The sequence below is a fragment of the Pseudooceanicola nanhaiensis genome, assembly GCF_020171315.1.
Taxonomy (GTDB): domain Bacteria; phylum Pseudomonadota; class Alphaproteobacteria; order Rhodobacterales; family Rhodobacteraceae; genus Pseudooceanicola; species Pseudooceanicola nanhaiensis_A.
On sequence record NZ_JAIUZP010000001.1, the window covers coordinates 900,556 to 958,226 of the forward strand.

General features: G+C 67.6%; 26 protein-coding genes and 2 tRNA genes (1 of these 28 running past the window's edge). 11 read left to right on the forward strand and 17 right to left on the reverse strand.

What is annotated here, in order from left to right:
• Positions 1-394 precede the first annotated feature (394 nt).
• The gene (locus LCM32_RS04205) at positions 395-1,471 is read right to left on the reverse strand and encodes a 5-(carboxyamino)imidazole ribonucleotide synthase (protein ID WP_224819791.1); all 1,077 of its coding nucleotides are present in this window, start codon (positions 1,469-1,471) and stop codon (positions 395-397) included.
• Positions 1,464-1,952 (reverse strand): 5-(carboxyamino)imidazole ribonucleotide mutase, encoded by a 489-nt coding sequence (purE, locus tag LCM32_RS04210; RefSeq protein ID WP_224819792.1) that lies wholly within the window; start codon positions 1,950-1,952, stop codon positions 1,464-1,466. The genes LCM32_RS04205 and purE overlap by 8 nt, the downstream gene beginning before the upstream one ends.
• A 286-nt stretch (positions 1,953-2,238) precedes the next feature.
• On the opposite strand from purE, the gene LCM32_RS04215 reads away from it, so the two are divergent.
• Complete coding sequence (locus LCM32_RS04215; protein WP_224819793.1) at positions 2,239-3,975, forward strand: AMP-binding protein; 1,737 nt, start codon at positions 2,239-2,241, stop codon at positions 3,973-3,975.
• Positions 3,976-3,979: 4 nt separating this feature from the next.
• Here LCM32_RS04215 and LCM32_RS04220 read toward each other — a convergent pair whose 3' ends face one another.
• Together LCM32_RS04220 and LCM32_RS04225 are read right to left on the reverse strand one after the other, a co-directional pair.
• Positions 3,980-4,954 carry an NAD(P)H-dependent flavin oxidoreductase gene (locus LCM32_RS04220; RefSeq protein ID WP_412070655.1) on the reverse strand — a complete coding sequence of 325 codons (975 nt, stop codon included), beginning with the start codon at positions 4,952-4,954 and terminating at the stop codon, positions 3,980-3,982.
• Positions 4,955-5,124: 170 nt separating this feature from the next.
• Positions 5,125-5,349: a YdcH family protein gene (locus LCM32_RS04225; protein ID WP_224819795.1), complete on the reverse strand. Its 225-nt coding sequence runs from the start codon at positions 5,347-5,349 to the stop codon at positions 5,125-5,127.
• Positions 5,350-5,516: 167 nt separating this feature from the next.
• On the opposite strand from LCM32_RS04225, the gene LCM32_RS04230 reads away from it, so the two are divergent.
• Together LCM32_RS04230 and LCM32_RS04235 are read left to right on the forward strand one after the other, a co-directional pair.
• Complete coding sequence (locus tag LCM32_RS04230; RefSeq protein WP_222492760.1) at positions 5,517-5,930, forward strand: Hsp20 family protein; 414 nt, start codon at positions 5,517-5,519, stop codon at positions 5,928-5,930.
• 3 nt (positions 5,931-5,933) lie between these two features.
• On the forward strand, positions 5,934-6,158 hold the full coding sequence (locus tag LCM32_RS04235) for a DUF1150 family protein (protein WP_224819796.1): 225 nt from the start codon (positions 5,934-5,936) through the stop codon (positions 6,156-6,158).
• Between the two features lie 132 nt (positions 6,159-6,290).
• Here the strand turns inward: LCM32_RS04235 and LCM32_RS04240 are convergent, their stop codons facing one another.
• Both LCM32_RS04240 and trxB read right to left on the reverse strand, forming a co-directional pair.
• Positions 6,291-8,006 carry a bifunctional sulfate adenylyltransferase/adenylylsulfate kinase gene (locus tag LCM32_RS04240; protein ID WP_224819797.1) on the reverse strand — a complete coding sequence of 572 codons (1,716 nt, stop codon included), beginning with the start codon at positions 8,004-8,006 and terminating at the stop codon, positions 6,291-6,293.
• A gap of 229 nt (positions 8,007-8,235) precedes the next feature.
• Positions 8,236-9,237 (reverse strand): thioredoxin-disulfide reductase, encoded by a 1,002-nt coding sequence (gene trxB / locus LCM32_RS04245; protein WP_224819798.1) that lies wholly within the window; start codon positions 9,235-9,237, stop codon positions 8,236-8,238.
• Between the two features lie 287 nt (positions 9,238-9,524).
• Here trxB and LCM32_RS04250 point away from each other — a divergent pair, with 287 nt between their 5' ends.
• Complete coding sequence (locus LCM32_RS04250; protein ID WP_224819895.1) at positions 9,525-10,025, forward strand: Lrp/AsnC family transcriptional regulator; 501 nt, start codon at positions 9,525-9,527, stop codon at positions 10,023-10,025.
• 24 nt (positions 10,026-10,049) lie between these two features.
• Here the strand turns inward: LCM32_RS04250 and LCM32_RS04255 are convergent, their stop codons facing one another.
• From LCM32_RS04255 to lgt, 5 genes are all read right to left on the reverse strand, one after another.
• Entirely contained in the window at positions 10,050-10,811 is a 762-nt protein-coding gene (locus LCM32_RS04255) for a Hint domain-containing protein (RefSeq protein WP_224819799.1), read from the reverse strand.
• Between the two features lie 351 nt (positions 10,812-11,162).
• Positions 11,163-11,300, reverse strand: coding sequence for a hypothetical protein (locus LCM32_RS04260; RefSeq protein WP_224819800.1), 138 nt, complete (start codon positions 11,298-11,300; stop codon positions 11,163-11,165).
• A 178-nt stretch (positions 11,301-11,478) separates the two neighbouring features.
• Positions 11,479-12,234 carry a peptidoglycan editing factor PgeF gene (gene pgeF, locus LCM32_RS04265; protein WP_224819801.1) on the reverse strand — a complete coding sequence of 252 codons (756 nt, stop codon included), beginning with the start codon at positions 12,232-12,234 and terminating at the stop codon, positions 11,479-11,481.
• On the reverse strand, positions 12,231-13,304 hold the full coding sequence (locus LCM32_RS04270) for a class I SAM-dependent methyltransferase (RefSeq protein WP_224819802.1): 1,074 nt from the start codon (positions 13,302-13,304) through the stop codon (positions 12,231-12,233). Before LCM32_RS04270 ends, pgeF begins: the two co-directional genes overlap by 4 nt.
• Positions 13,301-14,224 (reverse strand): prolipoprotein diacylglyceryl transferase, encoded by a 924-nt coding sequence (gene lgt, locus LCM32_RS04275; protein WP_224819803.1) that lies wholly within the window; start codon positions 14,222-14,224, stop codon positions 13,301-13,303. The genes LCM32_RS04270 and lgt overlap by 4 nt, the downstream gene beginning before the upstream one ends.
• 107 nt (positions 14,225-14,331) lie before the next feature.
• Here lgt and LCM32_RS04280 point away from each other — a divergent pair, with 107 nt between their 5' ends.
• The gene (locus tag LCM32_RS04280) at positions 14,332-14,574 is read left to right on the forward strand and encodes an accessory factor UbiK family protein (protein WP_222492776.1); all 243 of its coding nucleotides are present in this window, start codon (positions 14,332-14,334) and stop codon (positions 14,572-14,574) included.
• A 622-nt stretch (positions 14,575-15,196) separates the two neighbouring features.
• Here LCM32_RS04280 and minE read toward each other — a convergent pair.
• The 4 genes from minE to LCM32_RS04300 all read right to left on the reverse strand — a co-directional run bounded on the left by minE (position 15,197) and on the right by LCM32_RS04300 (position 17,469).
• Positions 15,197-15,478 carry a cell division topological specificity factor MinE gene (gene minE / locus LCM32_RS04285; RefSeq protein WP_224819804.1) on the reverse strand — a complete coding sequence of 94 codons (282 nt, stop codon included), beginning with the start codon at positions 15,476-15,478 and terminating at the stop codon, positions 15,197-15,199.
• Positions 15,475-16,305 carry a septum site-determining protein MinD gene (minD, locus tag LCM32_RS04290; RefSeq protein WP_224819805.1) on the reverse strand — a complete coding sequence of 277 codons (831 nt, stop codon included), beginning with the start codon at positions 16,303-16,305 and terminating at the stop codon, positions 15,475-15,477. Before minD ends, minE begins: the two co-directional genes overlap by 4 nt.
• Positions 16,302-17,081 carry a septum site-determining protein MinC gene (minC, locus tag LCM32_RS04295; RefSeq protein WP_224819806.1) on the reverse strand — a complete coding sequence of 260 codons (780 nt, stop codon included), beginning with the start codon at positions 17,079-17,081 and terminating at the stop codon, positions 16,302-16,304. The genes minD and minC overlap by 4 nt, the downstream gene beginning before the upstream one ends.
• Before the next feature lie 313 nt (positions 17,082-17,394).
• Positions 17,395-17,469 (reverse strand) — tRNA-Glu (locus LCM32_RS04300).
• Between the two features lie 1,148 nt (positions 17,470-18,617).
• Between LCM32_RS04300 and LCM32_RS04305 the strand changes: the two genes are divergently transcribed.
• The 6 genes from LCM32_RS04305 (at position 18,618) to LCM32_RS04330 (ending at position 55,775) form a co-directional block, all read left to right on the forward strand.
• Positions 18,618-20,471, forward strand: a complete 1,854-nt coding sequence (locus tag LCM32_RS04305) for an HlyD family efflux transporter periplasmic adaptor subunit (protein WP_224819807.1) — start codon at positions 18,618-18,620, stop codon at positions 20,469-20,471.
• A complete protein-coding gene (locus LCM32_RS04310) occupies positions 20,468-22,666 on the forward strand; it encodes a biotin/lipoyl-binding protein (RefSeq protein WP_224819808.1) in 2,199 nt (732 codons plus the stop codon). Before LCM32_RS04305 ends, LCM32_RS04310 begins: the two co-directional genes overlap by 4 nt.
• A 13-nt stretch (positions 22,667-22,679) precedes the next feature.
• The gene (locus tag LCM32_RS04315) at positions 22,680-23,471 is read left to right on the forward strand and encodes a SapC family protein (RefSeq protein WP_224819809.1); all 792 of its coding nucleotides are present in this window, start codon (positions 22,680-22,682) and stop codon (positions 23,469-23,471) included.
• Positions 23,472-23,478: 7 nt separating this feature from the next.
• Complete coding sequence (locus tag LCM32_RS04320; RefSeq protein WP_224819810.1) at positions 23,479-25,473, forward strand: translocase; 1,995 nt, start codon at positions 23,479-23,481, stop codon at positions 25,471-25,473.
• Entirely contained in the window at positions 25,470-26,267 is a 798-nt protein-coding gene (locus tag LCM32_RS04325; protein ID WP_224819811.1) for an efflux RND transporter periplasmic adaptor subunit, read from the forward strand. The genes LCM32_RS04320 and LCM32_RS04325 overlap by 4 nt, the downstream gene beginning before the upstream one ends.
• 84 nt (positions 26,268-26,351) lie before the next feature.
• Positions 26,352-55,775, forward strand: coding sequence for an LEPR-XLL domain-containing protein (locus LCM32_RS04330; protein WP_224819812.1), 29,424 nt, complete (start codon positions 26,352-26,354; stop codon positions 55,773-55,775).
• 214 nt (positions 55,776-55,989) lie between these two features.
• Here LCM32_RS04330 and LCM32_RS04335 read toward each other — a convergent pair.
• Together LCM32_RS04335 and recJ are read right to left on the reverse strand one after the other, a co-directional pair.
• Positions 55,990-56,064, reverse strand: a tRNA-Glu gene (locus LCM32_RS04335).
• 143 nt (positions 56,065-56,207) lie between these two features.
• Positions 56,208-57,671, reverse strand: the 3' portion of a protein-coding gene (gene recJ, locus LCM32_RS04340) for a single-stranded-DNA-specific exonuclease RecJ (RefSeq protein WP_224819813.1). The gene runs 285 nt beyond the window's last position; the window shows 1,464 of its 1,749 coding nt (coding positions 286-1,749); its start codon lies off the right edge, out of view — the gene reads right to left on this strand; its stop codon occupies positions 56,208-56,210.

Genomic DNA, 57,671 nt, shown 5'->3' on the forward strand with positions numbered 1-57,671 from the left:
AGTCAATGTTTCGGGGGAGCTTTGAAGCAGGCGCGCCGAAAGCGGCGCAGGGATCGGGCGGGCACGAGGCGACGCACCGCTGAAATTCAGCGGCGTCGGCGTCGGGAGATGTGGCGTGCCAGTGCGATCATGGGGCGCGTATAGACCGAAACGCGACGCCGGGGAAGAGGGATCGCGCCATGGTGCGACGGGGCGCCCGGTCATGGCATCGCGGCCACAGGTGCCAACGGTCGGGTGCCAACGGTCTGGGGGAGGCTGCCGGGGCCGGCAGCGGCCAAGAATTTTCGAAAATTCTTGGGAAAATTCTTCGAAGAATTTTCCGGGCTCCGCGGCGGGCGCTGTGCCCGGCAGGGAGGGGGGCCGCACCGCGCGTGGCGCGCGATGCGGAGGAAGGTCAACTCTTGGGGCGGATGTGGTTCACATGGCCCATCTTGCGGCCCGCGCGGGTTTCGGCCTTGCCATAGAGGTGCAGGGCGGAATTCGTTTCGCGCAGGAGGTCGGGCACGCGGTCCATGTCGTCGCCGATCAGGTTTTCCATCTCGACGTCCGCATGGCGCGTCCCGTCGCCGAGCGGCCAGCCCGCCACGGCGCGGATGTGCTGCTCGAACTGGTCCACGGCACAGCCGTTCTGGGTCCAGTGGCCGGAGTTGTGGACGCGCGGGGCGATCTCGTTCACCACCAGCCCCTCGGGCGTGACGAAAAGCTCGACCCCCATGACGCCGACGTAGTCGAGCGCGTTGAGGATCTTGCCCGCCATCAGCACCGCATCGGTGCGCTGCGCGGCCGAGAGCATGGCCGGCACGTTGGTGGTGCGCAGGATGCCCTCGCGGTGCACGTTCTCACCGGGATCGAAACAGGCGACGGAGCCGTCGGCGCTGCGCGCCCCGATGACCGAGACCTCGCGGCTGAAATTGACGAAGCCTTCCAGCACCGCGGGGGCGCTGTTCATCTCTTCCAGCGCCGCCGCGCCGTCCTCGGGCACCTGCAGCCGGGCCTGGCCCTTGCCGTCATAGCCGAAGCGCCGGGTCTTGAGGATCGCGGGCGCGCCGATCTGCTCCAGCGCGGTGGCGAGGCTCTCGGCATCGTCGACGGCGGCATAGGGGGCGGTCTTGAGGCCGAGGGAGGTGAGGAAATCCTTCTCCGTCATCCGGTCTTGGCTGACGCGCAGCGCCTCGCGGCCCGGGCGGATCGGTACCAGCGCCTCCAGCAGGTCGAGGGCGGAGGTCGGGATGTTCTCGAACTCGTAGGTCACCACGTCGACCGACTCGGCAAAGGCGGTCAGCGCGTTGATGTCCTCGTAGGCCGCGCGGGTCACCGCATGGGCCACGTCGGCCGCGGGCGGGTTGGCGCCGGGTTCGTAGATATGGGTCCTGAGGCCCAGACGGCTGGCCGCGACCGAGAGCATCCGGCCCAGCTGGCCGCCGCCGAGAATGCCGATGGTGGACCCTGCGGTGAGCGGGAAATCAGTCATCTGCGGGCTCCTCGGGGATCGAGGCGGAGAGTGCCTCGCGCCAGGCGTCGAGACGCTCGGCCAGGGCGGGATCGCTGATGGCGAGGATGCCCGCGGCCATGAGGCCCGCGTTGGCTGCCCCCGCCGCGCCGATCGCCATGGTGGCGACGGGGAAGCCCTTGGGCATCTGGACGATGGAATAGAGGCTGTCGACGCCCGAAAGCGCCCGGGTCTGCACCGGCACGCCAATGACCGGCACGCGGGTCTTGGAGGCCATCATGCCCGGCAGATGCGCAGCACCACCGGCGCCCGCGATGATCACGTGCAGGCCACGGCCCGCCGCTTCCTTGCCATAGGTCCAGAGCCGGTCCGGCGTGCGATGCGCCGAGACGATCTTGGCTTCGTAGGCGATCCCGAGCTCGTCGAGAATGGTTGCGGCTTCCTTCATCGTGGGCCAGTCGGACTGGCTGCCCATGATGATGCCTACCTTGATGTCGGTCATAGCTGTCTCCCGCCGGTCCTGCCGATTTCGGCGTTATAGTGAACGGGGCGGCGCATGCAATTGCCAAGGGGCGGATGGGTGCCTGCGGGGGGCGGAGTTGCCCCGAAAACTCGGTCTCGGGACGGGGGTGGACAGGGTATCGCGCCTTGCGGGGCGGTCCGGGTGGCCTTGTAGGGGCAGCGGCGGTCGGCGCGGGATTGACGGGCCGGGGCGGCGGGCCTAGCTTGGCGGCGAGGATGCGAAAATATGTTCCGCTTGGCGGGATTTCGCAAGGGAGGACAGCACGATGAAGAGCCCTGACGGGGGTGCGGCAGCCATGGCGGCCCGCGCCGCGCATGATGGAGACCGAAGCGGCAGCGCAGAGCGGATCATACCGGAGGCCAAGCCGCGGCCATGGTGGCGGCATTATCCCGAGGGCGTGGACCCGCTCTATCGCCCGCGGGCCGTCTGCATCAACCGGCTGCTCGCAGAGGCCTTCGAGACCCATGCAGGCGCGCTCTACCTCGATTACCACGGCGACCGGCTGACCTATGGCGAGACCCGCGAGAGGGTCGGCCGCGCGGCAGCGGTGCTGGCCGGGCTGGGCATCGGGGCGGGGGACCGCGTGGCGCTGCACCTGCCGAACTGCCTGTGGCATCCGATCTTCTTCTTCGGCACGCTCTCGCTGGGGGCGGTGGTGGTGCATCTGTCGCCACTGGATGCCCCCGCCGAGATTGCCAAGAAGCTGGAGGACAGCGGCGCGCGGCTGGTGATCTCGCTGACGACGCCGGAGTTCACGGGCGCTCTGGCGGGGGCTGTGCCCGAGGGCGTGCAGGTGGCGCTGCTGCCCGATGCGGTCTCTGCCGCCGGGCGGGATTGCCCGTGGCCCGAGGGCGCGCTGGACCTTGCCGCGCGGCTGGAGGCCGAGACCGAAACCCGCGCGCCGCGTCCGATGGCGCCCTCCGATATCGCGCTGCTGCAATACACCGGCGGCACCACCGGCGTGCCCAAGGCGGCGGTGCTGACCCATGGCAACCTCGCCGCCGCGGCGCAGATGTACCGTCACGGATCGCAGGCGGAGCCCTCGTCCCGGGCGGGATCGGCGGCGCTGGTCTATGCGCCGCTCTTCCACATCATGGGGCTCGTCTCCTCGATGATGAAGCGCACGCTGGAGGGGGGCACGCTCTACCTGCGGCAGCGGTTCGACCCGGCGGCCTGTCTGGAGGAGATCGAGCGCAACCGGATCAACGTCATGAGCGGCGTGCCGACCGCCTGGATCGCGCTGTTGCGTCAGCCGGACCTTGGCAGCCGGGACCTCAGCTCGCTGGAATACGCGGCCTCGGGCGGGGCCCCGCTGGCGCCGGAGGTCTATGAACGGGTGCGTCAGGCGACCGGCCTGCGGCTGCGCGGCGGCTGGGGCATGACCGAGACCTGTGCGGCGGGAACGCAGGTGCCCGCCTCGCAGCCGGGCGAGAAATGCGCCTCCATCGGCATTCCGGTGCCGGGGCTGGACCTCTGCATCTTCGATCCCGATGACCCAGGGCGGGAGTTGCCGCAGGGCGAAACCGGGGAGATCGCGGTGCGCGGGCCCAATGTCACCGCCGGCTACTGGAACCGCAGCGATCTGGCGGGCACGACCCATGTGGGCGATTGGTTCCTGACCGGGGACATCGGCTATATCGACGAGGCGGGCTTTGTCTTCCTCGTGGACCGCAAGAAGGACCTGATCCTGTCGGGCGGTTTCAACGTCTATCCGCTGATGATCGAGAAGGCGATCCACGAGCACCCCGACGTGGCCGAGGCCATGGTGATCGGCATTCCCGATGCCTACCGGGGCGAAAGCGCCAAGGCCTTCGTCGTGCTGCGTCCGGGGGCCGAGAGCTTCACGCTGGAGGCGTTGCAGGCCTTCCTCGCCTCGCGGCTGGGACGGCACGAGATCCCGCGCGCACTCGCCTTCCGCAGCGATCTGCCGCGCACCAAGGTGGGCAAGGGCGATCGCCGCGCGCTCAGGGCGGAAGAGGAGGCGGCGCGGGCCGCCTCCTGAGGGCTCACCAGCCGGGCAGCGCCTTGAGGCGCGCCTTGGCAGCCTCGTATTCGCGGGCGAACTGGGCGACACGGTCTGCCGCGGGCACCACGTCGTGGATCGCGCCGATCCCCTGACCCGAGCCCCAGATCTCCTTCCAGCTCTTCGGCTTGGATGAGCCGGAACCGAAGTTCATCGCCGAGGGATCGGAGCGCTCCAGCGCCGCCGGGTCGAGGCCCGCCTTGGCGATGGAAGGCGCGAGGTAGTTCCCCAGCACCCCGGTGAAGAGGTCGGAATAGACGATGTCGTCCGCGCCGCAGTCCACGATCATCTGCTTGTAGGCGGCCTCGGCATTGGCCTCCTCGGTGGCGATGAAGGCCGAACCCGCATAGGCCCCATCGGCCCCCATGGCCTGCGCCGCGAGGATCGCGTCGCCGCGCGCCACGGCACCGGAGAGGAAGAGCGGCCCCTCGAACCAGTCGCGGATTTCCTGCACGAGGGCGAAGGGCGAGAGCGCCCCGGCATGGCCGCCGGCACCCGCCGCCACGGCGATCAGACCGTCCGCGCCCTTTTCGATCGCCTTCTTGGCAAAGCGGTTGTTGATCACGTCATGCAGCACCAGACCGCCGCAGGAATGGGCAGCCGCGTTCACTTCCTCGCGCGCGCCCAGTGAGGTGATCCAGACGGGCACCTTGTATTTCGCGCAAATCTCCACGTCGCGCTCCAGCCTTGCGTTGGAGCGGTGGACGATCTGGTTCACGGCGTAGGGCGCGGCGGGGCTGTCCGGGTTCGCCTGATTGTGGCGGTCCAGCTCTTCGGTGATGCGTTGCAGCCAGAGCTCCAGCTGGATCGGCTCGCCTGCCGCCTCGCGCGCGTTCAGCGCCGGGAAGGCCCCGACGATGCCGGCCTTGCACTGAGCGATGACGAGATCGGGGTTCGAGATGATGAACAGCGGGCTGCCGATCAGCGGCAGGCGCAGGTGTCGGAAAATCTCCGGCATGGACAAGACGATATCCTCCTTATCGATCTGACATCTTCCTGCCAAATGGGCGCGGATCTGTCATGTCCGCCGCTGCGTCACAGCGCGGGCAGGGCCAGCTTTTCGCAGCCCGGAAGGGCGCGCAAGGGCCCTGCATTTCAAGAGGTGGAACGCCGCTCCCCGGCCGCCGGTCAGGCGATGATGTCGGGGGTCAGCCGGTCTTCGATCAGGGCGATCATGTCCTTGAGTTGAAGCTTCTGCTTCTTCAGCCGCTGCAAGGTCAGCTGGTCCGCCGTGGGCCGTTGCTGAAGTGCTGCAATCGCATCGTCGAGGTCCCTGTGACGCTGTCGGAACACCTCCAGTTCGACGCGCAGGACTTCCTCGGTCTTCATGGAAATGTCGTTCTGCGCGTTCATGCGGTGATTCCCGTCCGGCCCCGTGAGAGGTCACGATAGCGGTTTCCCCGACGCAGGCAAACCTGACAGGGACTTGCACGACCGCACACATCGCCCCATATTTTCCCTAACGGGTCGCCGCAACGGGGCCCGCAACTGACTGTCGCTTATCAGGCAAGGACGTGTCGATGTCGAAGATGACCTTGGGATCCCATCCCTATCTTCTGGGGTTCGAACAGCTCGAACGCCTGCTGGAACGCAATGCGAAATCCGGCAACGAGGGCTATCCGCCCTTCAATATCGAGCAGACCTCGGAAACCTCCTACCGGATCACGCTGGCCGTTGCCGGCTTTTCCGAAGACGATCTGGCGATCACGCTGGAAGACCGGCAACTGGTCATCCGCGGGCGCCAGTCGGACGAAACGGACGGCCGTATCTACCTGCACCGCGGGATCGCGGCGCGACAGTTCCAACGCTCCTTCGTCCTGGCCGAAGGGGTCGAAGTGGGGGAGGCCGTGATGGAAAACGGCCTGCTGCACATCGACCTGAGCCGGATGGAACCGGAGAAAGTGGTGCAACGGATCGGGATCAGAAAGGGGTAAGCCATGAATGACCAAGTGACGCTGGAAAACGAGGGCGAGCGGATCGTCTACATCCGTTCCGTAGACGTGTCGGACCTGCCCAAGGAAGTGCGCGAGCAGGCCGTGGGGCTGGAGCGGCTCTATGCCGTCCACTCCGAGGACGGCGAGCGGCTGGCGCTGGTGAAGGACCGCGAGCTGGCCTTCATCCTCGCCCGGCAAAACGACATGGAGCCGGTGACGGTTCACTGAGATCGGGGCGCAAGCGCCTCCTGCGTCCGTGGGGCGGGGGAGGTACCGCCTGCGCCGGGCGCCTTTGACCCGGCCACGAAAAAGGGCCGCAGCGTGATGCTGCGGCCCTCTTCTTTTTACGGGTGTCGCGGATCAGTTGCCCGCGATCAGGCCCATGCTTTCCAGCTTCAGCACGACCTGGTGGGCGCAGTGGTCCACCTCGGTGCCTTCGGTGTCGAGACGCAGTTCGGGGTTCTCGGGAACGTCGTAGGGGTCGGAGATCCCGGTGAACTCCTTGATCTTGCCTTCGCGTGCCAGCTTGTAGAGGCCTTTACGGTCGCGCTTCTCGCACTCGTCGATCGTGGTCGCAACGTGGACCTCGATGAAGGCGCCGTACTGCTCGATGTCCTCACGCACGGCGCGACGGGTGGTCGCGTAGGGCGCGATGGGCGCGCAGATCGCGATACCACCGTTCTTGGTGATCTCGGACGCGACGTAGCCGATGCGACGGATGTTCAGGTCACGGTGCTCTTTCGAGAAGCCGAGTTCCGAGGAGAGGTTCTTGCGGACGATGTCGCCGTCGAGCAGCGTCACCGGGCGGCCGCCCATCTCCATCAGCTTGACCATCAGAGCGTTCGCGATCGTCGACTTGCCCGAGCCGGAGAAGCCGGTGAAGAAGACGGTGAAGCCCTGCTTCGAGCGCGGCGGCTTGGTGCGGCGCAGTTCGGAGACCACTTCCGGGAAGGAGAACCATTCCGGGATTTCGAGGCCTTCCGCCAGACGGCGGCGCAGTTCGGTGCCCGAGATGTTGAGGATGGTGATCTTGTCCTTGTCCTCGATCTCGTCGATGGCTTCGTACTGAGCGCGTTCCTGGACCCAAACCATGTGTTTGAAGTCCACCATCTCGATGCCCATTTCTTCCTGGTGCTGGCGGAAGAGGTCCTGTGCATCGTAGGCGCCGTAGAAGTCTTCGCCCTTCGAGTTCGAGCCGGGGCCCGCGTGGTCGCGGCCGACGATGAAGTGGGTGCAGCCGTAGTTCTTACGGATCAGACCGTGCCACACGGCTTCGCGGGGGCCGGCCATGCGCATGGCGAGCGGCAGCAGCGACATGGTGGTGGTCGACGCCGGGTACTTGTCGAGGACGGCCTCGTAGCAGCGCACGCGGGTGAAGTGGTCCACGTCGCCGGGCTTGGTCATGCCGACAACCGGGTGGATCAGCAGGTTGGCCTGGGCTTCTTTCGCGGCGCGGAAGGTCAGTTCCTGGTGCGCGCGGTGCAGCGGGTTCCGGGTCTGGAACGCCACGACGCGGCGCCAGCCGAGCTTGCGGAAGTAGGCGCGCAGTTCGTTCGGCGTGTCGCGACGGGCGCGGAAGTCGTAGTGAACGGGCTGCTGGATGCCGGTGATCGGGCCGCCGAGGTAGATCTTGCCTGCCTGGTTGTGCAGGTAGTTCACCGCCGGGTGCTTGTCGTCGTCGGCGCCGAAGACTTTCTCGGCTTCCTTGGACTTGTTCGGTTCCCACTTGTCGGTGACGGTCATCGTGGCGAGGATGACGCCCTCTTGGTCACGCAGCGCGATGTCCTGACCGATCTCGATGGTGTCCGAGAATTTCTCGTTCACGTCGAGGGTGATCGGCATCGGCCAGAGCGAACCGTCGGCAAGGCGCATGTTGTCGACAACGCCGTTGTAGTCCTCTTCCGACAGGAAGCCCTTGAGCGGGTTGAAGCCACCATTCATGAGCAGTTCAAGGTCGCAGATCTGACGGGGGGTCAGGTCCCAGCTGGTCAGATCAGCTGCTTCGACTTTGAGTTTCTGTGCGGATTCGTAGGATACATAAAGCTCTGGAATGGGTGCCAAGTTCGAAGCGGGCATTAGCAAACTCTCGTTTTTTCAATTGCTGAGGCCGACCGGCCGGTGCACAGGCACCTAGGCCAGCTTTCAGGGGGATTTCAAGCATTCAATGGGAACATGTGGCCATAAGGAGCCGAATGCTGCCTATCTGCGCCGTGGGTGGGACAATTTCCCGCGCCGGTTGCGGCCGTCGCGGGCCCCGTTCAGGGGCCCGCAGGCCAATGTGAAAGTGATGTGACCGGGGGAGGGGTCAGACGCCCTCGTTTTCCGGTGCGCCGTGGCCGAGGGGCAGGGTCGTGTCGCCCTCTGCAAGCCCCGCTTCTGCAAGGAAGCGCTCTGCGTCGAGTGCGGCCATGCAGCCCATCCCGGCGGAGGTGACGGCCTGACGGTACTTGTGGTCGGTCAGGTCGCCCGCGGCAAAGACGCCGGGCACAGAGGTTTCGGTCGAGCCGGGCTTCACCTTGACGTAGCCGCCGTGGTGCAGCTCCAGCTGGTCCTTCACCAGTTCGGAGGCCGGGGCGTGGCCGATGGCGACGAAGACACCCTTGCAGGGGATCTCGCTGATCTCACCGGTGTCGACGTGCTTGACCTTCACGGCGGTGACGCCCTTGGGATCGTTCTCGCCCACGACCTCTTCCAGCACGTGATGCCAGAGCGGCTCGATCTTGGGGTTCTTCATCAGCCGGTCGATCAGGATCTTCTCGGCGCGCAGCTCGTCGCGGCGGTGGATCAGCGTGACCTTGGAGGCGAAGTTGGTGAGGAACAGCGCCTCTTCCACGGCGGTGTTGCCGCCGCCGATCACGACGATCTCCTGCCCGCGGTAGAAGAAGCCGTCACAGGTGGCACAGGCAGAGACGCCGAAGCCCTTGTAGGCCTCCTCGGAGTCGAGACCCAGCCACTTGGCGCGCGCGCCGGTGGCGAGGATCACCGCATCGGCGGTGAAGACCGTGCCGCTGTCGGCGGTGGCGGTGAAGGGGCGTTTCGACAGGTCGAGGTCGTTGATGATGTCGCCGATGATCTCGCAGCCCATCTCGCGGGCGTGGCCTTCCATCCGGACCATCAGGTCGGGGCCCTGCACCTCGGTGTCGCCGGGCCAGTTCTCCACCTCGGTGGTGGTGGTCAGCTGGCCGCCGGGTTCGATCCCCTGGACCAGAACGGGGTTCAGCATCGCGCGGCTGGCATAGACGCCGGCGGTATAGCCCGCGGGGCCGGAGCCGATGATGAGGACGCGGGTGTGTTTCTGTCCGGCCATGGAAATTCCTCTGTTGCGGTTGCTGCAGCGGCTTTCTATCTAGGCGCCGCGTCTGGACGGTGCAACCGCCGAGCGCAGCCCCCGTATCGTCAGCGATCCCTTTTCGGCCCCGTCCCGCGGGCCCGGGCCGCGGGGCTGTTGCCCGGGGGGATCGCTGAAATTTGCATCACATGTAACCGAAACTTCGCAAAAACGGCAGTCAGCCTGTCTTGAAATTGCCGAACCTTGAAATAATATTGCGTCCGCGTGGCGGAATGATAAAAGAACCGCAAACTGGAGGGTGAATGATGCCTGGCGCACGCCTAGATCCGATCGACCGCAAGATCCTTGACGAACTGCAGGCCGACGGGCGCATGACCAACGTCGAACTGGCCAAACGTGTCGGCATTTCCGCGCCGCCCTGCCTGCGCCGGGTCCGGACGCTGGAAGAGGCCGGTTTCATCAAGGGCTACCACGCCAATGTCGACGCCCGCGAACTGGGCTTCGAGGTGCAGGTCTTTGCCAGTGTCGGGCTTCAGAGCCAGGCCGAGGCCGACCTGAACGCCTTCGAGGAACGCTGCCGCGGCTGGTCGCTGGTGCGGGAGTGCCACATGCTGAACGGCGAGGTGGATTTCATCCTGAAATGCGTCGCGCCCGACCTCAGCACCTTCCAGAGCTTCCTGACGGAACAGCTGACTTCGGCGCCGAACGTGGCCAGCGTGAAGACCTCGCTGGTGATCCGCTGTGCCAAGGACGAACCGGGCGTGCCCTTCGACGTTCTCGAGGAACGCCTCAGCCGCAGCGCCTGACGGCGCCGCCGCGACAGGAGGACGTCAGGCCGCGTCCTCCAGCGCCTCCAGCTGGGCGCGGCTCATCCGGGGATGGGCCAGCAGGCCGAAGTCCGACGGATGATCGATATGCGGGAAGAGGGCGAGGAACAGCGCAAGCGCGTTGGGCCCCATCGTGCTTTCCAGCGCATAGCCGGGGTGGAAGCTCTCGAAGGGCAGGCCGCCGGCGCGGATCGTGGCGTGTTTCGGCAGGCAGAGGTGGTACATGTCCACCGGGTGCAGCGGCGCGATTTCCACGACGGTTTCGCCATCGGTGAACTGCGACACGGGCGTATAGACCTGCGCGGCCTCGCCATCGGTGTTCAGAACCGCCGGGCGATGCAGCAGCCGCGCACCGGGGCCCACCAGCAGATCGGCCGAGGGACGTCCCACGCCGTGGCTGTCGAGCGGCAGCCGGGACAGGCGGGCCTGTGCGGGATCGGGCAGGGGCTGGCCGGGTTCGAGGGTCATGTGGCCGATCCACTGCACGGGCTGAGGCCCGAATTCCTCGGTCTCGACCAGATCGCCGGGGCGCAGGTCCTCGATCGCGCGGCGCCCGGTGGGCGTGGCGATCAGCGTGCCGCGGGCAAAGCCGTTGAAGGCGGATTCAAAGCGGGCATTCGCCGGGGCGATCAATTCCCTGAAGACCGCATCGCCGGAGCCATCGAGCGCGTCGATCTCGTAGCGGCGGGTGATCAGCCGGGGCCGGCTGGGCATGGGCACGACAGGGGCGGTCGCGCCAAAGGGCGCGGCAAAGGGAATCGACATGACAGCACCATTTCTCGGCAGTCACGAATGTGCTGGCCCCCACCAGCAGCAACAGACGGACATCTGTTTCGCTTTCGTCGAGAAATAGCCGCAATTTCGACACGTTGTCAAAAAGTCGTGGCAATTGTGCGGGTTACGGAAAACGCCCCGCGGGGGCGCCGTGGATTGTTCCGGGATGCGGTCACAATGCGCCACAATTCGGCCACAGTTGGGGCGAATCAAAGTCGCCTTGCCGTCATCGCGCCGACACAGAGGGCCCCGGGGGCCGTGGTGTCGCGCGGATCGTGCGACAGGCGGTTCGGGCGCGGCCACAATTGCGTCGCAATGTGGCCGCGCACCGCTGGTCAGCTGTCAGGCGGCGGCCTTCTTCAGCGCGGTCTTGCGGCGCAGGGCCACGGTCTTGCGGTTCTCGCGGCTGAAAGGCAGCGCGGGGGCGTCCTTCTTCGCTTCTGCAATCACCGACTTCATCCAACGCTTCTGGCTCTTCATGATCCAGCCTCCAAAATATCTACCCTGCGGCGCGTCTGTCGGCGCCGGTAGGTCCTGAATGACGGCCAAAGACGGCACCCGTTGGGCCGAAAAGGAGGATTAACGGGGATTTAATTCGACCCACTGGGGGCGGGAATGGGGCAGGGCCTGCCGGAATGGGGCAGGCCCCTGCGCGCGGTCAGAGACGGATGGCCGAGATCAGGCGGCCATAATCGGCCTCTTTCCGGTGCGTTGTGCGCCGGTAGGAGAAGAAGCGATCCGGGTCCGAATAGGTGCAGTGGCGGATCCATTCGGCATCGCCCACGCCCGCCGCCCGCAGGCAGTGCAGGCCGAAGGCGGGCAGGTCGAAGAGGTAGCGGTCGCCCTCTCCGTTGATGAAGAACCGCATGTACTCCGGGTCTTCGGCGAGGAACTCCTCAAGGAATTCCGGCCCGACCTCATAGGCCTTCTGGCTGATCGAGGGGCCGATGGCGGCGGAGATGCGTCCCCGCTCGGCGCCAAGCGCAACCATGGCGTCCACGACCGAGCTCAGCACACCGCCGAGCGCCCCGCGCCAGCCTGCATGGGCCGCACCGATCACGCCGGCCTCTGCATCGGCCAGCAGCACCGGCTGGCAATCGGCGGTCAGGATCGTCAGCACCACGCCGGGCGTCGCAGTGACGAGTGCGTCGGCCTTGGGTTTCTCGGAGGAGGGGCCGTCGAAGGTGACCGTCGTGGCGGAATGCACCTGATGCACCCCGGCGAGCGCCTCGACAGGGGCATCCATGGCGGCGGCAACCCGGGCGCGATTAATCGCGACGATTTCCGACTGGTCCGAAGAGCCCGTGCCGCAGTTCAGCCCCGAGAAAATGCCCGAGGAGGCCCCGCCCTTGCGGGTGAAGAAGCCATGCTGCACCGGCTGCAGAATCGGAGAGGTCAGGATTTCGAGGGTCATGCCTGTGCTCCTGCTGGCTCCAGCCCCGGGGGTGGGTGTGCCCCTTGCGGGTAGAGAGCCATCACTTTGAACAAACTTCCCATTTCGTCCGGGTGGGTCAAGCGGCGATGTGCGGCAATGTGGCTGACGCGTTGAACTCCGCTCAACCGCTCGGCAAGTGCCTGCGCGCGGGCGGTGATCCCCAGCCGTTCGAGGAAGACGCCCTGCGTGGTCAGCAGGGTGTGGGCGGCAGGGGCGGCGGACCGGGCGAGGGGTTCGAAATCCACATGGGCCGTCAGGTCGGCCTCGCCGGGGGCCTCGAAGGGATCGGTGCTTGCGTGCTTGCGCAGGGCCTGAAGCGTGTCGCCGAGGGAACGCCAGTCGCCATAATCCACGATCAGCGCCGACCCGCCACGGGCTGCGATCCGCGCACCGATCTGGCCCGCGATGAGGGCGCCCGCCGGGCAGGTTTCGACCAGATCGCCGTCGCCTGTGTCCTCGTCACGGCCCTCGGGGCCGGGGCCTGCGGGGGCAAGGCCCGGCACCAGCCGGTCGCCTTCGGCGCCCACATGCACCTCGCGCCAGCCTGCGCCTGCGCGGCGGTACTGGCGGATCGGCAGCGCGTCGAAGAACTCGTTCGCGATCAGGAAAAGCGGCAGGTCGGGCAGGTCCTCGACCCGGTCGACCCATGTCGCCTGCGTGCCCTTCAGGCGGCTGGCCTGCTGGTCGCGCAGGGCGGGGGAGGCCTCGACGAGATGGAGGCGCAGCGCGTCGTGGAAGCCCGGCACCGCGCGGGTGGCGCGCAGCAGGTCGGCCATCAGCGTGCCGCGTCCGGGGCCAAGCTCGGCCAGGCAGAAGGGTGCGGGCATGCCCTGATCGACCCAACTTTGCGCCAGGGCGAGGCCCAGCAACTCGCCGAACATCTGGCTGATCTCGGGGGCGGTGGTGAAATCGCCCGCCGTCCCCAGCGGATCGCGGGTGGTGTAATAGCCGTGCTGCGGGTTGAGCAGGCATTCGGCCATGTAGTCGGACAGCCGCATCGGACCCTCTGTCGCGATCCGGGCGAGGATATGCGCCTTCAGCGCGGTCATTTCGCAGGCCGGGTCGCGGCGTAGAGGACGAAGCCCGCCCCGATCAGCACCATCGGCAGCGAGAGCAGCTGCCCCATGGTCAGGCCGATCGTCTCGGTGATCCTGAGGACATGGCCATAAGGGTTGTCGGGGGTGATGAACTGCTGGTCCGCGAGGCGGAAGAATTCGACGATGAAGCGCGCCACGCCGTAGCCGCCCACGAAGAGGCCGAGGAGGAGACCGGGCCGTTTCAGCGCGCCCATGCGATAGGCGGCGAGGATCAGGATCAGCCCCAGCACCAGCCCCTCGAGCGCGGCCTCATAGAGTTGCGAGGGGTGACGGGCGCAGAGCCCGTTGACGATGCCCACGGGGCCTGCGCAGTCCTGCGCCGCGGCGCCGGGGAAGATCACGCCCCAGGGCGCATCGGTCGGGCGGCCCCAGAGCTCGCCGTTGATGAAATTCGCGATCCGGCCCAGCATCAGCCCCGGCGGTGTTGCAAGCGCCAGCCCGTCCGCCATGGACAGCATGGGAATGCGGTGCCGGCGGCAGAAGATCGCCGTGGCGATCACCACGCCGAGGAACCCGCCGTGGAAGGCCATGCCGCCCTGCCAGATGCGCAGGATCTCCAGCGGGTGCGTCAGGTAGTAGGCCGGCTGGTAGAAGAGCACGAAGCCGAGACGCCCGCCCACCACGATGCCGAGGATCAGCCAGGTCAGCAGCTCCTCCAGCTGGGCGCGGGTCAGGGGGGCCGTCTGGGCAGGCCAGAGCCGAGCGCGGCTGATGGCATCGCGCAGCAGCGCCCACCCCAGCAGGATGCCCACGAGGTAGGCGAGCGCATACCACCGCAGGGCAAATTCGAACCCACCAAGGGAGATCGAGAAGATCTCGGGCGAAATATCGGGGAAGGGCAGGGCGAACGCCTGAAGGGAGGGCAGCATCATGCGGTCTTCTTTCACTCGGCCCCGCGTGAAGTCAACGGGGGCTTTCATCCTTGTGAGCGGGGCGTGCCCGGCCCATATAGGGGGCAAAGGTAACGCCGGAGAGACCCATGCAGACCCGCTCGAAATTCTTTGACGACATGTCGCAGCTGATGACCAACGCCATGGGCGTGGCTCAGGGGGCCAAGGACGAGGCCGAGACTGCGTTCAACTCGATGATCGACCGCTGGCTGGCGGATCGCGACCTCGTCACGCGCGAGGAGTTTGACGCCGTGAAGGCCATGGCGCTGAAGGCCCGCGAGGAAAACGCTGCGCTGAAGGCCCGGCTCGACGCGCTGGAGACCAAGGGCTGAGCTATCGGCTTTTCGCTGTGCGTAAGGAAGGCCCCCGTTCGGGGGCCTTTTGCTTTTCTGGGGGCGGTTGCCGGTTGCGGCCTGTCTATTGCGCGTTGAGCTTTGCACATGCCCGCTCCCGCCGGTGGCCTGCCTGATCCGCTGGCGAGACGACGGATGCCGCCGGTTTTCGCAGGCCCTCCACAGGGCCGACGACCGCCGCCCGCGCGGGACAAGGCCGCAGGCCGCCGCGCATCGCCGCCGCGCCCCCACGCGGCGGCGATTTGGTGAGGCTGGGCGGTCCCTCGATGGGACACGATATGTGTGGCTGAGATAAACTGCCCGCCATATGGGTTCGGATCGCCCCCGCGCGCGCCGTCGATGCGCGGCTTCGTGGCGGGCGGTGAGGGCGAAGCGGTGGCTTTTTGATGGGGGCGAGAGTGTGTTTTGATGCGTGCCGGATGGCATACCGGTGCCGGAAGCGGTGGCGCGCTGCGTGAGCCGGGGCTGCGTGCCGCTTGGTCTGATGGCTGACCGTCCCGGCCATCTCCCCTCCCCTGCGCCCATGGGCAACGCCCACAAGCGAGACCAATGAAAAAGGCCCCGTCAGGGGCCTCTTCCTTACCTTGCGACGACCGCAGCCTTACGACTTGGCGGCCTTCTTGGGAGCGGGCTTGGCGGGCACCTCGATGTTGATTTCGAGGCTCGAGACTTCGTCGCCCTTTTCCATCCGGATCTCGACCGCGTCGCTGTCGATTTCCATGTGGCGGCGGATCACCTCGAGGATGTCGCGCTGCAGGGCCGGCAGGTAGTCGGGCGAGCTGCCGCCCGAACGCTCGTGGGCCAGCAGGATCTGCAGCCGTTCCTTCGCGGCGCGGGCGGAGTTGGCCTTGCGCGGCCAGGGGATCAGGCCGAACGTCTTCATGTCGCCCGCCCGAACAGACGCCCGATGAGGCCCGGCTTGCGCTCGCTCTCGATCTTCATCTCGAGGTCCTCGCCATCGAGACGCGCCACGGCGGCCTCGTAGGCGCGGCTGGCGGCGGACGGATCGTCCAGCACGACCGGCACGCCGAGGTTCGAAGCCCGCAGCACCGCCTGGCTTTCCGGCACGATGCCGAGCAGCGGCACCGCGAGAATGTCGAGCACGTCATCCACGGTCATCATCTCGCCGTTCTCGACCCGGGTGGTGTCGTAGCGGGTCAGCAGGACCTGTGCCTTGATGCTCTCGCCGTTCTCGGCCTTGGCGGTCTTGCTGTTGAGCAGCCCCAGCACCCGGTCGCTGTCGCGGACCGAGGAGACCTCGGGGTTGGTCACGATCACGGCCTCGTCGGCATAGTACATCGCCAGATGCGCGCCGCGCTCGATGCCCGCCGGGCTGTCGCAGATGATGTAGTCGAAGTCTTCGCGCAGCTCGTCGAGGACCTTCTTCACGCCTTCCTGTGTCAGCGCATCCTTGTCGCGGGTCTGCGAGGTCGGCAGGATCGAGAGGTTGTCGAGCCGCTTGTCCCGGATCAGCGCCTGCTTCAGCTTGGCGTCGCCCTGGATCACGTTGATGAAGTCGAAGACCACACGGCGTTCGCAGCCCATGATCATGTCGAGGTTCCGCAGGCCGACGTCGAAGTCGATGACCACGGTCTTGTGGCCCCGCTTCGCGAGCGCTGCACTGATCGCCCCGGCCGAGGTGGTCTTGCCGACCCCGCCCTTGCCCGAGGTGATGACGATCACCTTGCTGTTTCCGCGTTCCTCTTTCACCGTTTGCTCCTAGCTGTATCCGCGTCCGTTCCGCCCACCGGCTCGACGTGGAGGCTTTCGCCCTCCAGCCGGACCATCACGCTGCGGTGGCGCAGCGCATCCCCGATGTTGTCGCTGGTGCGGTAGAGCCCGGCGATCGCCAGCAGTTCCGCATCGAGGTCGTGACAGAAGATTCGCGCGTTCTGGTCCCCGTGGACCCCGGCCATGGCGCGCCCGCGCAGGCGGCCATAGACATGGATGTTGCCCGCCGCGATCAGCTCGGCACCCGAGCTGACGGGCCCGATCACGATCAGGTCGCCGCGATCCGCCATCACCGTCTGCCCCGACCGCACCGGGCGCTCGATCACGAGGTTGTCGGGCGGCAGTAGCCGCTTGGGATCGCGTCCGCCCGGGCTGCGCCGGTCGCGCGAGGGCAGGGGGGCGTCACGCCCCAGCGAAATGCGGATCAGCCCCGCCGCCTCGGCCGCGGCGAATTGCGCGTCGGTGGCGTTGAACACCCCGAAGGCCGACAGGCGGCGCGTGCGCAACTCGCGCAGGATGGCGCGGAAATCGGCGTTGCTGGCGATCTCGGGCGCCTTGCCCATGTCGAGCACCAGCGGGGCGTTCTCGAAGAAATGGGGGGTCTGGCGCAGCTTCTCGTCGAGCGCGTCCCAGAAGGCCGCGTCGGGCAGCCCGCCTGCGGGCTGTAGCGAGACGGCGGTCAGGAACCGCCCCCGGATCTGGAAAGGTCTGACGTCGGTCACGACGCCGCCCTGACGGGCGTCGGTCTGAAACACCTGCTCACTGTTGCTCCTGCTCGGTCGTATCCGGCGGATTTGCTCCGCCCGTTGCTCTCGGCCTTTTGGCCTTGTCCCGGGGAGTCGCTCCCCCCGGTCGTGCGCCATTACGCGCCCGCGCGGGTCTCCGTCCAACAGATGTGATCGTCAAGCCATCCGCTCGGCAGAAAGGCGCTGCTTCACGTGTGGTCATGCGCGGCGCGCCGCCGGAAAGGGGCGCGCAACCGTGCGGACTGCCTGCGTTTTGGGACGCGGCCACGGGGCGGCAAGGCGGTCGAACCGCTGATGTCTGGCGATGTCTGGGGAAAACCAATGGCAGCCCGTAGGGGAATCGAACCCCTCTTTCCAGGTTGAAAACCTGGCGTCCTAACCGATAGACGAACGGGCCGCTCTTGGCGTGAGCGGTCTTCTATGAGAGGTCGCTGACCGGCGCAAGAGGGAAGATGCGGGGGGATCGATAATTTGCGGGCAGCTGACGCAAGGACAGGGCGCAGGGGCTGCGGAGGCACGCGCGGGCAAGGCAGCGCACCGGCGATCAGACTGGATTTCGTCGGACTGGGGTTAGGACTTTCGTGCGGGCAGGGGGCCAGACTCGGGTTCAGACACTGGTTCGGTCACCGCGACCTCTCGGACCGCATCGGCGGCCCGTGTCATGCGACTGACTGTCGAGGCGCATGTGCGTGCCATCCGGCCGCCGGACTGCGCCAGCGGGCGGTGGCTGCTCCGCCCGGTCATGACGGCGTCGGGGGCGTGTCAGGGCGCCGTAGCCGGGGGAGGGCACGGCGAGGGAAGGCCGTCCGCAGTGCGCCCGGCGTGACCGGTTCAGTGGTCCCCACGTGAAAAGAACGCGTGAGCGGGGCCGGAAGTTTCGGTGAAATTGCTCCGCTACAGAGTGTTTCCTATACCGAAAATCGGGCCATTCAGCGGACTTTAACCGTTCTGCTCATTCCGGGGCTTTGGCGTCGGGCTGCATGAGGCGCGGCGGTGACGCAGGCGAAGCGGCCGAATGCTCCATGGCCCCGGCGCGGCGTCACTCTGCGTAGCGGTTTCGGAAAGCAAATGAATTCTTTATTCGCAAAGCGCTAGGCGGTGTGCCGGTGTACAGGTGGCGCCGAACAGCAGGAACAGACCCGAGTTGATTCGGGTGGAGCGCCGTTTCGGTTCGCCGGAAGACGGCAGCAATCAGGCAGGAAATCGGCAGATTTTGGCCGCCGCCGCTCACTGCGCATGCACCTTGTCGGAGGTGGAATTTTGCTCAATCCTCAAGGCGTTTTCCGGGCGGGGGCCAGGAGGGGCGCAGGATGGTTTCAAATTGCTGCACTGTAACGCACGATCGTTTCTCGATCTTGTTAACGTTGCGTCAATGTCTGGCTAGCGTGCGAGGTCAAGGGATAGACAGATTTTTTATCCCTAGAGCTAACGGGCCGCGCGTTTTCAACGGTTCCACATCGGGCATTCGCTTTTAGGCATCGCTGAGCCAGTGGCACGGCCACCGGCCGATCCGGTCGACCGCCCGAAATTACTGAAGTCGGTGACATGACCCACGCATCCGAGCCAACATCGGCGACTCCGCCGGTCTCTTATGCGATTCTCGATCAGTCTCTTTGGACGAGATTTCAGCAGGCAGAGACGCTTCCGCAGTACCTCGAAACATGGCTGGGTCTCGTGACCCGGCAGGTGGACGGTCTTGCCACGGGTCTGCTGCTCTCCGGAGAGGCGCCCGACGTCGGTCCCTTCGGGGAAACCGCGCGCTGGCCTGCCGGCAGCGCCGCAGAGGCCGACTTGCACGAGGTCGCGCAGCGCGCGCTCGAGGCCCGGCAGCCGGTGGTCATCGGCGAGGGCACGGCGCGGCGCGTTCTGGCGCAGCCTCTCATCGTGATGGAGGGGCTGTTCGGCGTTGTGGCGATCTCGGCCCCTGCGACGGCGGCCCCGACCACGGCGCTCTTCCGCAGGCTGCAATGGGGCGCCGGCTGGATCGAGCTGCTGCTGCGCCGCGAACAGGAGGCCCGTGACGGCGAACTCCGCGAGCGGATAACCGTCGCCTTCGACAGTCTGGCCACCCTACTCGAACATCCCCGCCTCGACGAAGCCTCCGCCGCGCTGGTGACCGAACTCGCGCGCCGGATGGACTGCGAAACCGTGAGCCTCGGCCTCAGGCACGGGCGCCGGATGCGGGTGCAGGCGGTCTCCAGCGCGTCCAGCTTCGGTCGCCGGTCCAACCTGATCCGGGAGGTCGGTTTCGCCATGGACGAGGCCGTCGACCAGGAGGCGGTGATCCTCTGGCCCGAACCGGAGGGCTGGGAGTTCCGCGTTGCCCGCGCCCATGAGGACCTCGCGCGTTCGCACGGGGTCGGCAGCGCGCTGACCATTCCGCTGACCGCCGGAAACGATATCATCGGGGCGCTGACCTTCGAGCGCCGGGCTGACGCCCCCTTCACCGCGGCCGAGGTCGAGGTCTGCGATGCCGTGGCCAGCGTGGCCGGGCCGATCATTCACGACCGTCAGCTTGCAAGCCGCTGGCTGCCCCGCCGGGCGCTGGCCTCGGTGGCGGCAGGGCTCATGGCGCTGCTTGGGCCGTCGCATTTCGGTGCCAAGCTGGCGACGCTCGTGCTGGCGGGGCTGGGGGCCTTCCTGTGGTTCAGCCAGACCGAATACGACGTGACCTCGCCCGCACGGATCGAGGGCACGGTGCAGCGCAGCATCGTGGCGCCGTTCAACGGTTACCTTGCCGGCCAGTCGGCGCGGGCCGGGGACGTGGTCGAGGCGGACCAGATCATCGCGGTGCTGGATGAGAAGGACCTGTCCCTCGAACAACTGCGCCTTGCCACGGCGCTGCAACAGCGCACCCGCGAGCTGGAGCGCGCGATTGCCGAGCGCGAGATCGCGGAGGCCAATATCATCCGGTCGCAGATCGCCCAGGCAGAGGCCCAGCTGGGCCTCGTCGAGGAGCAGCTGGCCCGCACGCGCATCCGCGCCCCCTTTGCCGGCTATGTGGTCGAGGGCGACCTGAGCCAGAACGTCGGCGGGTCGATCGAACGCGGCCAGACCCTGTTCCGGATCGCGCCGCTCGACAGTTTCCGCGTGGTCCTCGAGGTGGACGAGCGCGACATCGACGCCATCGCCAGCGATCAGGCCGGCAGCCTGCGTCTGGCGGCCTTCCCCGAGCGTCCGCTGGACTACCGGGTGACATCGATCACCCCGCTGGCACGGCAGGGCGAGGGGCGCAATTTCTTCCGGGTCGAGGCCGAGCCTCTGGGCGAGAGCGCCGCGCTGCGGCCCGGCATGGAGGGCATCGCCCGCACCGCCATTTCGCAGGAGCCGCTGATCTGGGTGCTGGGGCACACGCTGGCCGACTGGGTCCGCCTGGCCTGGTGGAGGTGGCAGCCATGACGCAGCGCAGCTGGTCCAGCACCTCCTGGTACAGGGTGGCCGGCTTCCGGCCACGGCTGCGGGCCCATGCGCGCTTCCACCGTCACATCTACCGCGGCACGCTCTGGTTCGTGCTGCAGGACCGGGTCTCGGGCCGGTTCCACCGCTTCACCCCCGAAGCCTATCGCCTGATCTGCATGATGGATGGCAACCGCACCCTGGCGCAGATCTGGGACCTCGCGCTCAGCCAGCTGGCGCTGGATGCGGTGACGCAGGACGAACTCGTCCGGCTGGTGGGGCAGCTCTACTCGGCAGACGTGCTCGCAGGGGACGTCCCGCCGGACATTGTCGAGCTTTCGGACCGGGGGCGGCGGGCCGCGCGCCAGAAGATCCTGCGCTCCGTCATGAATCCCCTGGCGCTGCGCCTGCCGGTCTTCGATCCGGACGGGTTCCTCTCGGCCACCATGCCGCTGGTGCGCCCGCTCTACTCGATCTTCGGGCTGCTGCTGTTCCTTGCGGTGGTGGGCTATGGCCTCGTGCTGGCGGCGCTGAACTGGGGCCCGCTCACCGAGAACGTCTTCGACCGGGTCAGCACGGCCGAGAACATGCTGCTGCTGATGGTGGCCTACCCGGCGGTCAAGGCCCTGCACGAGCTGGGCCACGCCTATACGATCAAGCGCTGGGGCGGGTCGGTCCATGAGATCGGGGTGATGTTCCTCGTCTTCGTGCCGGTGCCCTATGTGGACGCCTCCGACAGTATCGCCTTCCCGGCCAAGAGCCGCCGGATGCTGGTCGGCGCGGCGGGCATCCTCGTCGAGGTGTTCCTTGCGGCCATCGCCATGATCATCTGGGCCGGGGCCGAGGAGGGGCTGCTGCGCGCCTTCGCCTTCAACGTGATGCTGGTGGGCGGGGTCTCGACACTGCTCTTCAACGGCAACCCGCTTCTGCGCTTCGACGGCTACTACGTCTTCAGCGACTGGATCGAGATCCCGAACCTCGGCCAGAGGGCCAATGCCTATGTGGGCTACCTCGTGCAGCGCTATGCCTTCGGGCTGCGGTGGGCCGAAAGCCCGGTGACGGCCCCGCGTGAGGGACGCTGGCTCTTCAGCTATGCCATCGCGGCCTTCCTCTACCGGCTCACGATCACCATGGGGATCGTCGGCCTCGTGGCGACGCGCTTCTTCGTCGTGGGGGTGATCCTTGCGGTCTGGGCCCTGTTCCTGATGCTGATCCTGCCGCTGCTCAAGGGGCTCTGGTACGTGGTCGCGGACCCGGCGCTCCGGCGCAACCGGGGGCGCGCGCTGGCGCTGACGGGCGTCGTCCTCGCGGCGATCGTGACCGCCGTCCTGACGGTGCCGGTGCCCTACAACACCATGGCCGAGGGCGTCGTCTCGCCCCGGCCTGCCGCCTTCGCCAATGCGACGGCGGAGGGCGTCGTGACCGAGGTCTACGTGCGCCCGGGCCAGATCGTGTCGGCCGGTGCGCCCCTGATGCGCATCGAGGACCCGCTGATCGAGGCCCGTCGCGCGGTGCTGGAAGCGCGGCTCGGCGAGATCGCGCGCCGGTTGGAGGCGGAGCGGGTCTCGGAGCGGGTGACGCTGAAGATCCTCGAGCAGGAGCTGGAGGCGGCCCGTGCCGACCTCGCCCTAACCGAAACGCGCATCCGCGAGCAGACCGTGCTGGCCGGGGCGGAGGGGCAGGTGATCCTGCCCGATCCCGAAAGCCTCATCGGGCGCTACGCCCGGCCGGGCGATCTGCTGGCGGTGGTGGCGGCCTTCCGCGACCCGCTGATCCGCGTCGCCGTGCCCGAGTCCCGGGCCGAGGAGGTCCGCAGCGACACCCGCACCACCGAGGTCCGCTTCTTCGGCGATCACGCGGGCCGGCCTGCGCGGGTGATCCGCGCCACGCCGGGCCTGACACGCGCGCTTCCGAGCGCGGCACTTGCCACCAATGGTGGCGGCCAGCTGCTGCTGGACCCGACCGCGCCGGCGGACCGCATCCAGACGCTGGAGCCGGTGTTCCTGCTCGACCTCGAGGTCGGCGCGCCGACGCAGGTGAACAGCTACGGCGACCGGGTCTTCGTGCGCTTTTCCCACGGCGAGACCCCGATCGCGGCCCGGCTCTATCGCGCGGGCACCCGGATATTCCTGAAGTACTTCGCGGCCCCCGACCGGGTCGCGTCCCTGAGCAAGCCAACCATAACAAGCCAACTCTGACAGGAAGGACGATATGACAACCCAACTTCTCTTCTACGAACGTGCCGTTCCCGTAACCGCCAAGGCGCACCGCGACCTGAGCATTCGCACCGGGCAGACCTACCGGTTTGCCGAGAAGGTGAACTCGGTTCCGCTGACGGCGATCGAATTTTCGGCCGCCGCCGCGCATTACCCCATCGTCTTCGCGGGGACCGCGGAAAAGGTCATGCCGGTTGTCATCCTCGGCGTGAAGGACGCCGAGAACTTCTATGTCGATGCCGAGGGCAAGTGGACCGGGGGCTACATTCCCGCCTTCGTGCGCCGCTATCCCTTCGTCTTCGCGACGGATCAGGACAGCAAGAACTTCATCCTCTACGTGGATGAGACCTTCGAGGGCTGCAACCGGAACGGCAAGGGGGAGCGCCTGTTCGACGCTGACGGCACCCAGACGCAGTACCTGCAGAACATCCTGCGCTTCCTGCAGGAATATCAGGGCCAGTTCCGCCGGACCGAGGCCTATTGCAAGCGCCTGATGGACCTCGAGCTGCTTCAGCCGATGCAGGCGCAGTTCAATCTGGCCGACGGCGCCCGCCGGTCGCTCTCGGGCTTCATGGCGATCAACCGCGAGAAGCTGCGCAAGCTGGGGGATGCGGACCTGCGCGCCATGTTCGACACGGACGAACTGGAATGCACCTTCCTGCACCTCCACTCGATGCGGCATTTCAACGACATGCTGGGCAAGCTCGCCAGCCCGGCGGCCGAGGCGCCGGACACCGCGCCGGAGGTCGCCAGCGACGAACCGGTGCCCGAAACCGAGGAGGCCTGATCCTTCCATGCCCCGACCATCGGCAGCCAGCACACTCGCCAGCCCCCCGGCCGTCAGGTTCTACCCCGAAAGGGCAGACCGCGATGACGGCTGGCTGGAGGAGGCTGGGCAGGCGGTGGTCGGATCGGTCGCGCGCGGGGCCTCGCGCGCGACCGCCCCGCTGCGTGACAGGGTCACGGTGCGCCGCATCCGGCGGGCCGGGCAACGGCTGGCCGGTCTGGACGAGGCCGCCTTCGATGCCGAACTGGGCCGGCTGCGGATGCAGCTGCGCCGTTGCGGACTGACCGACGCGACCCTGCGCCTCGGATTGGCCTGCGCCCGCGAGGCGACCTTCCGCACCCTCGGCCTGCGCCACCATGACGTCCAGATCCGCGGCGCGCTCGCCATGCTGCGCGGCCGCCTGATCGAGATGGACACCGGCGAGGGCAAGACGATCACCGCCGGCCTTGCCGCCGCCACTGCCGCGCTCTGTGGGGTGCCGACCCATGTGATCACCGTGAACAACTATCTCGCCGAACGCGATGCCGAAGGGCTCGCGCCGCTCTATGCCCGCATGGGCCTGCGCGTCGGCGTGATCCGCGAGAAGATGCCCCCCGCAGAGCGGCGCGCGGCCTATCACGCGGACATCACCTACGCCTCCAACACCGAGATCGCCTTCGACTACCTGCGCGACCGGATCGCCTTCGGGCCGGAGGGGCCGCAGGGCCTGCGTCAGCGGCTGCGCCGTCTCAGCGGCGGGGACACCCGGCAGGAGCCGGTGATGCGCGGGCTCGCCTTCGCCATCGTGGACGAGGCCGACAGCGTGCTGGTAGACGAGGCCCGGACGCCGCTGATCATCTCGCGCCAGACCGATCCCGAGGCAGAGGCGATCTGGGCCAATCGCGCGCTTGCGCTGGCCCGTCTGCTCACCTCGGGGAGCGATTACAAGCTGAACCCCGAGGAACGCCGCGTCCATCTGACCGAGCGCGGCAAGGCCCGGCTGGAGGAGCTGACCGAGGGCGAGGGCGGCATCTGGGCCAGCCGCATCAAGCGCGAGGAGGTGGTCTACCAGGCGCTGTCGGCGCTGTTCCTGTTCCACAGCGGCGACCATTACCTCGTGCGGGAGGGCAAGGTGCAGATCGTCGACGAATACACCGGCCGCCTGCAGCCGGACCGGTCGTGGTCCGACGGGATGCACCAGCTGGTCGAGGCCAAGGAGGGCGTCGAGGTCACCGCGCAGAACCTGCCGGTCGCCCGCATGACCTATCAGCGCTTCTTCCGCCGCTACGAGAAACTGGCCGGGATGACCGGCACCGCCCGCGAGGTGCGCGGCGAGTTGCGCAGCGTCTTCGGTCTCGTCGTGCAGCGCATCCCGCCGAACCGCCGCTCGCGGCTCCGTATCCATCCGCCCCGGGTCTATCGCACTGCCGAGCGCAAATGGTCCGCCGTGGTGGCCGAGGCGCGCCGCGCCATCGCCGCCGGCCGTCCGGTTCTGATCGGCACCCGGTCCGTGGCCACTTCCGAGACCGTGTCGGAGTGGTTGTCGCGGGCGGGGATGGACCACGTGGTCCTCAACGCCGAGAACGACGGCGAGGAGGCGCAGATCATCGCCCGCGCCGGCGAACCCGGGCGCATCACCGTGGCCACAAACATGGCCGGGCGCGGGGTCGACATCGCGCTGGCCCCGGGGGTGTCCGAGAAGGGCGGGCTGCATGTGATCCTGACCGAACGCCACGACAGCGCCCGCATCGACCGGCAGTTCGCCGGGCGGACCGGACGGCGCGGGGAACCGGGCACCGCCGCCACCTTGCTCTCGCTCGAGGATCCGCTGGCCGCTGTGCTGCGTGCGCCGCTTCTGAAGGGATGGGCCCGGGTGCCGCTCTTCGGGCTGGCCGCGCGACCCAGGGTCTTCGACCGGGCTCAGCGCCGCGCCGAGAAGAGCCATGCCCGCGCCCGCAAGGACCTCGTCCGGCAGGACCGCCGGCTCGATCGCATGTTGTCTTTCACCGGAGGTCTCGAATGATCCGCCTGCCGCTGCTCACCCTTCTGGTCCTCGCCGCGCCCGTCCTGCGGGCCGAGAGTTTCGACTGTCTCATGGACCCGTCGGACCTGATCGAGCTGGGCAGCCCGGCCACCGGCCTGCTGGACGCGGTGACGGTGGATCGCGGCGACACGGTGCAGGCCGGACAGGAGGTGGCGCGGCTGGTCTCGGAGATCGAGCAGAGCACCGTCGACCTGCTGCGTCTGCGGGCCGAGAACGACACCGTCGTGCGCTCGCAGGCCGAACAGCTCGAGATGATCGAGAAGCGCTTCGAGAGGGTTTCGGCCATGCGCGGACGCGGGCTGACCACCGAAGAGGTCTTCAACCAGGTCGAGGGCGAGCTGATCGCCTCGCGCGGGCTGCTGGCGCAGGCCGAACTGAACCAGGAGATCGCCGTCAAGGAACTGGCCCGGGCCGAGATCGCCCTGGCGCAGCGCCGGATCACCAGCCCCGTGGACGGGGTCGTGGCCAAGCGCGTGATGGGGCCGGGCGAATACATCAGCAACGACGATCACGTGCTGGAAATCGTCCAGCTCGATCCCTTGAAGATCGAGGCCTTCCTGCCGGTCTCGCTCTATGCCGAGGTCAGGGTGGGCGACGCCGCCACGATCCGTCCCGTGGCCCCGCTCGACGGGGCCTACGCCGCCACGGTCACCGCTGTGGACCGCGTCTTCGACGCGGCCTCGGGGACCTTCGTCATCGAATTGCAACTGCCGAACGCCGATGGCGCGCTGCCCGCAGGGCACCGCTGCCGGCTGGAATTCGGCGCCGGGTAAACACAGAACACCGGGCCACCTTCGGGGCCCTTCAGTCGCAACGACGAGTTTCAGGGAGATAAAACTATGGCTTTCCCCTTTGGTATGAAGACCATCTGGAACGGCGCAACTCCGGTCGATCCTGAAACTCGCTCGCGACAACGTCCGCAACCGAAATGGTTCGCAGGCCAGACCCGGCACCGGTTCTTCGCCCAGTTGCGTGCCATCCGCGAAGGCCGCGTGCCGGTGCGGGTCTCCGCGATCAAGGTCGAGGCGCTGGAGCCGCGCTACCTGCTGTCGGCGGACATCATGCCGATGGCCGACGCGGGCGGGGACGGGGTCGCCTGGACGCTGGAGTTCGACAACGTCGCCCATATGTTCCGGATCTACGACGACGACACCGGCGAGCTGGTGGACGAGAAGGCCCTGAGCGACGTCAGCGAGATGATCCTGACCGGCACCGACGGCAACGACCGGCTGACGCTCAGCGTCGCGGGGGCGTTCCCGCTGGGGGTCTCGCTGTTCTTTGACGGCGGCGATGGCGACGACGTGCTGGCGGGCTCCGAACAGGATACCGAATGGCGCATCGACGGTCACAACGCGGGCTCGGTCAGCGGGCTGCGCTTTGCCAATGTCGAAACGCTGCAGGGCGCGGCCGACACCGATGACAGCTTCATCGTCGAGGCGGAGGGCGCGCTCGACGGAGGGGTCGACGGTGGCGACGGCGGCTATGACGTGGTCGATTTCCAAGGCGGCACCTTCGAGAACGTCGAGTTCACGGCGCTGGACGGCCATTCGGGCAGCGTCACGCGCGACGGTGCGGTGCTGCAGTACGCCGGGCTCGAGCCGGTCAGCAGCACGATGGCGGCGACCAATGTCACCGTGAATTTCGCGGTTCCGCTGCTGTTGGACGAGGTCAGCGACAATGCGATCCTGCAGGCCGGCGGCAACGGCCTGACGATCACCAGCGCCTCCGGTGTGCCGACCTTCGAGGTCCATGACATCGCGCTGCCGACCGGCACGCTGACGATCAACATGCTGGATGATCAGGGCCTGTTCCCGAACCTCGACGAATTCACCGACGACCTGCCGACGCTGCTGAACCTGATCGCCGCCGTGGCGGAAGGCGATATCCTCGAGGTGCGCAACCTCGACCTCGGCGCCGCGAACCTCGTGGTCGACGGGGGCGCCGGGTTGGACCGGGTGACCTTCACCGGCGATTTCGACACCACCGGCAACGTGACCATCACCGCCGAACAGATCGAGGTCGAGAGTGGCGCCACGGTCGATGCGGGCAACATCACCTTCACCGCCGCCGCGACGGACAGCGGCCTGCTGCCCGAGTTGCTGGAGGACAAGACCGACGGTCTCTATCTGATCATCCCCACCGCCTCGATCGAGGTGAGGGGCGCGGTCTCGGCCACGGCGGGCGATCTGACGATGACGGCCTCGGCCACGTCGAGCGCCTCCGTCGACCGGCTCAGCTTCGGCAGCGCCGCCTTCCGGGGCTCGATCATCGCCGGGCTGAACACGGCTCGCATCCTCGTGGGCGAGGAGGGCAACTTCGTCGCGGGCGGAGCCCTTAGCGCCACCGGCAATGTGGATCTCGATACCTCGGTGAGCCTGACCGTCACCACCGACGACACTGCCGACAACACCGACAGCCAGGCTGATGTGGACGCGGCCATCGCGGTCGCCACCGTCTTCACCGCCTCCGAGATCGGCGTCTATGGCACCTCGTCCGTCGTCTCTGGCGGGACCCTGGCAATGGATGCTGCCTCCACCGTTGACGTGACCAGCACCGTGGACGGCTCGGGCGGGCAGGCCGGCGCGACCGTCGCCGTCACCGTGGCGGACATCACCACCGATGTCACCGTGACCGACAGCGCCGTTCTGGGCAGCGGCGACACCGACAGCATCGCGCTGGGCGCAACGGCGCAGAGCACGCTGGCGACCTCCGCCACCTCCACCGCCGGTGGCGCCGAGCAGGGGGGCACCTCCAACACCTCGGAACAGCAACTGGCCGACAATGACGCCAGCACGCAGGACGGCGGCGGCGACATCGAATTCGCGGGCGCCGTCGTGGTGTCCGTCTTCACCTCGAACACCGGAGTCAACCTGCTGACCGATGGCGCCGTGACGACCGCAGGAGCGGGCAGCGTAAGCCTGGCCGCCATCTCGACGGAATCCGTCAGCGGCGCGGCCAGCGGCATCAACACGGGCACCGGCGGGACCGGTGTCGGTATCGCCGTGGGCATCGGGGTGATCGACACCGACGTGCACGCCTGGTTCGGTGGCAACGGCATCTATTCGACCTCGGCGCTCAGCGGCAGTGCAACGCTCGACGCGGGGTCGACCTATGAACTGACGGCGGTGTCGGGCGCAGGCGCAGCCTCGCAGACCGCCATTGCGGGCAGCCTCGTGCTGCATTTCGTGACCACGGATGTCAGCGCGCTGGTGCTCAGCGGGTCGGACCTCGCCCTCGGCGGGGCGGACCTCAGCCTGAGCGCGAGTAGCGAAACCAGTACCACCTCCAGCGCGACGCCTGCCGAGGAAGCGGGCGAGGGCGGCGACGCCTCCACCGGCGTGGGCGCCTCCGTGGCGCTCTATGTCGGGTCGAACACGACCCGGGCGGCGCTGCAGGGCAATGCACTGGCAGACAGTCTGAACACCAACGTCGGGGCTTCGGGCCTGGGCGCGCTGACGCTGTCCGCCACGGCCGAGCATAGCGATACCACCAATGCCATGGGCGGGGCCTCCAGCACCGGCACGACCATCGGTGGCGCCGTGGCGATCGCCGTGGTCGACAACGTGACCGAGGCCGACGCCGGCACGTCGGGCACGCTGAGCGCGGACAGCATCATCGGCACGGTGGATCACACCGGCACCAGTCTCATCACCGCGGGCGGTGAGGTGCAGGGCGGGTCGACCGCCATCGGGGCCGCGATCGCGCTTGCCTTCGTGGACAATCGCGGTTCGGCCAACCTGCGGCGCAACATCGTCACCACTGGCGAGACCAGCATGACCGCGGATGTCACCGGCACCGTCACCACCCTCGCCAAGGCCACGTCGGCCGGGGCCGAGGAAGAGGCCGATCCCGAAAGCACGGGCGGTTCGGATGGTCAGGTCGCCGATCAGGTCGATTTCGCGAACAGCAAGGGCGGCAGCGCCTCCACCCCGTCCGAGGCAAGCGCGGATGGCGAGGCCGGCGCCGGTGGCGGCGTGAGCGTGGGCGCGGCCCTTGCGCTGACGGTCAGCAGCTCCGTTTCGGAGGCCGAACTGCAGGGCGTGAGCCTCACCGCCGAGGGGCTGACGCTCGAAGCCTCGAACAACGCGGAGTCCGATGCGGTGGCCGATGCCTCCGCCTCTGCGGGTGACGGCGACTCGGTCGGGATCGCCGTTGCGATCAACTATGCCGAGATGTCGAACACCGCGGCGATCAACACGGGCTCCGTGCTGACGCTGGGGGCCGCCGGGCTGACGCTGGCCGCGACGATGCGGGATGTGGACGGCGAGGGCACCCATCGCTTCGGTGCCGCGGCGCAGTCCGGCGCATCCGGAGGCGGGACCGGCGTGGCGGGGGCCTTCGCCCTCGGCATCACCAACGCGGACACCCGCGCCGCCATCGAAACCGGTACGACCACCACGATCACCGGGGCGGGCGACGTCTCGATGACGGCCGCCTCCACCACCTCCGCGCCCACCCGCGACGGAGAGGAGGGTACGGCCGATGCCGCTGCGGACGCGGTCTTCGCCGGCACCTCCAGCACCGATACCGAGACCACCGGCGTGGGCGTTTCCATCGCCATCGGGGTCGAGGACATCCATACCGAGGCCGAACTGGCCGACGCGGCCATCCTGACCGGCGCGGGCGACCTGACGCTGGACGCCTCGGGCGATTACGAAAGCCAGACGGTCGCCAAGTCGGGCACCGACGGCGGTGGATCGGGCGGGGCGGGCTCGCTTGCCGTGACCGTGCACAACCGCGAGACGAAGGCCCGGATCGGCGAGGGCGACGGCCTGACGCTCGACGGGACCCTGACCGCCTCTGCCGACCATTCCGGCGAGAGCGTGACCAAGGGCGACAGCACGATGAAGGGTTCGGGCACGGCTGTCGGGGTGACGATTGCCGTGGCCTATGTCGATGACGATGGCGTGGCAGAGCTGAACCAGGACGTGACCGCCGATGGGTCGGTCCTGCTGGACGCCGATGTGGACAGTTCCTCCGAGGTCGAGGTGATCGCCTCTGCCGAGGGCGCGGATTCCGACGACGAGGACGAGACCACCGCCGATCAGCAGAACGACAAGGCCACCGCCCTTGGGCAGGAGAAATCGAACGGCAGCACCGACGGCAAGACGCTGGATGGCGCGAAGAGCGCGAACAACGATTCCGGCGGCGGCGCCTCGGGAGATGTCTCGGTCTCGGCGGCCCTTGGGGTGAACGTGGCCAATGCTTCCGCTCTGGCCACCATCGCCGACGGGCTGACCATCACCGCGGATGCGGATGACAACAACAATGGGACCGGCATCGTCTCGGTCACCGCCAGCAACAACCTCGACGCGACGACCAGCGCCGATGCCAGCGCCAAGACCACGGCAGACGGCACCGGTGTCGGGATCGCCGTGTCGATCAACGTCGGCATCATGTCGAACCGGGCGATCATCGGGGACGGCACGACCATCGTAGCGGACGGGCTGACCCTCGCCGCGACCACCCGCGCCCTGACCGGGGATGACGAACACAGCTTCAACGCGACTTCCAAATCGGGGGCCTCGGGCGGCAGCACCGGCGTCGCCGGCTCCTTCGCCCTCAGCTTCGAGGATGCGGACACCCAGGCGCTCTTCGGTGCCGACCAGGACGGCAATGACGACGGGACGGCCAGCCTGACCCTGCACGGCGGTGCCGTGAACGTCGACGCGCAGAGCAAGCTCAGCAATGTGACCCTCGCCGAAGGCTCGGCCGAGGCCAGCGGCAGCAGCTCCACCTCGGTCGGGATCTCGATCGCGCTCGGCATTTCGCTCAACGACACCGTGGCCCGGATCGAGGATGGCGCGGCGCTTGGCGGCTCGGCCTCCAGCTTCACGCTCGACGCGGATCAGGACAGCACGACCACCACCACCGGCAAGGCCGGTGCGCAGGGCGGCAGCAGCACCAACGTGGGCGGCGCGGTGGCGATCTCCTACGTCGAGAACCGCACCGATGCCGAGATCGGTACCATGGCCATCGGCGACGGGGCGATCACCCTTGGCGGCGGCACGCTGCGCGCCAAGGCCGAAAGCGACAACACCGTCACCACCGTCTCTGACGGCGAGGTCGAGGGCGGCAAGACCGGCATCGGCATCTCGATCGCGCTGAACATCGTGCTGATCGACACCGACACGCTGGCCGGGCGCGACTTCTCGGGGGCGGGCACCGTGACGATCATGGCCGACAGCGAGGCCGACGTGACCTCCGAGGCCAAGGCCGGCGCCGAGGGCCAGTCCTCGGGCGGCAGCGACAGCGACAGCGAGACGGCGAACCAGACCGGCTTTGCCCAGAACCAGTCTGGCGGCTCCGTCACGCCGACCGCGAACGGGTCCAGCAACGTGACGAGCGGCTCTCTGGATCAGGCCGACACGAATTCCAGCGCCGAATCCGGTCAGTCGACCGGCACCAGCGGCGGCACCAAGGTGGGCGCCGCGGTGGTGGTGAACTACCTCGACCTCGACAACACCACGACGATCAAGACCGGCACCAGCATCACCGGCTCCGGGGCGATCACCGTTGCCTCCGACATGGCCGTGGACACCCGCGGCATCGCCAATGCCACCACGGTCGATGTGACCAACGCCAACGGCAATGCCGTCTCGGCCGCCATCGGCGTGAACATCGCCGCGCTTGAAAACAAGGTCGCCATCGAGGACACCGGCGTCGTCCTGGGCGGCTCGGCAGTCGAGATCCGTGCCGTGACCCCGGACGAGGCCGATCCGAACGAATACCAGGTGCAGGCGCTTGCCGGTGCCGCGACAGGCAACAACGCCATCGCCGGGGGTATCTCGGTCAACTACGTCGACATCGACACTGCGGTGGATGTCGGCACTGGCGCGGACATCGACGCAAGCGCCGGGCCGGTGACGGTCAAGGCGACGTCCCACAACGAGGTGCAGAACCTCGCCGGCGGTGCGGCGCTGTCGCTGAAGAACGGCACCGGCGTTGGCCTTGCCGTGGCCGTGAACATCTACAACAACTTCGACACCAAGGTGACGGTGGGCACGGGTGCGGATCTCACCGCCCTGGGCGGCGCCGTCTCGGTGACGACGGACGCCAGCCTCACCCCGATGAGCGACAGCCTGCAGTTGCTGAACACCGGCGATGACGAGGAGAGCGACCTCGACGACTTCCTGCAGGAACATCCCGTGTCCCTGACCAGCTTCGCCTCGGGCGTGGCGGTCGGCAACCAGGGCACCGCCGTTGGCGGCTCGGTCAACGTCAACGTCGTGCTGATGGAGACCAAGACGACGGTCGAAGGCAATGTCACGCTCGACGGCGAGGACGGCGTCGAAGTCAGCGCCGAGGATGTCGTCGATATCTTCACCGGGGCCGGCGGGCTGGGGCTGTCGCTGGGCTCCAGCGGGGCGGGCATCGGTCTGGACGTGAATGTCATCGACCGCGAGACGATCACCACCGTCGGCACCCAGGCCGACATCGACGCCGCCGATGGCGACGTGGTGATCAAGGCCGACAGCCACGATACGATTTCCTCCATCGCCGCGACGCTCGGGGTGAGTGGATCGGCCTCGGGCATCACCGCCTCGATCGGCGTGGTGGTCCTGCTGACCGAGACCAAGGCGATCGTGAGCAAGGGCGGCGGCACGCCGGGCACGCGCAGTTCGATCATCGCGGGCGGCGACGCCATGGTGGATGCGGACGGCCATCTGGACCTGCTGATGGTGGCGGGCGGCGCGGCCTTCGGCTCCAGCAGCGGCTTCGGCCTGTCGAGTGCGGTCTTCGTGCACGAGGATGACGTCTTTGCGCAGGTACTGGGCAATATTGACATCGACACCGACGGCGCGGCGGGCCTTCAGGTCACCGCCGACAGCTCCGAGGACATGGTCATCGTGGCCGCCGCCGGTGCGGGCGGGGCCTCGGGCGCAGCCGTGGGCGGCTCGGTCGTGGTGAATGTCCAGACCGAGACGACCCGCGCCAGCATTGGCGACGGCGCCGATGTGACGGCCCTCAGCGGCGGCTCCAATCCCGGTGTCACGGTCCACGCCGAGGACGAGACAGACATGATCGGCGTCGCCGGCTCTCTGGCGCTCTCGGGCGGGAGCGCCGGTGTCGGCGCCGGGGTGAACACCCATGTGCTCACCAAGACGACCGAGGCCTACATCACCGAAGGGGTCGAGATCGACGCCGACGGCAATGTGGTGGTCGAGGCCACCAACGACGAGGACTTCGGGACCTTCTCGCTGGCGGCGGGCGTCGGCAGCTCGGCCGGGATCACGATCACGGCGGATGTCTTCGTGGCCACGCTGGTCACGCGCGCCTACATCGGCGACGATCCCGTGACGGCGGCGGATGACGCGCTGCCGGCGGCGGATGTCTACACCGACGGCTCGGTGCTGGTGCAGGCCATCGACGAATCCGAATTCGACCTGATCATCGGCGGCCTATCGATCGGCGGCAGCGCCGGTGTCGGCGCCTCGGTCGGCGTCGTGGTAGTGGACAAGGACACCGATGCCTTCATCGGCGACGGGGCCTCGGTCACCGGCAAGGGCAACGTGGCGGGTGTGGGCGCGCGGATGGGCGTCTACGAGATCAGCTATACCCCGGCCCCGGCAGACGCGACCATCGCGGACGAGGGAGGGCTGACGCCGGGAGCGGGCAGCCAGACGTCGCAGGCAAGCCTCAAGTCGGCACTGCCCGGTGCCGATGACCTTGAGGTTGGCGTGCCGCCGCAGGGCGGGGACGAACTCTCGGTTCCCGATGACCTCGACAACGATGGCGGTTCCACGGACGAAGGCGTCAGCGACGACGGGGCGCTCAGCGGGTCGCGCGTGGCCCAGATGACCCCCGAGGCCGACTTCCGCGGCGTGGCGGTCTCCGCATCGGCCAAGGACGATGTGGAGAGTTATGCGATCAACCTCGGCGGCGGCGGCACGGCGGCCGTGTCGGTCGGGGCCGCGGTCAACGTGATCGACAGCGATACCCAGGGCTTCATCGGGCAGGGGGCCCAGATCAACCAGGCGCAGCCGCTGCAGGGGGCCAACGCCCACCAGTCGGTCCTCGTGGCCGCGGCGGGCGATTTCAACCATGTGGGCGTCGCCGCGGCAGGGGCCGTCAGCGGCACCGCCTCGATCGCGCCGGGCGTCGACGTCTCGGTCATCAAGCTGAACACGCTGGCCACCATCGGCAGTTCGGTCGTCATCGATGCCGAGGATGACGTGGTCGTCGTGGCCAACAACAGCGGCAAGATCCTCCTCGTGGCGGCGGGCGTCTCTGTCTCGGGAACCTTCAGCCTGTCGGGCGGGGTCAACGTCCTGAGCTTCGACAATAACACCAAGGCCACGGTGGGCGCGCTCAGCGACATCGAGGCCGGCGGCGACGTGGCCGTGCTGGCCAAGGACGACAGCGAGGTGCTGGTGATCTCGGGCGCGGTCGCCCTCAGCGGCGGCGCGGCGCTTGGCGCCGGTGTCGGGGTCATCGTCTTCAACAAGGACACCTCGGCCACCATTTCCGACGGTGCGCAGATCGACGCGGCGGGCACCGATCCGACGCTGTCCCCGGTCTCCGGGATCGACGGCGTGCTGACCGGGGCTAACACCGACGGCTCCTTCACCCGCACGGACGATGCCCATGGCGTCATCGTGCAGGCCGAAAGCAGCGAGAAGATCACCACAATCTCCATCGCCGGTGCCGTCGGCTTCTACGCGGGCATCGCCGGGGCCATCACGGTCACGCTGATCGACAGCGACACGACCGCGCGGATCGGAGACAACGTCAAGCTGAACCAGCGCAGCGGCAAGTACACCGACCACACCGTCGGCGCGACGCAGGGCGTCTACGTGAATGCGGCCAACGACGTTTCGATCCTCGAGGCGACCGGCGCCATCGGTGGTGGCATTGCCGGGATCGCGGGGGCGATCAGCGTCGGCACCGTGAAGAACGACACCAATGCCTCGATCGGGACCGGCGCGCTGGTTCACGCGGCCAATGACCTCGAGATAAACGCGCTTGCGGATCGCCACCTCAAGGGCTTCTCGCTCTCGGCCTCGGGCGGGGTCGCGGCGCTTGGCGCCTCCGTCTCGGTCTGGTCCGTGGGCGAGGAATTCACCTCCGAGTACGAGGACAACAACTCCGAGAACACGGACGCCACGAATGACCAGTATTCGGGCGGCGTGAACAACACGTCGAACGCGCTGCAGGGAGACGGCGGCAATTCCGCCGACACCGAAGCGGCCCAGCAGGGCGGTGACGCCTCCGAGAGCGTGGCCGGGAACCTCGATGAATTCGATGACGGGGGCAATCCGAACTCCGCGGATGCCAAGGTCGCCGATGCCATGGGGCAGGCCTCTGCCAAGATCACGACGAACAAGCTCGACGGGACGGCCTTCGCCAACCAGCTGGCCGCCGCACCGCTGACCAACACCGATCTGAGCGTGGGCCCGGTGCGCGGCGTCAATGCCGTGGCCGAAGGCGGCACCTATGTCATCGGCGATGACGTGGGTATCTCGGGCTTCGAGCGGGTCCAGATGGATGGCATCGTCGGCAATGCCGCCGGCGGTCTTGTCGGCGTCGGAGCGGCCATCGCGATCTTCAACGTCTCCTCCGTCGTGCTGGCCCGCATGGGCGGCGACTGGACCATTGGCGGAATGCTCGACATCGAGGCCGAGGGCGGGCGCGCGGTGACCTACTACACGGTCGTCGGTCAGGCGGGCTTCGTCGGCATCGGCGGGGCCGTGACCGTCATCAACGACAACAGCCGCCAGACGGCCGAGATCTCGAACGGGACGGTGGTGCGCGGGGCGGAGTCCGTCCTGGTGGACGCCTACAACGACCAGTTCATCGAGACCAACACCTATGGCTTCCAGGCCGGGGCGGTGGCGCTCGGCGTGTCCTGGACCGACATCAATACCAATGATTCCAGCGGTGCCACGACCGAGACGCTGGCCCGTATCGGGGACAATGCGACCATCGGGACCGGTGATGACGAGGTCGGTGGCGTGACCGTCAGGGCCCGGAGCGACATCGATGTGACCGCCAACACCCTCGGCGGCGCAGTCGGGGTCGTGGGCGGCTCGTTCAACTTTACCTTCATCGACACCAATCCCAAGGTCTCGGCCGAGGTCGGCAACTCCGTCACCGTGAATGCGGCCAGCCTGATGTCGGTCGATGCGCTGACGGACCATGACATCGCGGGCGATCTGCTGACCGTGGCCGTGGGCTTCGTCGGCGCGGGCGTCAGCCTGGCGCGGGTCAAGCTGAACCCGGACATCAACGCCAGCATCGGCACCGGCCTCACCGCCTCGACGCAGGGCCTGCGGGTCCGGGCGCTGGGGAACTATACCGATGGCGAGGTGGTGCGCGGCGGACAGGGCGCCTTCGCTGACGCGGATGCGGGCGGCGGCGGCATCGTCTCGGGGCAGGGCGCGATCCCGCTGGCCGAGAACAACGCCGACGTCACCGCGAGCATCGGGTCGGGCGGCGACATCAACGCGGGCTCCGGCAACCTCAGCGTGAAGGCGCTCAGCAGCGTCCTTGCGCTGGCGGATGCGGATGCCGTGTCGCTGGGGATCGCGGCGGTCGGCGCCTCCATAGCCAAGGCCGAGGCCAGCGGCACCGTCACCGCCACGATGAACGGCCATGTGACCGGCGCGCTCGACATGATCGTGCTGGCGGGCGGGCACAGCGAGGCCTACGCCTTCTCCGACGCCACCACCGATGGGCTGGTCTCGGTCAACCTGCCGCTGGCAGAGGCAAAGGCCTCGCCGGTGCTCTCCGCCTCCATCGGGGCCGGGACCATTGTGGACATTTCGGGCGACCTGAGCGTCCAGGCCGTCTCGGTCGGCGAGGCCGAGGCCGGGACCAACGCGCAGCCGACGCTGTCGGCGATCGGCGTGGGCGTGATGGATGCCCGGGCCTACGTGAACCCGGTTCTCACCGCCACGATCGGCAGCGGCGCCGATATCACCGCCGCCTCGGCCACGATCCTGACCGAGCACAACTTCGGCGAGGCGAATGCCGGCAAGGGGGCCACCGCGGAGGCCGAGGCCGGGGCCAGCTTCTCGATCCTGGGGCAGGCGCAGTACACCGATGCCGTGGCCGATGCGAACGCCAGCCTCGACAGCTCGCTGGGGGGGGACGTCACCATGGACCTCGCCGCGGGCGGGCTGATCATCCGGGCCCGGGCCGCGAACAACGCCCGTGCCATCGCGGACGGGCAGGCAATCGGCCTTCTGGCCGGGTTCGGCGAGATCGATTCCGACGCGCAGGCCACCGGCACCGCCAAGGCGGGGATCGCCGACAGCACGATCAATCCCACCGGGGAGGCCCGCATCACCGCAGGCTCGCTGATCATCGAGGCCTCGAGCCAGGACAGCGCGGTCGCGGATTCCGACGCGGCCGGCGGTGGCCTTGTGGAAAATACCGACAACGACGCCATCGCGACGGTCGGCTCCACCGCGGGCGACTACAAGACCGCCCACGCCTATGTCGGCCAGAAGAGCTCCCTTGCCATCGCGGGCACCATGCGGTTGAGCGCCGTGGCCACCCCCGAGGCGGACGCCCTCTCCACGGGCCGCAAGGGCGGCGTGGTCTCTGTTGGCGGGTCGCTCGCCACCGCGAACATCAATCCCGTGGTCACGGCGGAGCTGGAGACCTCCTCGGTCATCTCGGCGGGCGGAAACGTCACCATCGAGGCCATTGCCAAGCCCCAGGACGGCACCGCGCCCGACTACAGCCTGGAAGGGGTTTCTGCCTCTGCCGACACAATCACCGTATCGAACCACGGGCTCGAATCCGGGCAGATCTTGGAATACGATCCGAACGGCTTCACGGTGATCGGCGGGCTCGAAGGGCCCACGACCGAGACCGTTGAGGCCCCCGGCGGCGGCGAGGAAGCCCAGCAAGTGAACCGGGAATACGCGGTGTTGGTCCTCGACAACGACACGATCGCCTTCGGCGCCGATTTCTCCGGCGATCCGTTCAACCCGTCCTATGATCCGCTCTCCGAACTGCCGGTCGGCATCGACGAGGACACCGAGACGATCTACTTCACGCAGGAGCATGGCCTGCAGGACGGGGACGAGGTCCGGCTCTACGTCACCGACGGGACGGCCAGCAACATCGGCCTGCAGACCGGTGTGACCTACTACGTCATCAAGGTGGACGACACGGCGATCCGCCTGACCGACAGCGCCGCCAAGGTGAGCGACGCGGAAAGCTCGGTCTACGTGGACCTCTTCAAGCCGCAGAACGTCGACACCGCGGATGACACGATCACCATCACCAACCATGGGCTGCTGGACGGCCAGGCGGTGACCTACGTCGCCCCCGAAGGCCAGACCTTCACCACCCGGCAGGTGGACGTGACCACCACGCTGGTGGACGGCAAGCTGCAACCGCACCCGGCGAGCGACGTGGAATCCGCCAACAACATCGTCTTCGTCTACGACGAGGGCAACGACGAGGGCGAACCGCGCGCCCATGGCTTCGCCAACGGCACCCGCGTGATGTACCTGGTCGAGGCCGCCGACAGCACGGCCACCCCGATCGGTGGCCTGACGGCGGGCGATCTCTACTACGTGGTCACCAGCGGGTCCGGCAGCTCGGAACTGCAGCTGAAGAACGGCGACACGCTGGACAACCTCTCGGTCTACTATGTCCGGACTCCGTCCGGCGATCAGATCGTGCGCACCGATGGCCAGGACTGGGCCGATGACGGCTTCGGCGCCGGTGTCACGGTGATCCTCTCCGACAGCGACGGCAACGACGGCAGCTACGTGATCTCCAGCGCCAACGGCAGCACGCTGAACCTGGCCAGCGATCTCAGCCACATCGAACGCATCGACCAGTCGATGACCGTGGGCACCTGGGATGACGGGGGCACCGACCGGCTGACCCTGACGCTCAGCAGCGGGACCTGGGCCAGCGAGGGCTTCAACTCGGGGACCGTGTTCCTCTACAACATCAACGGCGTGCCGAACGGCAGCTCCGCCACCATCGAGGCGGTGACCAATGGCGGCACCACGATCCGGCTGAGCCGGGCCGCCGCCGGTGCGACGCTGGGCGTCGACAGCGACGCCTATGTCCAGAGCACCGGTTCCGCCGATCAGGCCGACTTCGACAGCCCGATCCTCGCGCTCGACCCGAACAAGGACGACAGCGACATCCACACGCTGATCCGCGCCTCCGACCTGCCGATCGGCGGGCTGGAAAGCGGTAAGACCTACTATGTCGACCTCTTTGCCGGAAACGAGGCGAACGAGTTCCAGCTGCGCGATGCCAACGGCACGCTGATCCAGCTGTCGCCCGTGGCCGCCACCGGCGTGCTGAACCACCGCATCGAGGCCCGTGCGCTCGACATCGACGCGGGCGGCGGCGAGTTCCAGCTGCGGGTGAACATCACCAGCAATGCGATCTCGGGGACGCAGTACATTCTGGGACCGGGCGGCGTCTCGCTCAGCCTGATCGCGCCGCAAAGCGGGGACGGCACCTCCTCGGCCACGGCAAAGGGCTCGTCCGGCTCCTTCGTCGGCGTGAATTCCAACAAGGGCACGCTGGGCATGTCGCCCAAAGTGAATGCCGACGCCAGCGCGGCGCTGCTGAATTCGGGCGGCGACGTGACGATCAAGAGCCTCGCCTTCACCCGCTCCACCACCAGCGCCAACAACGGCTCTGGCGGGTTCGTGGCGGTCGGGAACACCAAGTCGGACGTGAATTCGCGCCTCGACAGCGATGCGACCGTGGGGGCAGGGGCGGCGATCACCGCCTCGGGCAATTTCACGATGGAGGCGGACGCCTTCGGCAATTCCTCGGCCTCGACCCGGGACAATACCGGCGGCTTCGTCGGCAGCGCGAATGCGGACGCCGATGTGGACCTCGACTACGAGACGCTGGTGACCGTGGGCGCCAATGCGATCATCCACGCGGGCGAGACGGCCAAGCTGCGTGCCTCCTCGGGCGTGCGGGGCAGTTCCAGCGCCGTGGCGCGCGGGGTGGGCTTCGGCGGCAATGCCGATGCCAATGCGACCTTCATCAGCGACGTGGCGGATACAAAGACCTCCATCGGCAGCTCGGCCCTGATCGAGGGCCGCGAGGTGCTGCTGATCGCCAAGGTGGACGACATCTATGATGGCGGCGACGATGACGGCGTGATCGACCCCGAGACCCGCGCGGTCAACATCGAGGTCAACACCGACGGGCGCGCCGGCGGCTTCTACTCCGAGGCGGAGGCGATCAACGAGCTGACCTATAACGCCGATACCGAGGTCGAGATCGGCGGCGACGCCAGCATCACCGGCTTCGAGGGCGTCGACCTGCTGGCCACCCATGACGGGGTTCGGACCTATTCCAAGGCCTTCTCCCGTTCCTCCGGCCTGTTCGGGGACGTCGATTCCGATGCGCACAACAGCACCACGACGGACAGCGACATCGACGCCGAGCAGGATGCGCTCGTCACCGCCGGGCCGCGGATCGTGAATGGCGTGAACCCGGGCGAAAGCACCGAGCTTTCGCAGTTCATGGCCAGCGAATTGCGCCTAGCGCTCTATGCAAACACCGACAACACCGACATCGACTATGGCAAGAACGGTCGGGTCTCTAAACGCTCGCTTGCCACCGGGGGCTCATCCGAGCCGGGCTCCTACTCCAATCAGGAGCTGATCGACTTTGACAGCGATGTGCTGATCCTCTCGGGCCGCTCGCCGGACCTGAAGACCATCAAGATCGGCATCAACCCCTTCGGCGAGATCGAGGGCGCGGTCGAGATCACCATCGACGACACCGCCGGGGGCGGGGCGCAGGACAAGCGGTCGGGCACGATCCTGAGCGACGACATCATCGTCAACGACATCCTCAACCCCGGCCCGGGCGACGTGGCCTTCTACTCGGACGAGATCAACGGCGGGTCCGGCTCGGACGACTACGACGGCACCTGGACCTTCCGCCAGTCGCTGGAAAAGGTCACCATCGTCAACGAGTCCGACAAGGATCTGGTGATCAACCAGATCAACGTCGCCGCTGTGGAACAGCCCATCGTCTGGCTGCGCCCCGAGCCCGAGATGTCCGCCGGGGATGTGGACCTCGAATTCAATGTGGTGGCCGACGTGGCGCCGACGCTGATCGAGATCCTGAACACCGGCAATTCGAACATCATCATCGACGGCACGATCAACAACCCGATCGGCACCACCTCCGTCGTCAACACCGGCGGCGGGACAGGCGGCTCGATCCTGTCGGCGGAATCCCGTGGCGAGGCCGGCACCGGCGAGCCTACGACCGACGATCTGATCGCGGCCACCAATGCGCTGATCCGGACCAACATCCTGAACATCGACGCCACCAATGACGTCGGCTCAGGCGCGGACCGGATCAACGTGGATACGGTGGACGCGGATGCCGTGCCTGCCGCGCACCGGTTCCTCGCCGGGCAGGTGAGCGGTGTCACCGATGAGATCCTGCTGGGCCAGAGCTCCAAGTTCATCGACAACCAGCTGGTGCAATATTCCGTCGGCGCCGGCTCTGCCGCCATCGGCGGGCTGGTGGACGGCGGCTACTACTATGTCACCCGTCCGGGGGGCGTCGGCTCCAGCAGCATCCAGCTGAGCGCGACTCTGGGGGGCGCGGTGATCAACCTGACGCCGGGCGCCACGGCGACGGACGCTTACACCCTGACGTCGGTCGAGGTCTTCACCGTCGACGCGGGCGAGGACATCTTCCTGGACGTTGGCGCGCTGAAGCGCACGGGCACCAATGTCGGCACCTATGTGGTCGAGATCGACCGCATTGCGGCTGGTCACACTGCCGACGTGCTGCTGCAACACGGCCTCTACCAGACCGGCGACGGTACGGCGGGCGGGGTGCTGGTGAAATCGCCCCACGACAGCGACGGGCTGCCGGCGACCTACTACTACTTCCGCCCCGACCGGCCGCTGGATGCGCCCGGCGTCAGCCGCGGGCTCTATGCCAGCGCCACCTCAGACGTGGCCGAGACGACCTATGACTTCCGCGGTCTCGACCTGACCGGACTGCGCACGTTGCCCGGGCTGCAATCGGGCCTGGAAGACGACAGCGGCAACATCATCGTGGCGGCCGAGGACCACGATCCCGCCGATCCCACGGTGAACATCCTGGGCATCTCCGAGGTGACGCGCAGCGGCACCGTGGTCGGCGCGGGCCATGTCTCGGCGCTGACGAACGGCTACATCGCCCTGACCGAGAAGACGGGCGACCTGCGCGTCGGCACCATCATGTCCACCGGCGAGGACGTTCTGCTCTACGCCCCGCTCAGCATCATCGACGCCGAGGGCGACCTGAACACGGCGACCGCCGATGTCTCGGGCAACAACATCACGATGATCGCGGCCTCCTCCTTCGTGAACCCGGACGACGGCGACGTGGCGGGCGAGATCGTGACCCCGACCGTGGCCGACATCGGCGGCATCGGGCGGGGCGGCATCGGGCGCACCGACAACTTCCTGGAGATCAACGTGGCCTCGGCCGGGTCGGGCACCGGGGTGCTGCGCGCCTATGATGCGGCGGATACGCTGAACCGGACGCAGGGCATCTTCCTGGATGAGACGGCGGGCGACCTGCGGGTCTACATCGTCACCACGTTCCACGACGTGTCGCTGCGCACCACCGACGGCGCGATCGTCGACGCGAATGGCGATGACGCGACCCTGGCCAATGTGATCGCGCGCCAGATCGACCTGGATGCGAACGGGGACGGCGCCACCATCGGGACGCTGTTCAACCCGTTCGAGATCGACAGCCGAAATGCCTCCGGCCACCTGGAGGCCATCGCGACCAACCGCGGCCAGATGAGCGAGGAGGACGACCTCTCCGCCGACGCGGATGACGTGGGCCTGGAAGCCACGGACGACATCTTCCTGACCGAGGTGCGGGGGGAACTGCGTCTTGTCCTGGCCCACAGCTACGAGGGCAACATCCTCCTGACCGTCCGCGAGGGCGGCTCGGTCGATATCGACGGCGACGACCTGCAGCTGGTGCAGGACGGCGCGGCCCGCTTTGCCGAGGCGAACGCCCTGGTCGCGCCCGGCCTGCATGACGATGCGCTGCGCATCCTGCCCCACGGCCTGATCCTGGCCGAACAGGGTGGCGTCTGGGTCTATGCGGGCGACGACATCGCGACGCATGAGAACAGCGCCGTGGTCGCCGCCAATGCGATCAACATCTACGGCGACACCGCAGGGCTCTATGGCGATGAGATCGCCACCGATCCCGGCTATGGCGCCGAAATCGTGATGCGCGGCCAGATCATCGCCGGGGCCGTGATGGTGACGCTGGGCAATCGCGCGCCGGGCACGCCCCTGGGCACCCAGCGGATCGCGCCGATCGGAACCTTCCGCCCCGACGACAGCGACACCGGGACCAGCGACGCGGACCGCATCGCCTCGATCTACGGCAACGACGACATGGACCTGATCCAGTTCGGCGACACCGGCGGGGCCGGGGGCACGACGGCCTGGGGCTCGGACGGCTATGTCTTCCTGGGCTCCAAGACGCGGGCCTACGGCAGCGCCACCGCCGTGACCGGCGCCTATGCGACGCCCGACCTGCGCAATGACGGCGAGGACCACTTCGTCGTCTACTACCTGCAGGATGCGGCCGCGCAGACCTCGCCGGCGATCCTGACCACGGGCTATGCCACCGATCCCTACGACAGCAGCGATCCGTTGAACGCGCTGGACGGCATCACCTATGACAATTCGGTCCTGGCCGAGCATACGCTGACCCTCGACGGTCAGTGCGACAGTGACACCTATGAGGTCTTGACCCTCGGCTCGCAGGGCGATCAGCGGAACTATATCATCAACGTGCTCGACACCGGCGAGGAGGACGATGGCGTCGACGATCTGACGATCTACGGCTTCGACAGCACCGCCAACGGCACCGAAGATCCGACCGACGACATCTTCCTGCTGCGCGCCGCCCATCACCTGCCGGGAGAGACCGCCTCGCGGCCCGGCTATGTGGCGATGCTGCACGGGGCGCTGGACCCCTACACCGACACGCTGGTCGGCAACGAGGACAGCGCCGAGGTGCAGCGCATCAGCTATGACGACGGGCTGAACGGGCGCCTGACGCTGGAGGGGCAGGGCGGCAACGATGCCTTCTACTCCGACGATGTGACGGTGATCACGACGCTGGATGGCGGCGCGGGCAACGACACCTTCCAGATCGGCCAGATCTTCGGCGCCAACCGGAACGAGGCCGACGGCAACCTGCTGGCGCAGGATGTCTTCCCGGACCTGCGTCCCACGACGCGCGGCTGGCTCAGCCAGGGCAGCTCGGCCCCGCTGCTGGCGCAGGGCGGCACCGGCAACGACACCTTCCGCGTCTATTCCAACCAGTCGGAACTGCGGCTGGAGGGCGATGACAACAACGACCTCTTCATCGTCCGCGCCTTCGCCATCGCGGCCACCACGGACCATGACTGGAACGATGACGGCGACACGAACCAGCTCGACCTCGACGCAGGCGTCGCGCTGCTGACCATCGGTTTCGAACAGGGCGCGGCGGCCTTCGAGGCGGCCATCGCCGGGCGCAGCGACGCGGCCTTCCTGACCACGGCCCTGAAGGAAGGCGGCGCCTATGTCTTCGACCGCAACGGGGATGGGGGGATCAACTTCCTCGACGTCTACCTGACGGTGGACGACACCACCGACGACACGATCGTGCTGGACGAGGACGGCGTGGCGCAGCCGCAGATCGGGCTGGGCTTCTCCATCGCGCAGGCCCCGGACATCCGGGCCGGCGGCGGCCAGGACGAGGTGCGCTACAACGTGAACGCCCCGGTCTCGGTCGATGGCGGCACCGGTTTCGACAAGCTGGTGATCCTGGGTACCGAGTTCGCGGATGACATCGCGATCACCGACAAAGGCATCTTCGGCGCGGGCCTCAACGTGCGCTACACCACCGTCGAGGTGGTCGAGGTGGACGGCCTGGAAGGCGATGACAAGTTCTTCGTCCAGTCCACCGCCTTCGGCGTGGCCTACCGGGTGATCGGCGGCCTCGGTTCCGACATCATCGAGGTGGCGGGCGACGTGCAGGAAGACATCATCACCCGCGAGCTGGAAGGCGTGTCGGGGGCGATCGACCACCTCGTCAGCTCGGACGACATCCTCTACGACGGGCTGGTGGTCGATGGCCTCAACTACAACGTCGTCAAGGATGGCGAGGGCCTCGTCATCATCGACGAGGGCACCGATGGCTTCACCGCGATCCGCGAGGGCGGGCCGAACGCCTACGACGACTATTCGGTCCGGCTGGGCCGCAAGCTGACCGCGGGCGAGGTGGTCTATGTCACTGTCTCGGCCGCGCGGTCCTGGCAGGAAGAGCAGGACGATACCTTCGCCAACCCGTTCCCGCTGGAAAACGGCGAGGGCGACACGATGTGGATCACCGCGACCGACGCGGGCGGCAGCTTTGGCGCCACGACCGTCGGGCAGTCGCAGATCCTGACCTCCGACTACTACCTCGGCAGCGGATATCCCGGATCGCCGGAAACCATCACCTACCTTGAACCGGGGGCTATCGCGGTCAATCAGGACTTCCTGCGCGAAGTGGTGATCGACGGGCAGATCTTCTATGTCCCCAACCGCTCGGTCGTGCTGCGCTTTGACGAGACGAACTGGGATACCGGCTTCGACGTCCATCTCTGGGCGGTCGATGACCAGCGGTCGGAAGGTGACCGCGTGGTGGTCGTCCAGCACTCGGTCATCTCGCGCACCTCGGTGGACTATGATGCCGTGGACGTTCGCAACCTCGAGGTCGAGCTGCGCGACAACGACACCCCCGGCGTGCTGGTGACCGAGGTCGACCCGGACAGCGTCACCGTCATCGGCGGTGTGGTGCAGGCAGGCTATGTAGAGGATCAGCGCTCGCTGGTGGTCGAGGGCGATGCCCTGACCGGCTTCTCGGACAAGATCCTCGTGCAACTGTCGCGTGAGGTGGCGCCGGGCGACACCATCGTGGTCAAGCTGAACTTCGGCGACCTGACCGGCAATGCCGATCTGGCGGACCTGTCCGACAAGGCCTTTGAACTGAAGGACGGCGGCACCGGTCGCTTTGACGAGACCTACCACACGATCACCTTCGGCAGCACCAACTGGGACAAGGCGGTGGTCGTCGATATCGTCCAGCGTGACGACGACGTGCGCGAGGACCCGCAGACCGCGGTGCTGAGCTTCGGCATGAACCACCAGACGGTGGAGCAGTCGATGACCGTCGGCAGCTGGGATGACGACGGCACGGATCGGGTCAAGCTGACGCTTGGCGCGGGCGGCTGGGTCGCTTCCGGCTTCGCGCTCGAGGGCATCACCCTGACCGGCATCACCGGGCTGGCCGGCGCGACCATCTTGGGCTTCGAGGATGGCGGGCTGACCGCGCTCCTTGACGTGACCACCGCGGGCGTGACGCTGGGCTCCGCGGCGGGTGCCGCGGCCAGCCGTACTCTGGGTGTTGGCGAAGTGGCCACGAACAACCCGGCGGGCGATTACATCTTCCCGAACCTGCGGTCGGGCACCGGCCTGCTGGACATCGAGGTGCTGGACAATGAAACCGCGGGCTCGGTGGTGATCGAGACCGGCACCGACACGGTGCTGGTGCCGATGACCGCGCAGGCCGGGATCTTCGACTTTGCCGGCAATACGATCACGGCGGGCTTCGACTGGATCGCCGCCGGCTTCGGCGTCGGCGACCAGATCACCGTCGAGGGCCGGGGTGGCGCGCCCGAGATGCGCATCATCTCGGCGATCTCCGGGACCGGCAACACGGTGCTGACCTATGGCGCCGGGGCACTGGCGGCCGAGGCGGACGATTACGCCCGCATCCTGATCGCCGACACCGACAAGCTCGACAGCTATCGCCTGCGCCTGACCAAGGCCCCGACCGAGAATGTCGAGATCGCCTTCCTGACCGACGGCCTGGCCGATGTCACCGCCGTGGGCTACGACACAGACGGGGACGGCGTGATCGACGTGACCCTGCCGGTCACCTACCAGACCATCGGTGGCGAACGGCCGGTGCAGCTCTTCAGCGGCACGCTCGTCTTCGAAAGCGACGGGACCGAGATGACCGTTACCCGGGGTACCGGGGCCGAACTGGGCAGCTTCCTCTCCGAGGGCTGGATCGTGGGCGACCTGGTCCGGGTCTTCAACAGCGACGGCTTTGACGGGGAATTCGAGGTCACGGCGGTCGACGGCGCCGAAGGCCAGTGGATGACCGTCATCGCCACCGCCGGCAACCCGTTCCCCGCCGCCTCGGGGGAGGTGGAAGCCGAGGATGTGCTGCTGTCCAAGCTGATCGAGACCGAGGTCTGGACCGGCGACGTGACCCTGATCCAGGCCGATGATGGCAGCTTCCGCCTGAACCGGCTGGAGGCGCTGACCTCCGGGATCGACCCGGAGGGTGATCCCAATTTCGCCGTGCAGGGCTGGCTGAACGAGGGCTTCCTCGAAGGGCAGCGGGTGCGGATCACCAACGTGGCCAACCCGGCCCAGTTCATCGATGCCAAGATCGCCATCATCCGAGGCTTCAACGCCACGAAGGATGCGACGATGCAGTTCACCCTCGAGAAGAACGAGGCGTTCGAGGCCGCCGGCTGGCTGGCCAGCGCCACGGTCGAGGTGAACCGGATCGCCATGGTGGCGACCTTCACCGGGGACGACCCGGAGACGCTGGCGATCGAGGGCAACTTCTACCAGTTCCAGACCGTCGAGATGACGGCCGATCCCTACTACGAGGTGCCGACCACCCGCGAGGGCGTCAAGATCTTCCCGGTCAAGGCGCATCTGCTGTCCAACATCCGCGGTCCGCTGGCCGTCGAGGGCGGCCCCTCGGGGGCCGACCGCTCGCTCAACCCCGGCCTCAAACTGCCGGGCGAGACGGATGCCTTCCTGATCGCCATCGGCGCGCAGCCGCCCGAAAGCCAGCAGATCGACGTGCTGAACATCTTCAACGATGGCAGCAAGGCGGATACGGCGGGCGTGCTGACCGCGACCACGCTGTCGGGCTTTGGCATGGGGCCGGACCTGGTCTTCCCCTTCGTGGACGGTCCGCTCTTCGGCGAGGGCAACGAGGATGACGGCCCGGTCACGCTGAGCTATCCGGGCGGCATCAGCTTCGGCAAGGTCAACTTCGGGTCCTCCGGGGTGACCAATGACGCCGATGTCAGCACCATCGAGGTGGTGAACCTGATGCTGGGCGAGGGCAACGACCTGATCGAGGTCGAGGGCACCCTGAACCCCGCACCCCATGTGTCGGCCGAGAACGCCTTTGAGTTCACCGAAGGCTGGACCAACGCGGACGAGGACTTCATCGCCGACTATGCCGGCAAGAACGTCGTCAAGCTCGACGGCTTCGACTGGAAGGCCGAGGGCTTCCTGACGGGGCAGGATGTCTATGTGGTGCAGGGAGATCTGCGGGTCTTCATCGGCACCGTGCTGGGGATCGAGGACGCGCTGGCCTACACGCTCGCCGACATCGACCCGCTGACCGGCGCGCCCTACCGCGATCCGAACGACAACTCGATCCTGATCCTCGATACGGCCAACGATCTGGATGCCGGTGACTTCGCGGCCCTGACCCCCGGCGTGGGCGGGGCGGACGTGAAACTGGTGGCAGAGGACAAGGAGGTCTTCCAGGTTCTCAGCGTGGTTGTCGCCAATGCGGCCACGGGCCTCGCCACGATCACCCGCGGCGCGGGCAACTGGGAGGATGACGGTTTCCTCGCCGGGCACCTGCTGCAGATCGGCATTGGCGCAGACCGGATGGAATACCGCATCACCGACATCTCGGACGACGGGCTGTCGCTGACGGTCGAAGGCTCGGGCCTGACCGACGGGGCACTGACCAGCCAGTTCTGGGTGCAGGGCGCCCATGGCGGGCTGACCACGCTGCACGGCGGCGGCAACATGTATGTCAACGTCGAGGGCAAGTTCCACCTTGACACCAACGGTGCCGGAGAGACCGTGGTGACACGGATCGACGGGCGCAGCTTCACCGACGAGACGGGCTTTGCCGTGGGCCAGGTGATCCAGCTGGAGGGCGAGGCCTTCACCCGCGTAATCCTCGACATCCAGAGCCTGGCGGCCGAGGACGCGCCGGACTTCGGCGAGGACAACCCCTTCGACACCTGGGGCGCCAACGCGGTCCTCGTGCTGGGAGCGCCGCTGCAGGGGGCGAATGTCACCTATGACGATGTCTATACGGCGGCGACCCAGGACAAGTTCCTGATCCACCAGGCCGAGGCGCTGGTCACCACCGTCGAAGTGTCGGTCGTGGTCCAGATCGAGGACATCGACGGCACGCTGGAAACCACGATCACCACAGAGGATGGCACCCCCTGGGGGCCGGAGTTCGTGGCCGGCAACGTGGTCTTCGTCGAAGGCCTTGCCGGGGGCTTCCAGATCAAGGAGGTCCGCGACGAGAAACTGGTGCTGCTCGACGCCGCGCTTGGCGGGGTCTGCGAGTTCGGCGAGGTCAGCACGCTGCGGCTGGTCACTGTCGACCTGACCCGCTCGGGCGGGCAGCGGGTGGGCGGTGACCACTTCATCGTGACCGGCGGCGCCGGTCCCGACAGCCCGCTCGTCCTCTATGGCGACACAAGTCAGGACGGCATGTGGTACTCCGGCCATTCCTATGACCGACTGGGTCTGGAAATGGGCGAGAAACCCTTCGATCCCTTCCCGCATCTGCCCGATGCGGAGAACGAGGACGACGAATGGGTCTTTGGCCTGGCCAATCCGTTCAAGCTGCACGGCAATGACATCATCGACGCCTCGGCGCTCTACGATGACTACGATGGCGACGGCGAGGCGGACAACCTGGCGGCCAGCCTGGTGTCGGTGGGCCTGTCGGCCTACGGCGGCATGGGCAACGACCTGATCATCGGGTCCCAGACCGGCGACCACCTGGCCGGTGGCTCGGGCGATGACACGATCGTCGGGATGCGCGGCACCGATCACATCTACGGTGACAGCGGGATGAACGTGAACATCCTGACCCGTGCGCTCACCATCACCACGCTGGACGCCAGCCCGCTGCCCACGGCGGACCCGGCGCTGCCGCGCGGGGACAGCTCCATCGACCCGACGGCGAGCCCGGTGCGGGATCCGCTTGGCAACCGGCCCACGGACCCGGCCATCCTGGCCGGCCTGCTGAACGTCTTCGGCGCCGGCAACGACGTGATCGAGGGCAACGGCTCGGGCCTGGCCGATGGCACGCCGGACATCTCCTTCGGGGATCATGGCCGGATCGACCAGTTCGTCGTCGATCCGAACCTGCCCGATCCGGATGTCCTCTTCGGCGTCACGGTGACCGGTCAGGTCCTGCAGAAAATCCAGACCACGATGCTGGGCTCGGTCCTGAACATCGTCTCCGAGCAGCCGCAGACCGGCGGGGACGACATCCTCCTCGGCTCGGAACTGGACGACGTGCTGATCGGCGGCGCGGGCAACGACATGCTCGACGGCGGCGAGGGCGACGACCTGATCTTCGGCGACAACGTCAACCTCTACCGCATGGCGGGCGAGGACGGCATCGTGGCCGATGGCGATCTCTACGACGACATCACCAGCCTGCGGTTCCAGACGCTGGCCGGCGCGATGATCTACTCGCGCACCGACCGGGCCGTGGCCGATGGCTATGGTGTCTACAACGCCACCACCGGCCAATGGGAAGCCACGGAAAGCGACAGCGGCGCACTGATGGTGACGCTGGTGAACGGCGAGCGTGTCGCCCGCGACTATCGCGACCCGAACGGGCCCGGCTGGTGGACGGAATACGAGATCGACTATGCCGAGTACCATTCCTTCGACATTGCCGAGGGCAAGGCGGGCGTCGGCTCCTTCGGGAACGACTACCTTGCCGGGGGCGCCGGGAACGACATGATCTTCGGCCAGCTGGGCGATGACATCATCCAGGGCGACGGCGGCATCGATGCGGCCATTGCCACCATGGGCGACGGCACGTTCATCGGAATCGGCGGCGGGCTGCCCTTCGGCGGGCTGATCGTGCCCACGCGCTATGTCAGCGCGGGCCGCGAGGTGCCGACGCTGTTTGCCCCGGTGGGGGCGCTCAAGGTCGTTCCGGCGACCGAGGGCAACCGCGCGACCGACGGCAACGACTACATCGAGGGCGGCGGCGGCTGCGACATCGTCTTTGGCGGACTTGGCCAGGACGACATCGTCGGCGGCTCGTCGAGCTTCTACAGCCTCGTGACCCCGGACCTGCGCCCCGATGGCATGGACATGCTCTTTGGCGGCACGGGCGACCGGATCGCGCGCAACGATGCCCGCGCGGCCGATGACGGCACCGGGGGCTTCGAGGACGAGGTCATCGGGGCAGGGCGCAATGCGCGCGATGCCGACGTGATCGCCGGCGACAACGCCGACATCGTCCGGCTGGTGGGGATCAACGGGATCGACCTGCTCGACCTCGCCCCGATCGAGCGCAGTGATCCGGCCGTCTTCGCTGCCGACTATGCGGCGCGCTACCTGCAGCGCAACGGGCTCTACCTCTCGTTCGATTACGACGTGAACATCGGTGAGTTCGAGGCGCCGAACGCCCTGGTGGCCGATACCGGCTACTCTGACGAGGGCGGCGAGCGGATCATCGTCCGCGGTGTCAGCCTGCTCGACTACACGCCGGGCGGACCCGACTACCAATCGGCGCTCTTCGACTTCGAGACCCCGCTTTCGACCGACAAGAACGCAGGTCTGGCACCGGGGGCCGACATGTGGCGCAAGACCTACGGCTTCTGGTCGCTGGTCGACATCGGCGCCGCGGACGAGGTCCACGGCGGCACCGGCGACGACATGATCTACCTCGGTGGCGGCAACGACATCGCCTATGGCGACGCCGACAACGACGACATCATCGGTGGCTGGGGCAACGACTGGATCTCGGGCGGGACCGGCACTGACGGGGTGCTGGGCGACGACGGGCGCATCTTCACCAGCCGCAACGAGGGGCTCAGCGACGATGGCGCGGTCAGCCTGAAGGGCAACACGCGCTCCTTCGGGAACTACGGGACCGAGTATTCCGAAAGCCTCTATGGCATCTGGGCGCTGCTCAATGGCGATCCCGACAGCCGCACCAGCCAGGGCAATGTCCTCAACGAGGAAATCTACACCCCCGGACAGGTGCAGCGCGCGCTGATCAACCGGGCGGGCGAGCTGACCAAGTCGGTGGACCTGACGCCCTATGACGTGGTGGAGGATGCGGTGCTGGTCGCCGTGACCTCGGCCAACCCGGCGGATCACGACCCGCTCTTCGCCGATGACGTGATTTTCGGCGGGCTCGGCGACGACTTCCTGCACGGTGGCTCGGGTGACGACGCGATCGGCGGGCAGGAGGCCCTGCCGGAAAGCTACGTCCAGCTCTATGGTGCCTCGGCGCCTCAGGGCCCCTACACCGACCTGCTGGGCCTGGCGCGGACCGACTACAGCCGCCCGTGGAACCCCGGCAACATGCTGATGTTCTTCGACGGTGATCCGCACTGGAACGAGCCGACCCCGGTCCGGGCACGCACCGGTGAATTCCTGCTCTACGATGAGTATGATCCGCGCCGGATCATCCTCTTCAACGCGGACGGCACCACCTGGGATGCGGACGACAATCCCGATCCGAACCTGATGGTGAACGGGGAGTATGCCTACAAGCACTTCTTCCTGAACGCCCGCGACAACGAGGGCATCCTGCTGGAGGGCTACACCGACTTCGAGCCCAACGGCACGCCGATCGAAAGCTCGATCCAGTCGGTGCACAGTGACGGCGACGACCGGATCTTCGGTGACATGGGGAACGACTGGCTCGTCGGCGGGACCGGGCGTGACCACATGTACGGCGGCTTCGGCAACGACCTGCTGAATGCCGACGACGTCATGGGCGGGCCGGGCAGCAGCTACGACAACGGGACCTTCGGTTCGGCCGACAATCCCGGCGGCGACATGGGGCTGAACGACACCCCGGAAACCCACTACAGCTGGGAAGACCGGGTCTTCGGCGGCGCAGGTCTGGATATCCTGATCGGCAACACCGGAGGCGACCGCCTGATCGACCACCTGGGCGAGTTCAACTCCTACATCGTGCCCTTCGCGCCCTTCGGGATCGCGACGGTCAGCCGGCAGGTGCCGCCGCAGCTGTGGGACTTCCTGGCCGCGCAGGCGGCCAGCGACGGCGTCGACATGACCCGGACCACGGATCAGGGCGACCCGAACCACGACAGCCGGTATTCGGCGGTGATCCAGCAACAGGGCGACCCCTATGGCGAGATCGGCCTGGTGACGCAGCGCGACCACGGGTTCTGGCAGGATCAATCCGGCCCGCCCACCGATCCGCAGGCCGGCAACATTCCCGGCGGGCGGCGCGACATCCTGCGGTCGGCGGACTTCAACGACCGCTCGGGCGACGGCTTCGCGGTGGACCGCGGCAAGTTCACGGCTACGGGCGGCGCGCTGCAGATCCAGTCTGAAACGACCTTCAGCACGGCCTCGGCGGTCTTCATGCTCGATGATTACCTGCCCACCTACTACGAGGTGCAGGCGACGCTGAGCATGGAGAAACCGACCGGTGGCTGGAAGGCCAACGCCTATATCATCTTCGACTACTTCAACGATCAGGACTTCAAGTTCGCGGGGATCAACATCTCCACCAACAAGATCGAGATGGGCTATGTCGATGCCGAGGGCTGGCATTACGTGGTGCAGTCCAACAAGCCTGTGCAGCTGAAGCCGAACACCAACTATGACGTCACTGTCGCGGTGAACGGCAACAACGTGACGCTGGCCGTGGCCGGGGTGAACTGGTTCACCTACGACTACGCCCCGCGGATCGATGTCTACGGCGAACCGATCCCGCTCAACCGGGGCATGGTCGGCGTCGGCATGGATGGCTCGAAGGGCAAGCTCGACAACTTCCGGGTGCAGGTGCTGCCGCCGACCTGGACCCTGGACGAGACCGACGACTTCGCGCCGCCGGTGCAGGAACTGCCGCGCGTCAGCCAGTCGAGCGGCTGGATCGAGACCTCGGGCACGCTGGTGGGCACCGTCAACGGGACGGCACCCGCGATGCAGACCGTCGACCTGGGCGTCGGGCTGATGGCGAACTCGGTGCTCGAGATGGAGGTCGATATCGAGACCTCCGGCATGGCCGGCTTCGTCTTCGATCGCTACGACGCGCTGAACTACAAGTTCGTCGCGCTCGATCCGACCACCGACAGGGTCCTCGTCGGCCATGCCTCGGCGGACGACGGGCTGGTGATCGACGCCACCTATGGCTTTGCGATGGCGCCGGACGCGATCCAGCACCTGAAGCTGACGATGCAGGGCGCGGGGCTCGCCATCTCGGTCAACGGGGCGATGGTGGCCAACTTCGGCTTCAACGCGGTGCTGGTCGATGGTGGCTTCGGTCTCACCGTCCTCGCCGGCGAGGCGACCTTCGACGACTTCCGTCTCGCGACCGACGACAAGACCTTCGAGACCGCGCTGAAACTCGCGGCGGAGTCCCAGTCCGAGGTCACGGGCGAGAGCTACATCTCGGCCGGCACGCTGGACGAGGAGGAACTGCAGCGGCTCTACGACGAGGCGCTGGAGGACTGGGTCGAGGCGGGGCTCGTCTCGGTCGAGGACGTCGAGGCGCTCGGGTCCATCACCCTCGTGGTGCAGGATCTCGAAGGGTCCACGCTGGCCCGGACCGTCGGGGAGGATCGCATCCTCATCGATGCCACGGCGGCGGGGGCTGGCTGGTACGTGCCGGGCGCCGGGGATACCGGCGGCGACACGGTGATCGGCAGCGGGGTCGACTTGCTGACGGTGCTGCGCCACGAGATCGGTCACCTGCTGGGCTACGAACATGACCAGCTGGCGATCATGGTCGAGGAACTGGAGGCCAGTACACGGATCGCCGTGACAGCCGATCCGGAGGCCGACACCACGGCCACGCCAGTCACGCCTGTGACGGAGGACGATCCCGGTCCTGCGACCCCAGCTCCGGCCCCGGTCACCACGCCCGGCAAGGGCAAGGGCAAGCAGGCGGCGCTGATCTTCGATGACGAAACCGGAACGCTGATCGCGGCGGAGGAGGCCGAACAGCTCTTCGCCGCCCGGCGCGAGGATGCCGCCCGGGTCGTGGTCTTCGCGGCCGCCGCCACGCTGGCCAAGCCGAAGCGCTCCGGTGCGGGTCAGGCCGCCGGTCTACCCGGTCAGGAAGCGCTCAAGGTCGATAGGAGGCTCGCGTCGGCCGAAACCGCGCCGCGCCGCAGGGGGCTGATGGGCTGGCTGCGCGGGAGCCGCTCCGCCTGAGAATGGCGATGGCTGCCCTGACGGCCTGAGACATGCAGGACGCGCCCGGCTCTGCCGGGCGCGTTTTGCATTCGGCGCGCGAGAGGCGGAACTCCGGGGGGCAGGGGGGCTGGCGACGGACGGATCCGCGCGTCATCGCGACAGGCGTGACCCCTGCGCAGCACGGCTCAAAAACGCGTCTAGGCGCCATGTGTGTCGAGATGTCGGGGAAAAGTGGCAGCCCGTAGGGGAATCGAACCCCTCTTTCCAGGTTGAAAACCTGGCGTCCTAACCGATAGACGAACGGGCCACTCTTGGTGTGGGCGGTGTTTAGGCAAAGCCGCGATCCGGCGCAAGGGGGAGAATGCGGTTTTCGCAGAAAATTCCGGGCGACCTGACGGCAACGCTGCGGATGTCGAAAAAACGAGGGAAACCGCGTGGTTACGGAGGTCCTCAGCCCTCGGAGGCCGGGGCTGCATCGTCGAGACGCATCTGAACCGACTGCCGCCCGCCCCAATCGTTGATCTCGATCTTGCCCGCGAGGTGGAATCGCCGCCCGTTGTGCCCTTCCAGCGCGGGCCCCAGCGGGCCGTCGAAGGCGCCGAAGCAGATCGCGTCGAGCCGCGCGCCCATGCCGTCGCCGAACCCGATCTTCAGGTGGCTCTCGCCCACGCGCTTGGCAAAGCTGATCTTCACATCCGGGAAGGCAAAGCGCGGCGCCGGGGCGCCCTGACCGTAGGGGCCCGCCTGTTCCAGCTGCTGCACCAGTTCCACGGTGGCGGCGCCGGGCATCAGCAGGGCATCGACGCGCAGGTCGGCCGGGCCTGCCTCGCCCGCGCCCTGTTTCGCCAGCAGCTCGGCGAGGCGCGCCATGGCGGGCTCCAGCTGGTCGCGCGCCACGGTCAGGCCTGCGGCCATCTTATGGCCGCCGCCCTTGATCAGCAGCCCCTCGGCGGCCAGCTTCTGGACCGAGGCGCCAAGGTCCACGCCCGCGATGGAGCGGCCCGAGCCCTTGCCCTCGCCCCCGTCGAGGCCGATCACCACGGCGGGGCGGTTGGTGGCCTCCTTGAGCCGCGAGGCGACGATGCCGACGACGCCGGGATGCCAGCCTTCGCCCGCCGCCCAGACGAGGGGGGCGTCGAGCCCGCGTTCCTCGGCCTGTTCCATGGCCACGTCACGGACGCGGTTCTCGATCTCGCGGCGTTCGCGGTTGAGCTGGTCGAGGCGTTCGGCGAGGGCCGCGGCCTCGTGCGGGTCGGTGGTGGCCAGCAGGCGCGCGCCGATGTCGGCCTTGCCGATCCGCCCGCCCGCGTTGACCCGCGGCCCCAGCAGGAAGCCGAGGTGGTAGGAATTCGGCATGGCGTTCATCTTGGCCACGTCGGCCAGCGCCGCCAGCCCCACGCGGTCGCGCCGCGCCATGACCTTCAGCCCCTGCCGCACCAGCGCCCGGTTCACGCCGATCAGCGGCGCCACGTCGGCCACGGTGCCAAGCGCCACGAGGTCGAGCATCGCCATCAGGTCGGGGCCCTTGGCGCCCTCGTCGCGCATCTGGCGGTTGGCCTCCACCAGCATGAGGAAGACCACGGCGGCGGCGCAGAGATGCGCGAGCGCCCCGTCCTCGTCCTGCCGGTTCGGGTTCACGCAGGCGACGCAATCGGGCAGAGTCTCGCCGCCGAGGTGGTGGTCGAGGATCACCACGTCGCAGCCCGCCGCCGCCACCGGCTCATGCGAAAGCGTGCCACAGTCGACGCAGACGATCAGGTCGTGCCGGCGGCCCAGCTCCTGCATGGCGGGCACGTTGGGGCCATAGCCCTCGTCGATCCGGTCGGGGATATAGAGCGTGGCCTCGCGGCCCATCTGGCGCAGCCAGTCGATCAGCAGCGCGGCCGAGGTGCCGCCGTCCACGTCGTAATCGGC

What these genes read in the sequence shown, in the direction of transcription:
- pgeF (WP_224819801.1), bottom strand. Translation starts at nt 12,234, where the DNA reads ATGACCCTCGAAATCCTGACCTCTCCGATTCTGCAGCCGGTGCAGCAT.
- LCM32_RS04255 (WP_224819799.1), bottom strand. Translation starts at nt 10,811, where the DNA reads ATGTCGATTCCCTTTGCCGCGCCCTTTGGCGCGACCGCCCCTGTCGTG.
- LCM32_RS04220 (WP_412070655.1), bottom strand. Translation starts at nt 4,954, where the DNA reads ATGCCGGAGATTTTCCGACACCTGCGCCTGCCGCTGATCGGCAGCCCG.
- LCM32_RS04315 (WP_224819809.1), top strand. Translation starts at nt 22,680, where the DNA reads ATGACAACCCAACTTCTCTTCTACGAACGTGCCGTTCCCGTAACCGCC.
- LCM32_RS04305 (WP_224819807.1), top strand. Translation starts at nt 18,618, where the DNA reads ATGACCCACGCATCCGAGCCAACATCGGCGACTCCGCCGGTCTCTTAT.
- purE (WP_224819792.1), bottom strand. Translation starts at nt 1,952, where the DNA reads ATGACCGACATCAAGGTAGGCATCATCATGGGCAGCCAGTCCGACTGG.
- LCM32_RS04215 (WP_224819793.1), top strand. Translation starts at nt 2,239, where the DNA reads ATGAAGAGCCCTGACGGGGGTGCGGCAGCCATGGCGGCCCGCGCCGCG.
- LCM32_RS04260 (WP_224819800.1), bottom strand. Translation starts at nt 11,300, where the DNA reads ATGAAGAGCCAGAAGCGTTGGATGAAGTCGGTGATTGCAGAAGCGAAG.
- LCM32_RS04310 (WP_224819808.1), top strand. Translation starts at nt 20,468, where the DNA reads ATGACGCAGCGCAGCTGGTCCAGCACCTCCTGGTACAGGGTGGCCGGC.
- LCM32_RS04205 (WP_224819791.1), bottom strand. Translation starts at nt 1,471, where the DNA reads ATGACTGATTTCCCGCTCACCGCAGGGTCCACCATCGGCATTCTCGGC.
- LCM32_RS04270 (WP_224819802.1), bottom strand. Translation starts at nt 13,304, where the DNA reads ATGACCGCGCTGAAGGCGCATATCCTCGCCCGGATCGCGACAGAGGGT.
- LCM32_RS04235 (WP_224819796.1), top strand. Translation starts at nt 5,934, where the DNA reads ATGAATGACCAAGTGACGCTGGAAAACGAGGGCGAGCGGATCGTCTAC.
- LCM32_RS04230 (WP_222492760.1), top strand. Translation starts at nt 5,517, where the DNA reads ATGTCGAAGATGACCTTGGGATCCCATCCCTATCTTCTGGGGTTCGAA.
- lgt (WP_224819803.1), bottom strand. Translation starts at nt 14,224, where the DNA reads ATGATGCTGCCCTCCCTTCAGGCGTTCGCCCTGCCCTTCCCCGATATT.
- LCM32_RS04320 (WP_224819810.1), top strand. Translation starts at nt 23,479, where the DNA reads ATGCCCCGACCATCGGCAGCCAGCACACTCGCCAGCCCCCCGGCCGTC.
- minE (WP_224819804.1), bottom strand. Translation starts at nt 15,478, where the DNA reads ATGAAGACGTTCGGCCTGATCCCCTGGCCGCGCAAGGCCAACTCCGCC.
- LCM32_RS04240 (WP_224819797.1), bottom strand. Translation starts at nt 8,006, where the DNA reads ATGCCCGCTTCGAACTTGGCACCCATTCCAGAGCTTTATGTATCCTAC.
- trxB (WP_224819798.1), bottom strand. Translation starts at nt 9,237, where the DNA reads ATGGCCGGACAGAAACACACCCGCGTCCTCATCATCGGCTCCGGCCCC.
- LCM32_RS04225 (WP_224819795.1), bottom strand. Translation starts at nt 5,349, where the DNA reads ATGAACGCGCAGAACGACATTTCCATGAAGACCGAGGAAGTCCTGCGC.
- LCM32_RS04325 (WP_224819811.1), top strand. Translation starts at nt 25,470, where the DNA reads ATGATCCGCCTGCCGCTGCTCACCCTTCTGGTCCTCGCCGCGCCCGTC.
- LCM32_RS04330 (WP_224819812.1), top strand. Translation starts at nt 26,352, where the DNA reads ATGAAGACCATCTGGAACGGCGCAACTCCGGTCGATCCTGAAACTCGC.
- LCM32_RS04280 (WP_222492776.1), top strand. Translation starts at nt 14,332, where the DNA reads ATGCAGACCCGCTCGAAATTCTTTGACGACATGTCGCAGCTGATGACC.
- LCM32_RS04250 (WP_224819895.1), top strand. Translation starts at nt 9,525, where the DNA reads ATGCCTGGCGCACGCCTAGATCCGATCGACCGCAAGATCCTTGACGAA.